A 56,845-nucleotide genomic window follows, 5' to 3' on the forward strand; every position below is an offset into this window, starting at 1 on the left:
TACGCCTCAGGGCGCAGGCCCCTGCGGGCATGGACGTTGCGGGGCGGAAGGAGCCGGAATGGAATGCGCCTGGCGCCCACACGCGCCGACGGCTTCGAGCGTGGCCTGCGCATCCTGGGACGCCGCCGGGCTCGTAGCGCGCTACGACGACCAAGCCGCAGCCGGCGCCAGTCCTCGGTGTCCTCGGTGTCCTCGGTGAACGGATCGGACACGTCCGGGCGGTCCTCAATCCTGACAAACTCCGCCGCCGGAAGCACGCCGCCACCCTGGCGCCTCGACGACCTCGGCCCGCCCACCGGAAGGACCACGACCGCCGGGTCCGAGCAGGCGAAGACGCGAGTCGAGGAACGCGGCGATCTTTCCCGGGTTCCACAGCCACATCAGTGTGTGGATGCCGTCGGGCGAGGCGGCGACCGCCAAAAGCGTGATCGGCACGCCGTCCCGGTGGATCATCACTGCGGTGCGTCCATTGGCCTCGACGCACCTCGGGTCCGCATCCCGCCAGAACCCCGGGCGTCCCATCGCCAGGTTCGCCACGCGCGTCCGCCCGATGACGGGAATCCGCGCGGCCCCCCGGACACCGTTGCCGTCGGACAGACTGGCGGTGTCCGACGTGAGGTGCGCCTCCAGAGAGGCGACGTCACCTGTCCGTGCCGCCGAGACGAAGGCCTCGACAAGACGTCGGTGCTCCGCCCTGTCCACGGTCTCCCGCCGTTCGGCCAGGAGGTGTTCGCGAGCCCGGCTCACGATCTTCCGTACATTGACGACGCTGAGTCGGAGGATCCCGGCAATCTCCGGATAGCCGTAGGCGAACGCCTCACGCAGCACATAAGCCGCGCGCTCAGTGGGGTTCAGCTTCTCCAGCAACAGCAGCAGCGCCATCTCCACACCCTCCGCACGCTGCGCGCCCACCGCGGGATCCACGCTGGTGTCGACGGGCTCGGGCAGCCACGGACCGATGTACGTCTCCCGGCGCATCCGCGCAGAAGTTGCGACGTTGATCGCCGCACGGGTTGTCGTGGTCGTGAGAAAGGCCACCGGGCTGACCACCGCGGAGCGATCGGTCCTCTGCCAGCGCAGCCACACCTCCTGGACCACGTCCTCCGCCTCGACCGCGCTGCCGAGCACACGGTACGCGATGCCGAAAAGACGTGGCTTGAGCTCCACGAAGACAGAAGCCGCCTGCTCAAGATCATTTGCCGCAGGCGACAGCTCGAAATGCATGATTCTGAGGTCTCCGATCCCTCCCCCCGCTGTCAGTACCAAGACCCCCTGACTCGTGGCCGTCACGGCTGTACTCACCCGAAGTGGCCACTGCCCCCCTCATCTCCCTCGTACCGACCGGGAACGACCCGCTTCTGTGACAGGGTTGGAGCGCGGATTCGCACCGACCGGCCGCCGCAGGAGCCGGACCAGGTGCTTGACCGGTGATGACGCGCAGTGGGAGGGCGGAGGTGGCTCAGACTGCCGTGCGAGAACCGGCAGGGCGCTCCTTGCGGCGTCGAGGATCGCCGCCGGCGACGACTGCGTCCCGTTGTTGCTGCACGAAGGCGAGGGAGACGAGATCCCGGCCGAACACGGCGGCGGTGAGTCGGACGGTGAGCACCCGGACCTTCCCTTCGCACGTGGGTACGGCCAAGACGTGGTAGCCCCGGTGCGTCGGCCAGGCGAGGCGCAGTGACAGTACGAACAGGATCCCGCTCAAGGCATACCCGTCCGGGACCCGCGGTTGGCCCTCCACCAGTTTCGCCCTCGGCTTGGGCGGCAACGGCTCGATGAGCGAGCACAGTTCGTCCGAGACGATCCACGGCCGCGACTCCGGCAGCCAGGTCAGCCCCTGAGTCCCAATCGCCGCAGGCTGTTCCGGGCCGGCGACGGCTTCCTCTTGGTCATCGACGGCTGGCCCGGCAGTCCTATGGACCCCGGTTCCCGGTCGCGGAGTTGTTGGAGGACAGCACCGTACGACAGCTTCGCCGAGGTATGGCGCGACGAGATCCGAACTCCTGCGCAAACGCGTTCTGTTGGGTGGCGCTTGAGTGTCGGGCATGCGGTGCCTGTGCGAGGCCACCGTTGCTCGCCGACCCCCATGCGCACGGAAATGGCCACCGACGCGATCAGGGCCGCCGACGGGAATTAGACGCGAGCATGACAAAAAGGTGTTATGAAGCCGGAAACGGTGGAACGGGGCCAGTGAGGCCCGCCTCGCCGTCTTCCGACGGGCACCCCGCGACCACGCTCGGAGACGACGTTCCCACCTCGGCCAGATCAGCCCCATCGCCTGCGAACAGCGATCAATCAGGCCGGCCGCCGCCGCATGACAACCGGTGTCCACCATCAGGGGGAAGCCCTGGTCCGGGTGGTGCACGCGGACGGAAAACCTGTCGACGAGCACCCGGCCAGGGCCATCTCCCAGCTCCTCGGTCGGCCAGAACGCGGCGAATCGGCACCCCGTCCGCGGCTTGCTCCGCAGCGATCGCGTCGAGGGGGACCCGCACGAGCACGGCTCGGGGCGTCATGGCGCGCACTCGCAGCGAACCGGCGAGGACACCGACGACTCGGGTTGAGCTGTCAGGACCGCCGGCCGGTGGCGGTCAGTGAGCGATCATCGTGAGGATGCTGTGCACGGTGGCTGCTACGGCGTCGCGGGCCGGGCCCAGGTATTTGCGGGGGTCGGTCAGCGCGGGCAGTGTGTCCAGCGTGTCGCGCACGACGCGGGTCATGGATATGTTGAGCGCGGTCCCGATGTTGATCTTCACGATGCCGGCTCGGACCGCGGAGCGGAGCTCGCCGTCGGGTACTCCGGAGGAGCCGTGCAGCACCAATGGGACCGGAACCGCTTCTCGGAGCCGTTCGATGAGTGCGTGGTCCAGCGTCGCCGACTGTTCGGTCATGGCGTGGCTGCTGCCCACCGCGACCGCCAGGGCATCCACGCCCGTACGCGCGACGTAGTCGGCGGCTTCCACCGGGTCGGTGCGCACCCCTGCGGCGTGCGCGCTCGCGGGGGAGTCGGGTTTGCCGCCCACGTATCCCAGTTCGGCTTCCAGCCAGAGCCCTGCCTTGTGAGCCCATCGGGCCGCCGAAGCGGTGGCGGAGACGTTCTCGGCGTAGGGCAGTGCCCCGGCGTCGAACATCACGGAGGAGAAACCGGCGTCGGCTGCCTGGTGCAGCAAGTCCACGTCGGTGACGTGGTCGAGGTGCAGAGCGACCTCGACCGTGCTTGACCGGGCCATCGAGGCCGCCGCCAGAGCGAGCGGAAGGAGCTGGCCCCTGTGATATCGCACGGCGTTCTCGCTGATCTGCAGGATCACGGGACGTTCGGCTGCCTCGGCGCCCGCGATGATGCCCTCTGCGTGTTCCAGAGTGATGACGTTGAAGGCGGTGACGCCACGGCCCTCGGTCGCGGCGTGGGCGACCAGATCGCCGGTGGGGGCCAAAGACATGTGCGTGCTCCTCGCGCGGGAAATGTTTGAACCTGCGATATCGGTCCGGCGGCTCGGATCAGGTCGGCCTCGTGAGGACGTGCCGTGATCCGAACCGCCGGTGCGCCAAGGGCCTACGAGCCCGCCATGGGTGCCGATGGATCCCGGACCTCGGGCTCCTCCTCGCGCTTCTCGTCGGCGTACACCATCAGAGTTGATCCGCCGAGAGCGAGGACGATGCCGATCGTCCCCCAAATCGTCGGCAGCGTCTGATAGATGACCAGCGACAGCACGATGGTGAGGACGGGTGCCAGGGCATTGGTGACCGGTGCGACGACGCTGGCCTTGCCGCGGCTGAGCGCCATGACGAGGAACAGCGCGCCCACGGCGTTGAGGACCTGGGTGCCGGCGGTGAGTGCCGGAGCCTGCCACGGGGCATCGGGCAGGCCGCCCATCATGAGGAGGGCTACGGGGACGAGCAGCAGACCGCTGATGGTCATCCAGCCGAACGTGGTCGCGTCGTTGACGTCTGCGAGGGCGGCCTTGCGCATGAAGAACGCCTGTGCGCCCCAGGCGACGCAGATGAGGATGGACAGCAGCAGCCAGGAACCGGTGCTGGCCGAGCCGTGGTCGCCTGCGGGGATGCTGATGAGCACGATGGCGATCAGCGCGGCGACCACTCCGATGACGGCGAGTTTCCCGATCCGTTCCCTGAGCAGAGCCACGGCCATCAAGACCGTGATCACTGGGGAGAGCGAGACCACCGGGAAGATCAGGTACGCGGGGCCGTTGGACAGCGCCTGGAACAGGAGGAGTTGGCCGCCCGCACCGGTGAGTCCCGCCGCGAGCCCGTACAGCGCCGCGATCGGGCGGCGGTCGAACCGCTGTCGGCGCAGCGCGAACGCGGCCGGCAGGAGCATGGTGAAGGCCCAGATGACGTAGATCATCTCGTTCGGATAGCCGTACCGTTCGGTGGGCTGGCTCGAGAAGGCTCCCCAGACACCCCAGAACAGCACCAGCAGACCCGCGTACAGGATCCAGGTTCGTTTGTCACGCATGGCGGTTCTCCGTGGTGGTGATCTCCGAGGTGGAGCGCAGAGCGGCGAGCGCCGCAGCGTCGAGAGGGGTTCCGGCGAGTTTTGCCGCGTAGATCGCCGCGCCGACCATCGGCTCGAACAGAGGCTGACGCAGTTCGTAGAGGGCCGAGCTGCTGCGGAGTTCGGTGGTGAACGCGTCGAGTACGGCGGCCGACTGGAAGACACCGCCCGAGTAGGACACGGGGACGGGCTCGGTGGCGGAGAAGTCCAGAAGGCGTCGCGCGCTGTCCACCAGCAGCGCCAGTTCCTGCCCGGCCTGGGTGAGGACGGCGGCTGCTTGCAGGTCGCCCAGCCCGGCCGCCTCGGCGACGAGAGGACTCAGCGAGGCGATCTCGCTCCGGTGTCCCTGCCACCGGTTGAGCACGACGTCGATCACCTCGAGGTCCGTGGTCAGATCGAGATGGCGGCGCAGGACTCCTGCGAGTGGCCCCTCGGGCAGCCGGCCGTCACTCATCCGGGAGAACACGTTCAGCGCACGGGCGGCGATCCAGTACGCCGATCCTTCGTCGCTGAACAGTTCGCTCCATCCGCCGGTGCGAACACCGCGGCCGTGCCGCTCGCCGTAGGTCATCGATCCGGTGCCGCTGATGACGTTGATGCCGTCCACCGCGCCGAGCGATCCGGCCCAGCCGCAGATCATGTCGTTGTCGCAGGCGTAGCGCTGGTGTCCCAGCACCCGGCCGGGGACGGCGTCGAGCGCGGCGATGTCGCCCGGGACCTCTCCGTACCCGGGCAGGCCCAGGAACGCGTAGTCGATGTCCGCGTGCGTGATGCCCGCGGCCTCGGACACGGCCCGGATTCCCTCTTCCAGGACCTGCGCGACGTGCTCGACGCCGCCGGTGGCGTTGTCCGCAAAATAGTAGGCACCCTCTGCGACGGCTCGGGCCCTGATGGTGCCCGCACGGTCGATGAGGCAGAAGGCTGTTTTGGTGCCTCCGCCGTCCACACCCAGAAACATCGTTGTTCCTCCGCTCGGCTTTGTCTGAACGCTGTTACGCGACGTCGTCGCGTCGCTGGGGGAGCGGATGCACGGTCACGCCCTGCACCACGCGGTTCACCTCTCCGGAGGGGAACGGGTTGTCGGGCCGTATGCCTTGGCCCAGAGACGAGCGCAGCGCGATGAGCTGCGCGCACACCACTGCAGGAAGGGCGAGGACTGCGTCGTCGGCGTCCTCGAGCCCAGGGAGCAGCCAGGTGCCTTCGCCCGGCAGTCCGTCCTGTGACGCGGTGACGGCGACGACGCTGCCTTGGGGAAGTCCTGCGCGAAGTTCGGCGAGGATGTCGAGGTCGTAGCGGCGTGTGTAGGGGTCGTTGGACACGTAGACGACGACGGCGGTGCGGTCGTTCAGCACGGACTTGGGGCCGTGGCGAAAGCCGAGTGAGGACTCCGAGGACGCGACAAGTGCGCCCCCGGTGAGCTCCAGCAGTTTCAGGGCGGACTCATGGGCCAGCCCCTTGAGTGCGCTGCTGCTGCCGAGATACACCAGTCGCTCGGGTTCGCGGGCCAGCAGTTCCTCGATGCGTGGGCTGAGGCCGCCCGCGGTGATGTGCTCGGCCGCGACGGCGGGGGCTTCGATGGCCTCCGCGGTGAGCGCGCCCAGGGCGAGCAGGGACGCCAGGAGCATGCTGGTGAAGCTCGAGGTCATGGCGAAGCCTTGGTCGTTCGCCGCCGCGGGCATGTGCAGGACGTGGGAGGAGGCACTTTCGCTGTGCAGTCGGGCCAACTGGCCGGCGCTGTTGCAGGTGATGACGAGGTGGTTCACGTGCGTCAGGAGCTGGTCTGCCAGCTGGGTCGCCGCGACACTTTCGGGGCTGTCCCCGGATCGGGCGAAGGAGACGAGCAGCGTCGGGACGTCGTCGGGGAAGGACGCACAGGGGTCGGCGACGATGTCGGTGGTGGAAACAGCGTCGGTGCGTCGGCCCGTGGCGCGGGCGACCGCGGCGCGGACGACTTCTCCGGCGAAGGCCGAGGTACCGGCTCCGGTGAGGACGATCCGCAGGTTCTCGTCGGCCAGGAGGGGTTCGAGGAAGGCGTCCAGGGAGCCGCGTTCGGCGGCGACGATGGCGCCGACCTCACGCCACACGTCGGGCTGTTGAATGATCTCCGCGCTGGTGTGGTCGGCCCCGCTGTCCTGCGGTACCAGGTTCTGGACGGTGGTCTTCACTCGTACTCCTTGTCATGGGTGCGACACGCACGGTCGTAGTCGCGCAGGACGTCGCGGATTCGGTCGACCACGAGGTCCCTCGGTGCCGCGGAAAGGGCCCCGGTGCGGACGCGTCGGTACTGGTCGGGCAGGTGGGCGCTCAGCAGGGGAAGCGGAATGCCGAGATCGGAGAGATTGGTGAACAGGCGGTCCTGGGCGGCTGTGATCTCGGGGTCGGGCCAGTAGTAGCGCATGCGGTCGCTGTAGCTGTAGCGCCTGGCAAGCCGCTGATCGTCAGCATCGCCCTCGTAGTAGCCCTCCCACCAGGAAGGTTCGTCGCGCATACGGCGGTCGACCACCTCGCTCAGCCGCGACCGGGATTCGGCTGCGACGAGTTCGTCCTCGATGGCGGCCAGTGCGAACAGCGCCTCGCGCAGGGCGAACGTGAGTCCGGGTCCGACCTTGAGGACTGCCCAGTGGTCCTCCACCAGGCAGGCGAGTCCGTCCACCGTCTGGTAGTCGGTCGAGTGGGCTTCGAAGACCATGGCGGGTTCGTCGGCCAGGACCGTGCGCAGCTCGATCGTCCGCTCACCCTGGTAGTCGAACACCTGGAGGTGATCGAACTCCACGCCGGGCTGCACGACCAGGGCCATGACGCGAGGCCACGCTCCGGCCACGCCGTGCCTCTCGAAGGCGCGACGGTTGTGCTCCAGGGTCAGGCGTGCTGCTTGCGGACTGGTGGCAACCATGCCTTCCAGCGTTTCGTGCGCCCCTCCCGGCACCGGAACCTCGGTTCCGATGACATACCGGAGGGCGTCGGCGGAGTCGCCCGCGGTGGTCTCGGCCACGCGCACCAGGCGTGCGGTGCGCTCGGCGACCAGGTCGTCGGTCAGCGGAGCAACGTCGTCGGCGCAGGAGAAGCTGCAGTCCAGGTGGATCTTCGTGAAGCCGGCCCGGACGTATGCCGCGACAAGATCGTCCGCTTCGGCCATCGCTTCCCGCGAGGGCAGTGAACGCCACCGGTTGGGGCCGAGGTGGTCTCCGCCCAGAACGACCCGGTCCAGCGGCAGCCCGTGCTCGGCGGCAATGCCGTGCACCAGTTCGCGGAAGTCTTCGGGCCGCATACCGGTGTAGCCCCCGTACTGGTCCACCTGGTTGGAGGTCGCCTCGACGAGGACAGTTCCTCCCGAAGCGAGGGCCTGTCGGACCGCTGCCTCGATGACCAGCGGATGGGCCGAGCAGACAGAGGTGATGCCGTGTGGTTCGCCCGCCTTCTGGCGGCGTACCACTTCATCCAAGGGGTTCCACATGATCACTCCAGGGTTCACCGAAGCGCGTCAGCCGCATCTGTCGGTGCGCCTTCGAAAACGTGACTGGAACGGTACTGGTCTCGTGCATGGCCGTCAATGGTCTGTTAATGGTATTGAACTGGTCTGCTCGGAACTGGTATACATCTGGTATGTCTTCTTCGGATCGTGGTCTCCCGCAAGGGCTGCTGAGCGGAGACGCTCTGCCGCTGTACACCCAGATCGCCGGACGCCTCCTGGGCGACATCGCCGAGAAAGGCGCCCGGCCGGGAGATCGACTGCCGTCGGAGCGGGCGCTGGCCACCCGGTACGGCGTATCGCGGGTCACCCTTCGCTCCGCCCTGAACGAACTCGCGGAGCGCGAAGTCATCGAGTCCTCGCCGGCTCGCGGATGGTTTCTCGCCGAGGGCTACGATCGCGTCGCCCCGTCAACGCTTCCGCCGTCGCCCGGTCCGGCAACGGGCCAGTCGGTACAGGGCTTCGCCGATTACGCCGATCAACAGGGACTGCGACTTCGCGACTCAGTTCTGGAGACCGGAGTCCGGCCTGCCACGGTTCAGGAGTCCGAACTGCTGCGCGTCGGCCCGGGAGCGGCGCTCTTCGAGATGCGCCGGCTTCGCTACCTGGACGACATCGTCGTGGTGCTGGAGCACAACCGGCTGCCTCTCGCTTTGTGCCCGAAGCTGGCAGAAACGGACTTCACCAAGGAAACGCTCTTCGCCACACTCCGCCGCGCCGACCCGCCTCAACTGCCCAAGGTCGCCGACTACTCCGTGGAAGCCCGGCATCCGACGGCGGAGGAAAAGCAACTGCTGGAAATCATCGACGCGACTCCAGTGCTCGTCGCCACTCAGCTCGCCTTCAACCAGAACGGGCAGCCCCTCGAACTCACCGCGGCTGCGTTCCGCGGCGACCGGTACCACTTCCGGGCATCCATCACGGGGTGAGTGTGTCCGGAGCCGATCCCTTGGAGGGGACACCCCGACTGTGGGTCTCGTGGCCCGGGGAGGAACGTCCAGACGGGACGGAAGTCTCAATATCCGGAGGGGATCAGGGAGAGGCGGCCTCGCTGGCCTCGCTCCTCTGGGCGTGCCACCGGCGCCTCCCAGAGACGAAGGCCTTCCGCAGTGCACGGGGTGCACCCTCTCCGCCCACACCTTCGTCGGCCGTGGTCACCCTCACCACCACCCTTAGAACACACCCCTCTTCACGGCAGGGCAGGCCAGTCCACCTTGTCGCGAGTGGCTCTGTCGCCACCGAGCCGGCGCCCGTTGGATGTCCCTGCTTCCACCGATGGGCAGGGGATGCGCGGTGCGCGCCGTGGCTGCTGTCGAGAGGTGGCGATGACCGTGTCGCGTGCCCGTTCGTTCATGCAGGTCGACGTGTTCTCCACGAGCCCCTACTCCGGTAACCCTGTCGCGGTGGTCCTGGACGGGACGGACCTGATCGGGGAGGAGATGCAGCGGCTGGCAGATTGGACGAACCTGTCCGGGACGACGTTCGTCCTGCTTCCCACCGTCGCGGAGGCGGACCACCGGCTGCGGATCTTCGCTCCGGGAGGTGAGCTCCCCTTCGCCGGGCACCCCACCCTCGGCTCGGCTCGGCTCGGCTTGGCACGGCACGGCACGGCACGGGCCTGGCTGGACGGCGGCGGCGAGCCGCAGAACGCCGACCGCGGCGTGCAGGAGTGTGCTGCGGGCCTGGTCACCGTGCGCCGTGGCGAGGGCGTCCTGCCATTCCCTGGCCATGGGGCTACGCGGGCCTGAAGCCACCGACATGGACACCGTCGCCCGCGAGATGAAGCTGGCGGCCGGACTCGGCCTGTGTACCAGCCTGCACGTCGACGTCACCGGCCGGGCGGTCGCCGACCTGCGCACGCACGGGCTACTGGGGGACACCACCACGTTCGTCCACGGCAACGGACTCAGGGACGATGAGCTGCGGATGCTCGCCGACGCGGGCAGCTCACCGTCGATCAGCCCGGACGTCGAGCTGAAGATGGGATTCTGCTGGCCGATCACCGGCCGGGCGCTGGCCGCCGGTCCGCGCCCGACACTGTCCGTCGACGACGCCCCCTCGGCCGGTGGCGACATGTTCTCCGCGCTGCGCACCGCCTTCGCCGTCCAACGCGGTCTCGACGGCGGCCTGCGCTCCCGCGATCTGCTGGCCTTCACCACCATCGACGCCGCCGCCTCCTGCGGACTCGATGCCCGGACCGGCAGCCTCACACCCGGCAAGGACGCCGACATCCTCCTGCTGCGCGCCGACGATCTGACCGCCTTCCCGGTCACTGACCCGGCCGCCACCATCGTGAGCGCCGGCCACCCGGGCCTGGTCGACACCGTCCTCGTCGCCGGTCGCGTGGTCAAACGCGACGGCGCGCTGGTCGACGTCGACCTGCCGACGCTGAGGTCCAGACTTCTCGCATCACGCGATCGGATCGCGTCCGCTGCCGGAACCCCGCTTGACGGCACCTGGCACCCGCAGCCCGAGTCGGAGTAGGGGCAGGGGCAGGGGCATGAGGCTGTGCACGCCAGAACGGAGAAGTGGCGCGCACAGCAGTCACGAGCTGTCTTTGCAGTGCCCGGCTGTGACGGGCCCAGCGGTGCGGTGCAACCGCTGGTTCAGACAAGTCACTTGTCGGCCTGCCACTCCCTGCCGGGACTGTCCTCGACGGCGAGGCCGCCATCGTCGCCCCGGACGGCCGGATCAGCTTCGAGGCCGCGCAAGCTCGGGCGTAAACACACCTTCCCGAGCGCCACCTCCTGGCCAACCACGATCCCGGTCGAGACCCGCGAGCACAGGCCCCGGCCCGCCCAGGCTCGCCCCGGGCAGACGGGGGCGGGCCGGGGCTCCTCACCCGGCGGCCGGAGCTCGCCTGGATCAGGAGTCGGCGAAGCGCTTGAATGCGGCCTTGGTCCCCGAGCCGGCGACGCCGTCGATCGGGCCCGTGTAGCCCCACTGGGCTGCCAGCATGCGCTGCAGTGCCTTGACGGTGTTGGTGCCCGGGTCCCCGTCAATGGCGCCCGTGTAGCCCCAGATCCCCGAGAGGAAGCGCTGCATCGCCTTCCAACTGTTTGTACCCAGCTGGCCGTCGATGCTGTCGGTGTAGCCCCAGTACTCCGCGAGGAACCGCTGGACGTTCTTGGCCTCGGCCGTCGTGAGGCCGAAATTCTGCGTCGCGGCCGCGATGGCGGGCTGGGCGGCAGCCGTCGTCCGGGGAGTGTTCACGGGCGCCGCGTAGCTGACGCCCGCGGTCACCACACTGCCGGCGGCGAGTCCGGCGATGGCGACGAGGCCTGCGAGGGTCTTGCCCAGAGCGTTCGGTCGCATGCGCGTTCCTCTTTCGATCGTGGGTCGGGGCCTGTCCTGCCCGGCGGCAGGCGGCGGGACCACGATGCAGGGTGGCCCGACGCCGTGGCCGCGGTTGCCGCACAACTGGCGAATTCTCGGGACGACAGACCCAGTGACCTGCGCCGCCGTACTCCTGCTGGACGGCCGCGCGGGACGGCCCCGAGCGACGCTTGGCAGACGTCACGGCCTCCTGGAGAGTGCGCGGCGCAAGCGGGCATCGTGTCTGGCTGCGGTGAGTCCCCTGCGGGCACCACCGTTTCGCCTCCTACAGGGCCAAGCACTGGCACGCCCAGCTCACCGGCTCCCGTCGTGGCCGCGAGGCACTGGAGAGCGTCGGCCTCGACGTCCGCCCCGAAACCCTCATCAAGTGGCTGTCGGATCCCGAGTGCAACGTCCGCCGCAGTTACCGCGACCTCATCCACACCGGGTACGAGAACGTCACCCTCGTCCCCGCCGACCCGATCCACGCCTCCATCCCCGACCACATCAAAGACCGCCAGTTCCTCCAGCCAGGCTGTTCGGCCACCTCGCCGATGTGCGGACCCTCCGCGCCTCCATGCCCGGGATGACCTCCGCCAAGCAGACTCCAGGCGGAGGAAGGCGTACGGCCTCTGTCAGACCACGGCGCGAACGCTGTTCGGCTCCTGCCAAGCTGGTGCTGGCCGGCACCAGCGCCCTTCCTACAGCTCCCCGACGAGGGCTGAACGGGGTGTCCTGCCCCGCCCGATCCGGTGACCGCGTGCGTTTGGGGCTCTGATGCACGGCGCGGATGCGGGAGCGTGGAGCAGCCGGGGCGCGACCAGGCCCTGGGAGACCTACGTGAGGAATCGCCATGCCGATCGCGAAGTCCACGGCTGCTGTGTCTGCGGCTGTACTCATGCTGGTGGGCGTGGCAGGAGCCGGAGCTGGGCAGGCGTCTGCCCGGACGGCCGTCGGCGTCGCGACGCCTTCCGCGTGCCGTCCGGCGAACCACATGGCCAAGATCACTCGGGCGCCTTCATCGTCGGGGCACCGCCACTACAGGGTCACCCTGACTGCGGCGCCAGGGTACGAACCGTGCCGACTGGCCGGGTCACCGACCGACGTACGGTTCTGCCGCCACGGCTCCGCTGAAGCGGTCACCGTCGGGCAATACGGCCCGCAGCACGTGGTGGTGACCTTCGGTCCGGGGCACCCGGTGCACTTCGACATCCGAGTGCCCGACAGGGCCGGTAGCACCCCGGCCGACGAGGCGTCCTTCACGCTCAGGACCCCGGACGGAATGATCCCCGGTGAGACCAGCGCATACGGCCGACTCAACGTCGCGCCCGGCACCGTCATCGGTCCGGTCCGGCCGAGTACGGCAACAGCCACGGCATAGACCGTTGCAGTACTGGTGGCACCAGGCCGTGTCTCTTCGATCAGGTAGCGCGTTGTTCTGATCATGCTCAGCAGGGGGGATCTGACTGACGCCGAGTGGGCAGTGTTGGAGCCGCTGCTCCCGGTGAGCAACAACCGGTGCGGTCGGTGGCGGGACCACCGGCAGGTGATCAACGGAATCATTCACCGGCTCGGCACCCGGGTGCAGTGGCGGGAGCTTCCCGAGCGCTTCGGCCCGTGGAAAACCGTCCATAAGCGGCACTTGCTGTGGTCAGCCGACGGCACCTGGGACGGACTCCTCCAGCACGTCCAAGCCGTCGCCGACGCCGAGGGCGATATCGACTGGAACATCAACGTCGACTCCACCGTCGTACGCGTCCACCAGCACGCAGTTCAGAGCCGTGGCCACCCGGTATGACAAGCGCGGGTATATCTACCTCGGCACCGTGACCGCCGCCGCCCTCCTCATCTGGCTCCGCTCATGATCGTGCCCTGGAGCGACCGCAGCTGGTTCCCTGCCCTCAGTGCCGCACAAGGCAGAACGGATGCCCTGCCGGATCGGCATAGACGCGCCAGCTCCGTTCGCCGGAACCCTCGTCCAGCACCCTCGCCCCCGAGGCCAGCACCTGCTTCTGGGCTCGGTCCAGGTCCGCGACACCGAAGTCAAGATGGAACTGCTGAGGCCGGGTCGAGTCGGGCCACTGCGGCGGCATGTAGTCAGCTACCCGCTGGAAGGCCAGGACGAGTCCGGACGGCGTGTGCAAGGTCGCCCAACCGTCACCCAGGGCCCATCGCCGATCCTCCTGATTGGCAGCTCCACCGAGCAACGCCTGGTAGAACTCGGCGAGTTCCGTCGGCTCGGAACAGTCCAGCACGACACACTGCACGTCAGCGATCACGGGCTGATCCTAAGCGCCGGCCGACAGCCCCGACCCTCGATATCCAAGATCGCAGCGACAGGCCCGAGTGGCCCACCCCTCCTTATCGGTGGCTGCCTGGCCAAGAGCACTGCCTACTCCTCGGACGGTTGGTGGGAGCACCGAGAGCGTCTGCCGAGGCGGGCAACCCCAGGAGACGGGTTGCTGCGGGCAAGCGCAGGCGGCTGGGTCGACTTGACTCCTGTCGGCGATCCTCCTTCGCCAAGGGTGCATCAATGAGTCGGTCGACGGTGGTACTTGACGGTGCGGGAATTTTCATGGGTCTCCGCACCGCGGGCGACGAGAAGTCCGAGAACCTCCAACTGCCCCGTTGGCCGCTGGACTTCAGTCAGCGGCGCAGCGCGGCAAAGTCTGGGCATGGAGCACCGCCATCGATAGAATGCAAAGAACGCGTCAAGTGGCGTGGGGGTGCCGGGAGGTCTGATCGGCGTGAAAGGGGCTGTGTGCCCCACATCGTCGATGCACTGGAAAGGGTTTGCTGTCATGGCCGTTGGCCTGCGTGCCTACCCGCCGTTCCTGTCGTCATCTCCGCCCCACGGCTACCTGAGTTGGTGCTCACCGTGGCAGTGGTCGATGCCCACGGTGCGGCCACTGCCTCACGGTTCGTACATCCCGGCCGCGCCGCGTCTGTCACCGTTCCTGCCGTGATCGTCGCCTCCCGCCGGACTGGCCTGCCCCGCACACCACAGGAGTCCTCGCGGCCATGACCTGGCATTGGATCGGCCTTGCCTGTCTCTTCCCCACCTTGCTGCTGGCCAGGCCGGCCCTGGTCAGTGGCCGGATACCACCACGTCGGCGGCACCGGCCCGCCCCCATGCGCCCACGCGGTTGGGCCCCGCTTGTTCTCTACTCCGTCGCACCCCTCAAGACGATCTCTCGTCGGGCGGAGACTCCGCCTGTCCTGGCCGGCACAGCCGTCGAAGACGTCGTGGCCGCTGCAGCGTTGGCGTGCGCAGCTCTGGCCCCGAGCCGAACCAGGAGCGTCACGCCGTGACCGGCCAGACCCGACTGCCGCGCCTCGTCCTCTCCCTCGCCGTGTGGTGGATGCTGATCGCCCTCATCTTGTGGCTCCTGGGCAAGGCGCTCGACCAAGCCGCCACACTCACGGAATGCGCTTCTTCGTCTGCTTTCCTCCTCGCCATCGGGGAGGCCGGCGACTGGCTACGGCGACGACGGAAGGCCAACCGGTCGCCGAGAGGGCACCGCACGACACAGTCACGGCAGCAACCGCCCAGCACGTAGACGGCGACCACGCACGTCCGATTGCCGTCGACCTCTGCGGTCCTGCCCGCACTTGGGCAGACGAACCCTTCCGGAGGGTTGCGTGCGCGTGAGACCTGAACTGGGGCGCTGCAAGCTATCGGCCCGAGCTGGCGGGAATTTGCCGGCGTGGGCCACGTCACCTCCTGGGCGGACGCCTGCCGACCGACACCCGCCACAACGCCCGCGGCCTCGCCTACGAAGCCTTCGCCGACGTATACGACTCCACCACCGCGCACCTACACGCGCGCCGAATGCAGCCACGCCCCCAAACAGACCGAGACCGTTTTAGACGGCGCCGAACGCTCCACCACCAGCGCCTTCCTCGGCGACGGCGTGAACAAGTGGAGCACCGCCACCACCCACACCGGTGACTCCACCGCCACCACCGCGGCAGAGGGCAACTCCGCGAGCCGGATCATCGTCGATGCCCTCGGCCGCACCACCGAGACCGGATGACGAGGCTGCGCTTGCGGGGCACGATCTTCTTGTCGGCGTCGATGCCCTGCCCGTGGGCGGGGACATTGATGGGGGTCTTGACGCTCTGCGTGTGGGGCCAACAGCTGCGAGGCTTACCACGTCGGGAAGCCCTCAGGGGCCGCCGATCTCCCCGGCGGCTTCTGCCGTGGCCTTCAACGAGCGGGCGGCCAGTTCCGTAAAAGCCCGCAGGCCCGGGCCTGCTGCCGGGCGGCTGGTGTCGCGTACCAGCGGTCGCAGCCGCGCGTCCGGCCCGGCCGCGGAGTGCCGAGTCAGCTCGACACGTCCTCCCGTCGCCGGTCATCGTCGGCTGTGGTGGGAATGGCGCTGTTGATGAGGACGGCGGCGATGGCGGCGGCGGTGGGGAAGGCGTCGGCGTCGAGGACCCGGGTGCGGGCCGCGGCGCCGTCGATGAGCAGCGCTAGCTGCTCGCCGAGCTGTTCGGGGTCGGCGGCGCCGGCTTCGCGGGCGGTGTCGGCGAGCCGCGCGGCGACGGCTGTCTTGTAGTCGCGTGCGTACTGGGACGCGGGGTGCTCGGGGTCGTGGAGTTCGACGGCGGCGGCGATGTACGGGCACAGGGGGGTGGTGGCGGGGACGTCGAAGGCGGCGAGGAGCCGTTCGCGCGGCGTGAGGTCGGTGCGGTCGAACACGCCGGACAGAACGGAGGGGTCGAACCGGCGCAGGTACTCGGCGACGAGTTCGTCCTTGCCGGTGAAGTGCTGGTAGGCCGTGCGCTTGGACACCTGGGCCGCCGCACAGAGCTGGTCCATGCCGGTGCGGTTGATGCCCTGCTCGCGGAACAGCTGCTGGGACGCGCTGATGATGCGCTCGCGGGCGCCTCGGCCGCGGCGGCGGCCCGTGGGGCCCTTCTCCAACTCCGTCATGGCTCCATGGTACCGCGGCTGGGTAACGACCGGTGTACATAGTTGCGCCCCGGCCGCCCACCCCCTACCGTAAGCACACAGGGCGGTGTACTTAATGCCGTCATCCCAGGTGCACACGGCACCACCGACTCAAGGGAGTGACGATGGGGAAGCTCGACGGCAAGGTGGCGGTCATCACCGGCGCCACCACCGGCATGGCACTGGCCGGGGCGAAGCTGTTCGTCGACGAGGGAGCGCACGTCTTCATCACCGGCCGCCGTCAGGAGGCCCTGGACGAGGCCGTGCAGCAGATAGGCCGCAACGTCACCGGCGTTCAGGGCGACGCCTCCGACCTGGACGACCTGGACCGCCTGTACGACACCGTCAAGCGGGAGAAGGGCAGCATCGACGTGCTCTGGGCCAGCGCCGGAGGGGGCGAGCCCGCCCCGCTCGGCGAGATCACCGAGACTCAGTTCGACACCTGGTTCGGGCTCAACGCCCGCGGAACCCTGTTCACCGTCCAGAAGGCCCTTCCGCTCTTCAACGACGGCGGTTCCATCCTCATGACCGGCTCCAACGCCTCCCTCGGCGCCTTCCCCGGCTGGAGCGTCTACGCCGGCAGCAAGGCCGTCCAGCAGGCATGGGCCCGAATCTGGCTCAACGAACTCAAGGACCGCCGCATCCGCGTCAACGTCCTGACCCCCGGCCAGGTCGCCACCGCCAAGCAGGCAGAACTCTTCGACGAGGCCACCAAGCGCCAGTTCGAGTCCCTCATCCCCCGCGGCCAGATGGGCCACCCCGACGAGATCGCCACCGCCGCCCTCTTCCTCGCCTCCGACGACTCCAGCTACGTCAATGGCATGGAACTCGTCGCCGACGGCGGCACCACCGCCATCTGAACCGAACAACCCACAACGAGGACAGGACTTCTCATGAGCAGCATCAGCATCATCGGCACCGGGAACATGGCCGTGCCATCGGCGCGCGGGCGGTAGCGGGCGGCAACACGGTCGAGGTCATGGGCCGCGATCAGTCCAAGGCCGCGGACCTGGCCACGGCTGTCGGCCGGGTGATTCGCTGATGTGGCGGACAACGGCCTCGCCCCGACGGTGTGCCTACGGCACGTTTCCGACGTATTCCGGTTGCCCTCCTACCGGAGCAGGCCGCCGAGCCATCCCCGTGAGTTGAGCACGGAACCCACCGGGTCGGCTCCGCCTCTGGACCTGGCTGGCCATTGAGACGGCCCCTCCCGAGTGAGGTTCGTCCGCGGATCAGCGCCGCCGGGGTGGGGAATCGGGGTGAGCAGGTGGGGAAGTCAGCGAGTCTCATCAGGTCCAGGGGATGTCTTTGTAGGCTGCCTCGATCGCACCGGCGTTGATCAGCGCGATTCGCGACTGCTCGTGTTCGGCTGTGCTCTCTTCGGTGCTCCGGGCGAAGATCCGGGCCGCATGTGCTTGGATCTCCTGCCGGTGGAAGGTGTCCACCAGGGGGCAGATTTCCGGAGTGACGTCTTGCGTGCGAACGTCTCGCCATAATCTTCGATTCGGTCTGACGTTCGGCGTCTCGGCCACTACTGTTCTGGGCCGTGGAGAAAAGTGGTCTAGAGGCCCTCCGGTTCTCCCTGCTCGGCCCATTGCGTGCCTGGCGTGGGCCCGACGAACTGGCGCTCGGATCCCCTCAGCAGCGTGCGGTGCTCGCGATGCTGCTGGTGAGCCGGGGGCGGGCGATCGGGGTGGCCGATCTCGTGGACGGGGTGTGGGGCGCACGGCCACCCCGGGGCGCTGTCGCGGTGGTGCGTACCTACATTTCACGCCTCCGCAAGCTGTTCGAGCCCGAGCGGACGCCGGGGCGGCCGTCCGGGCTGCTGGTCTCCATCGGGGACGGATACGCCCTGCGGACCGACTCGATCTCCAGTGACCTGGCCGATTTCGAGGAGGCGGTGACGCGGGCCGAGCGCCGTCGTGTCGCCGGTGACGGAGCAGGCGCGGTCCAGTTGCTGCGTACCGTGCCGGCTACCGGGAACGGCGCGGCACTGGCGGGCGTGCCCGGCCCGTACGCCGAGTCCGCGCGGACCGATCTGGCCGAACGGCAGCTCGGCGCCTTGGAGTTGAGGCTTTCCCTGGAGTTGGAGTTGGATCGGCACGAGGCGGCGGTGCCGGAGCTGCTGGCGCTGCGTAACGCACATCCGCTGCGTGAGGCAGTGGTCGCGCTGCTGCTGACCGCCCTGTACCAGTGCGGGCGGCAGGCCGAGGCGTTGGACGTCTATGCGAGCACGCGTCGCGTGCTCGTCGACGAGTTGGGCATCGAGCCGGGCCCGTCCCTGCGAGCCGTACACGCCCGGATCCTGGCGGGAGACCCCGCGCTCGCCCGGCTGACTTTCCACGGACCGGCCGGTGGCGCCCGTGCTGCGCACAGCTCCGAGGCGGTGCCTTCTCCGGAGCCGGACGGTCCGTCGCCCGGCCGGCGTGCCAAAGCCGTTAACCCGGCCCAACTCCCGGCCGATCACGCCCTGTTCATTGGCCGTCGCGTCGAACTCGACTACGTCGCAACCCTGTTGCCCGAGGGGAATGGCCCGCCCGGTGCCGCGGTCATCGCGGTCATCGACGGAATGGCGGGGACCGGCAAAACCACTCTCGCCGTGCACTGGGCGCACCGGATCGCCCACCGCTTCCCCGACGGCAGCCTCTACGTCAACCTTCGCGGCTACGACCCGCACGGCTCCCGGCTGCTTCCGGGCTCGGCGATCGAGATGTTCCTCGTGGCGCTCGGCGTGGGCCCGCAGGCTGTTCCGGAGGGACTCGACGCCCAGGCCGCCCTCTACCGCAGTATCCTCGCCGACCGGCGCGTCCTGATCGTGCTGGACAACGCCCGCGATGCGGAGCAGGTAAGGCCGTTGCTGCCCGGCACGCCCGGCAGCCTTGTCATCGTCACCAGCCGCAACCGTCTCGGAGGCCTCGTCGCGGGGCACGGTGCCCATCCGCTCACGCCAGGTCTGCTGAGCGCCGAGGAATCCTACGAGTTGTTGTCCCGGCGGCTGGGCGACACCCGTGTCGATGCTGAACCGCAGGCCGTCGCCGCGATCACCGAACTGTGCGCCCGGCTGCCGCTGGCCCTGGCCATTGTGGCGGCCCGAGCGGCCCACCATCCCGGCTTCAAGCTCGCCGATGTCGCCCAGGAACTCCGGTCCCACCACGGCAGTCTCGACGCGTTCGTCGGGGACGACGCCGGCACCGACGCCCGTGCCGTGTTCTCCTGGTCGTACCAGGCCCTGTCGTCCGAGGCCGCCGGGCTCTTCCGCCGCCTCGCCCTGCATCCGGGCCCGGACATCACCACCGTCGCGGCGACCGCTCTGGCAGGCGCGCCACCCCGTCGGGTCCGTGTCCTGCTGACCGAACTCACTGGGGCGAGCCTGCTCATCGAACACGCTCCGGGCCGGTTCGTCTTCCACGACCTGTTGCGCACCTACTCCGGCGAACTCGCCGAGACGGAGGACAGCGAGAGCATTCGCGGCGCGGCTCTGCTGCGGATGCACGACCACTTCCTGCGAACCGCCCACAATGTGTCCTCGGTTCTCGATCCTTTCCGTGAAACCATCGACCTGCCGCCGAGCACAACGGGCAGCGAACCCCGTCGGTTCGACGACCGGGCGCAGGCGAGCACTTGGCTGCGTACGGAGCGGTACGTCCTGAGCGCGATCGTCGAACACGCCGCCGCCCACGGCTTTGACGAACACGCCTGGCGCACCGCCGCGAGTCTGGACGTCTACTTCAACCGGCTCGGTTTCTGGCACGACCTCCTGAAGATCAACAGCGTTGCGCTCGCATCGGCGCGGAAGATCGGTGATCCCATCGGTCAGGCCTACGCCCTGTGCGGTCTGGGCGTGGCCCATTCGCAGCTCAACCACGCGGAGCCCGCGTTGGAGTACCTCGAACGTTCGCTGGAACTGTTCCGTGCCGCTGGCAACCCGTTCGGTCAGGCCCGGGGTCATCGTGCCCTCGCCTATCTCGCCAACCGGACGGACGGACGCGGCGTCGCCCTCGAACACTACGCACAGGCCCGCGCGCTGTTCCGGGCCGAGGCCGACCGCAACGGTGAAGCCGGTGTGCTCAATCAGGTGGCCTGGACGTACATCCTCATCGGTGACCACGAGGTGGCCCTCAACTGCTGTCGGGAGAGTCTGGCCCTCTACGAGACGATGGACGATCCGTACGGCGTAGCTTCGATGCAGGACACCCTCGGGTATGCGTATCACCACCTCGGCCAGTACCCAGAAGCCATCGAGCAGTTCGAGCGGTCGGCGCGCCTGTTCGCTGAGATCGGAGACCGCTATCTCGAATCCGACGTCCTGCGTCACCTCGCGGATGCCCACCGCGCCACCGGCGACAAGGGCGCGGCTCGTGCGGCGCTGCGGTCGGCACTCGCGCTGCTGGAGGAGGTGGGCCACTCGGACGCCGAGGGCGTGAGCGCGGTCCTGAGTGATCTGGACGCCTAGGAGGCGGAGGCGCCGACAGACCTTGACGCCTTTCATGGATTCAAGGCCGTCGGTCAGCAAGTCACGTCCGTCTCCGTGTCCGGCTTCTCCTCCTGCACCTCGTCCACCACTACTCCGTGTTCCCTCAGGGCCAGGCGCAGGCTGCGCAGCGCGTAGTACACGCGGGACTTCACGGTGCCCCGCGGAATCCCCAGGTCTTCCGCGACCTGCTGGGTGGTGCGGTCCGCGAAGAACGTCGCCCAGAGCACCTCACGGTGTGCGGGCGTGAGCGTCTGCAGGGCCTTGTGCAGCACCATGGACGACAGCAGCCGTTCTACGTCGTCCACCTCGGAGTGCACGTCGACCAGCCAGTTGGTGCCGCTGATCTCCAACGGACGTGCCATCCGGGTCCGGTGGGCGTCGATGACGAGGTTGCGGGCGACCCGGAACATCCAGGGGCGTACGGCCATTCCCTCGGCGTCGGTCAGGTTCCCGTTGTTCCAGCAGCGCAGCAGCGTCTCCTGGAGGACGTCCTCAGCGCGGTGCGTGTCCCAGTCCAGCATGCGCAGCACGTACGAGTAGAGGGCCGGCCCGTGTTCCAGGTAGAGGTCGCGCAGTGCCCGTTCCTCGGGCGAGACCGCGCTTGCCGATCCGATGGCAGTCACGTTCATGGAAGTGCTCCTGCTCCTCGGGTTGACCGCCCCGGCCGTTCGCGGGCCGGTCGGTGTTCGTGGGGAACGGAGTGTTCCGAGGGACGGTCCACGTCTGTTTGACGCCTGGTGTACGAGGTGATTGACGGGCCGGTCAGCGCGAGTGCGCCGGAGTGCGCGTGGGCGCGTACGAGGCCTCAGATGTACGCCCCCTCCAGCGTTGTCACGTACCTGTGGACCTCTTCGGCGAGTTCGGCGTGGCCGGACGGCAGCGGACCCCGACGGCCCAACATGTCCCACATGTGCAGCAGTTCGCGTCCATGGGTCACGGCGGCCTGGGAGTCGTCGAGCCGCTGCCAGGCCGCCGCCGCCCGCGCCACGTCCATCGGCGCCCGCTCGTCCCCGGCGCCACACCGGATCCGTGCCACGGCCAGCGCCAGAACGACGGATTCGCGGTGGTCGCCGCGCAGATGCGCGAGGTATGCCTCCATGGCTCGCGCCTCCACCGCGTGCGGATGCTCGGCGCCCAGCGAGCCGGTCAGGCGTTCGCGCAGTGCGGTCGCCTCAGCGAACGCCTCGTCGAGCCGGCCCGCGACCCCCAACGTGTGGATGTGGCCGATCTGTTCGGCGAGCTCGGCCGGAAGCAGGTCCTCGTCAGGGACGGGCTCCGGCGCGGCGGTACGGGTGGTGGTCGTGGTGGCGTGTGCGCGGGAGACCGCGGTGGCGATGGCGGTGACGGCGGCCGCCGTGACGGTGGGCGGGGGCGCAACGTCGGCGGACGGCTCGCAGGCCGGCCCGGGTTCCGGCCGGGAATCCGACCGGGGTTCGGGTTCCGGTGTTTCCCCGGAGTCATACGCGAGGACGTGGCTGGAGCCGTCCGGCAGTACCCGGAGGACGAAGCGGGCCGCGTCGGGGCCGTCGCCGACCGTGGCGTCCACGGCCGCGCCGGACTCTTCGGCGTACCGGTGCAACTCGTCGAGTACGGCCTCGTGCACGGACTGGCCGGGGGCGGGGACGAGCGGATCGCCGTTGATCTCGGCGAGGCCGTCGCCGGAGACATACACCTTGAAGCGGTCCAGGTCCATGGCTGTGCTCCTCGTACGGCAGGGTCTGGTCAAGCGGCGGGTGTGTCAGTTCGTGTCTGTCGGCGCCGCGGTGGGTGTGACGCCGGGGGTGGCGCCCGAGGGTGGGGCTGCGATGCCCTGGTACTTGGCGAACTGGGCACGGATGGCGAGGACGTAGCTCAGCGCGTCGTTCGACTGCGGGACGCCTTTGGCCGCCTTCACGGCGTCCATCCCGATGGCGTAGCCGGCCAGGGCGAGGTCCAGGACGCTGTTGGTGGTGTTGCCGTTCCGGTCGGTGGTCTTCACGACCGTGCCGTTGTCGAGCAATGTCTGTCCCTGGCCCGCCAGATCGCACATGTAGCGGCTCAGGGCCATGATCGAGTCCTTGTTGTCCGTCGCCTGCGTCTTCCCGTTGCCGTCGTCGTCCTTGCCGTACTTGCTGAAGATGTCCGGCGCCAGCTGTGAGATGCCCGTCTCGCCGTGCGGGCCGACCAGAGTCGAGTTGAAGCCGGACGCCTTCTCCAGTTGGGAGGCGATGACGATCGGGCCGATCGCGTCGCACTGCTCACCGGCCTTCTGGATGGGGTCCACCAGGTCCGTGGGGACGGTGGCTGTGTCCAACTCGCCCTTCCCGTCGCCCTGGAGGACGCCCACCATCTGGTTGGCGGTGTCGTTGTCGCTGCCGTAGTCGTCGGCGCTGCCGCCGCCTCCTCCGAAAAGAAGGATCAGCGCGATCAGGGGGGCGAACAGGACTCCGAGCCCGCCGAAGATGATGATCAACGGCACGGCGCCCGCCACGGCGAGCGGGATCATCACGCAGCCGCCCACGCCGGCGCCTGCCACGCCGTACATGACGGCGTTCGAGCCTGCGCCGCCTTCGCTCTCCTTGGCGCTCATCCGCGTCCCACGCCTTCTTCCGCTCGTCTTGAACCGCTGTGGCCACATGGCCCGTTGTGCTGTCCGTCCGACCCGGTAGACCGAAACGGGCCTGGCGCAGAAAAGGTTCAAAACAGTGGAAACCAGATGAGTCAGAGCAGTGGAAGCACGAGCCAGGAGGGGGGCGGGAAAAACATCGTGGGCACTCCTTCGGCACCACAACCGATCCCGCAGTCATGGGTACGGGGACCCAAGTCCACACAGCCCACGCAACCGGCACACCTGGCGACGGACGGCGACACGGCCGCTCCCGCCGGGCGCACGTCATACTCTCCGCGCCAGGGCCTCGGTGGCGGCCTGCCGTCCCCACCCGCGCGGCAGGGCGCACCGGCGGCGCAGACGCAGAGCGTCGTACAGCCCGTGCCGAACCCGCTCACTCCGGCCGCTCCCCGGCCCGCCGCACCCGTCGTACGGCAGACCCCCGTCCCTCAGGGCAACGTCCCTGCGCGCATGACCCCTTCGGGCCGTCCGGCGGAGCAGGACCGGAGCCGGCCGAAGCGACCAAGGACAGCGGCGCGCGGCAGGTCGCGCGAGGACGTCGGGTGGGTCAAGGCACACGGTGGCTCCGGGGCCACCTCGCTGGCCGAGGCCCTCGGAGGCGTGGACGTGGGCGCCCGCTGGCCGGAGCCCGCGCAGGGCGAGCCGTACCGGATCGCCCTGGTCGGCCGGACTAGCGCGAGTGGACTGCGGTCCGTGTCCCAGGCCCTCGGCGCGCTCGAGGACGGCAAGGCCCCGCAGGGACTCGAACTGCTGTCCGTGGTGCTCGTCGCCGACGCCCCAGGGCGGCTGCCGCTCACTCTGCTGCGCCACATCCGGGTCCTGCGCTCCGTCGCCCGTGTACACCGCGTGCCGTGGATCCCGGCGTGGCGCACGGACAGCCGGATGCGTCACATCCCTGGGCAACTCGTCACGCTCGCACGGCTGGTGGGCAGCGACGTCTTCGGCGAGGGAGCCGTGTCGTGAGTCGACTCCTTTCTGTCAGGCGGTACGTGGCCGACGGGTACGACCCGGGCGACGACGGTCACCTGATCATCAACACCCTCTGCTGGTGCGCCTCTGCCTGTGGCGTCGCCGGACTGATCATCGTCGGCATACAGATGGCGCTCCAGTTGCGCCGCGGCGACCCGGGCGAGGGCGGTGAGCACTTCCGCGGTGTCTTCCTCGTCGTCCTCGCCTGCGTGATCGCCACCACGGCCGGTCCGCTCGTCACGTTCCTCGGCGATCTGACCCTTCAAGGTCCCTGAGGCCGACAGGCCGTCCAACACCGCCAGTTCACCTTCTCGCCCACCGCTCGAGCCGGGCGCCGACTCCTCGGAGAACCCTCATGTCCGCAATGCTCCACGAAGCCTCCACCTTCCTCGCCGCCGGCGTGCCGCAGCCGACCAGCAACGCCCCCGGTGACCTGACCACCAAGGTGAACCTCGTCCTCGGGATCCTCGCCTGGGCCGGCACCGCGGCCGGTGTCTGCGGTGTGCTGGTCACCGGCGCGATGATGGCCATCTCCGTCAAGCGGGGCGAGAGTTCGGAGCACATGAGCCGCCTCGGCATGGTGCTCGGCGGCTGTGTCCTGGTGGCCACCGCCGGTCCGCTCGTCCAGTTCGTCTTCAACTAGAGGGCGCGCGACGGTGGGCATCTTCAAGCGCGGAGAACAGCGGTCCGAGGAGTCCGGGCCGTACTGGAAGCAGCGCAGTTGGCAGGCGTCGGCGGTATTCCTCGCGCTGGTCGTCGTCCTCGGCGTGATCGGCACGCTGACGTCAGGATCGGGCCCGGGTGGCCGTGCCGAGGCGTCGGTGTCCAAAGGCCCGCTGTCCGGCACCGTGACCAGGAAGGACGGCCGCCCCGGCGGCTGCCGTACCGACGACAGCGCGGGCGACGCGATACCAGCGTCCGTGCCCAAGGACATCACGTGGCACACGCTCGGCATCGGGCGGGTACCGGTATCGGCCTCGGCGGGTCCGACCAAGTTCCAGGGCGCCGTGTGGTGGTGCTTCGCGCACACGCCGATGGGCGCCGTGCTGGCCGCCACCGTGATCCCCACCCGGATGAGCGGATCCGAGTGGCGCACCGTAACCGACCAGCAGGTGGTCGCCGGGCAGGGACGCCGACTGTTCGTGTTCCAGCGCACCGCCGTGCCGGACACGGACGGTTCCGACGGCGCTCCGGTCTCGTCGTCCTACGCCGGGTTCCGGGTGACCTCGTACACCGGCGAGGCGGCGACCGTCATGCTGTTGATCAAGAACGACCAAGGCTATGCCAGGACGAGTGTCTCCGTGCGCTGGAGCGGTGGCGACTGGAAGATCCAGCCCGACGGAAGCGGGGGTCTGTACTCGCAGTTGGCCCCCGAGCAGAGCGTCGTCGGCTACACGCTCTGGGGGGCTTGACGTGGCGGCCTGCAACAACGGGAATCCGCTCGCGGACGCGATCACCGGGTTTTTCAGTTTTCTCGGCGACCCGGTCGGGACCGTCATCGGTTTGATCGCGAAGTCGATCCTCGCCGCCGCGATCGCGGTGTTCGCGGGGCTGGCCGACAGTGTCCCCACCCTCGAGGACACGACCACCTCGCACGACCTCAGTGGCAAGACGTCGTGGATCGTGGTCTATCTGGCCGTCGGTTCCCTGCTGTTCGCGGCCGGCAAGATGGCGTTGGAGCGCAAGGGCACCGCGGGCATCACCGCCCTGAAAGGCATCCTGCGCGTCGTTCTCGTGTCGGGCGCCGCCACCACCGTCTGCCTGGCCGCCGCCAGGATCGCGGACAGCTACTCCACCTACCTGTTCAACAACTCCGTCCAGAACACGCTCGACAGTGTCGGCGCCTGCGGGGACAACAGCCGCATCCAGTCCTTCCTGCTGCTGATCCTCGCCTTCCTGCTGCTGCTCGCGGGCATCCTGCACACGATCCTCATGTACATCAGGCTCGGCGTCATGATGATCATGCTCGGCACCTTTCCGATGGCCGCCGCGGCCTCGATGACGGACTGGGGCGCCGGCTGGTGGCGCAAGCACATCGGCTGGACGATCTCCTGGCTGCTCTACAAGCCCGCGGTCGCTCTCGTGCTGAACGCCGGCATGACGATGATCACCGAGGGCAAGACCAGCTCGAACGCCAACGTCAACACCCGTATCGCCGGTATCGGAGTGATGCTGCTCTCGGCCATCGCACTCCCCGCGCTGCTGAAGCTCGTCGTACCCGCCACCGCCGCCATGGGCACCGGCGATCCGATGGCCTCCATGGGCCAGGCGGGCAGCCAGCTGGCGACCGGGGCCGTGACGGTCGCCGTCATGAGCAGCATGTCCGGCAGCAGCGGACAAGCGGGTCCGAGCGGAGCGAGCAGCACCGGTGGCGCCGGTGGTGCAGGCGGCGCGGACGGCGCGGACGGCGCGTCCGGTGCGAGCGGTGCGAGCAGGGCCGGTGCCGGCAAGGCCGCGAGCGGCGCGGGCAAGGAAGCCGGAGCGGCGCTGGGCGGCCCCGCAGCCATCGCGATCCTCGGGGGCGTGGCAGTGGCCCAGACCGCCGGTTCGACCGTCTCCGGCGCCGTCGAGGGCGGCGACGGAGACCTCGGCAACAACAAATGAGCCCGGGGGAGTCCACGACACCCAGGCCGTACGCCCGTACGTCCTCCCGGTGTCGCCTCCCCCGACGTGCGGCCGCCGGGCGCCCTTCCCCCAGGGCGCCCGGCGGTCTCCCCACCGGCCCGCGACCCATGCCGTGCCGGCGTCACGTCACTTCACGAAAGGAAACCGGTCACATGTCCACGGAAGCCGTCTCCCATCCGACCTACGGGAACTGGCGCAGGCCGAGGCGCGCGGGGCTCGGACCGCTCGGACTCGTCGGCACCTTCGTGATCTTCGGTGGTCTCGTCGCCACCCTGCTGGCATCACTGATCTCGCTGTACGCGGCGCTCATCGTGTTCGTACCGGTCGTGCTCTTCCTCATCCCGCTGACCATCCGCACCCAGGACGGCCGCAACGTCTACCAGCTCTTCGCGCTGCGCGTCGGCTGGTGGCGCCGGAAGGCCGCGGGCTCTCACCTCTACGTCTCCGGCCCGCTGTCCGCGCGGCCCGGCGGCCGGTTCCGCCCGCCGGGGCTGCTCAACAAGGTCATCGCGAGCGAGGGCCGTGACGCCTACGACCGTCCGTTCGGGATCCTGCACCACCCGCAGCGCGACCTGTACACGATCGTCCTGGGCTGTGATCCCGACGGTGGTTCGCTCATCGACCCGGACCAGGTCGACGTGTGGGTCGCGCTGTGGGGCGAGTGGCTGGCCCGGCTCTCCCACGAACCCGGTCTGAAGGGCGCCACCGTGATCGTGGAGACCGCCCCCGACCCTGGCACCCGGCTCGCCCACGAGGTGCTCCCGCGCATCCACCCCGACGCGCCGGCGGCCGCCCGCGCCGTGATGGAGGAGGTCGTCGACAACTACCCGAGCGCCTCCTCCGAGATGCACACCTACGTCACCCTCACCTACGGCAACCCGGCGGGCCAGCGGCGCAGGAAGGAGGACGTGATGACCGAACTGGCCATCCGCATCCCCGGCCTGCTCAGCGGGCTCGTCGCGGCCGGCGGCGGTGCCGTCTACCCGCTGTCGGCCGAGCGGATCGCCGAGGTCGTCCGGGTGGCCTACGACCCCGCCGTCGCCGCCGACGTCCTCAACGCCCGCGCCCAGGACGGCGGAACGGGCCTGGAGTGGGACGACGCCGGCCCCGCCGCCGCCGTCGAGACCGTGAACGCCTACCAGCACGACTCCGGTGTGTCCCGGACCTGGATGCTGACCCTGGCACCCCGCGGCACCGTCCGCTCCTCGGTGCTGCGCGGCATGCTGGAGGCCGCCCCCGGCACCCGGCGCAAGCGGGTCGCCCTGGTCTACCGGGCCATCGACCCCGCCACCTCGGCCCGGATTGTCGAGGCGGACCGGCGCAGCGCCCAGTTCATGGCCACGTCCGGCAAGGGCATGGTCCAGGCGCGCGCGGCCTCCGAGGTGCGGGCGGCCGAACAGACCGCCGCCGAGGAGGCGGCCGGCGCCGGGCTCGTGGAGTTCTCGCTGATGCTGACGGTCACCGTCGACGACTTGGAGGAACTGGCCGACGCCAGTGTCACCGTACGCAACCTGACCGCCGCGTCCCGGGTGCTGATGCGTCCCGCCGACCGGATGCAGGCAGCCGCGTTCAGCTGCACCCTGCCCGCCGGAATCCTTCCGTGGGAGCAGACCCTCGTCCCGTACGAACTCCAGGAGGCGCTGTGAGCCGCCGTAGCGAAGAGAAGCTGGCCGAGCGGGCCGACCTGATGGTCGAGCAGGAGGCGCTCCGGGACCTGGCCGCGGGCGGGTCGGGGCTGGTCGGCCTGGACGGACCCGGCGCCGGGACCGCCGCGAAGTCCGCGAAGGCCAAGTCCCGCGGTGGACGCGGCGGCACGGAGAAGGACTCGGCCAAGCCCCGGCAGCCGTACGTCCCGGCCCGCGGGTGGCCGGGCGCCGGCGGTGGCCGCGTCGGCTACATGGATCCGCCGACCATGTGGCGTGCCACCACCGTGCAGGCCTGCGGCATGTGGCCGTTCGCCGCGGGATCGGGCTCGCCCATGACCGGAGTGCCGCTCGGCCAGCACCTGTTCACCGGCGCCACGGTCTGCGGCGACCCGCTGAACTGGTTCACCCGGGCCCGCTACATCTCCAACCCCTCCCTGTTCATGCTCGGCATGCCGGGCCTGGGCAAGTCCACCCTCGTCAACCGGATGCTGATCGGGCTCGCCGCGACCGGTGTCGTCCCGCTCGTCCTCGGCGACCTCAAGCCCGATTACGCCGACACCGTCCGCGCGCTCGGCGGCCAGGTCATCTCCATCGGCCGCGGCCGGGGCGGCATCAACGTCCTGGACCCGGGTGCCATGGGGGAGGCCGCCGCGCGGATCGGCGGCGACGCCGGCGAGGTCCTGAAGGCGGAGGCCCACGGCCGGGTGCTGAACATGGTCGCTGCCCTCATCACCATCGTGCGCGGCCGCCCCATGGACGACCACGAGCAGTCCGTGCTCTCCGCCGTCCTGCACCACCTGCGCGAACGCACCCCGCCCGGCCGCGCCGTGCTGCTGCCCGACGTGCTGCGGGTCCTCACCGAGGGCCCCGACCGGGTCCGCGCGGTCACTCTGGACCGTGGGTCCGACACCCGCTACCGGGACGCCGTCGACCCGTTGCACCGCTCCCTGCTCGGCATCCTCGACGGCCCGCTCGGCGACACCTTCGCCTCCGAGACGTCCACCCGGATCGACGCGAACGCGCCCGCCGTGTGCATCGACATCTCCGGCATCGGCGAGGCCGACACCCAGCTCACCGCCGCCGCGATGCTCGCCGCGTGGTCCGACGGCCTCGGCGCGGTCGCCGCCTCGCACGCCCTCGCGGACGCCGGACTCGCGCCCCGACGCTGGTTCTTCACCGTCCTCGACGAGCTGTGGCGCCCGTTGCGCGCCGCCTCCGGCATCGTCGACCGCATCGACGCCCTCACCCGCCTCAACCGCTCCCTCGGCCTGGGCGACGCCAAGATCACCCACACTCTCAAAGACGCCGAGGCCCTCGGCACCGACGCCGACCGCGCCAAGGCGCGCGGCTTCGTCGAACGGGCCGGCATGGTCGTCTGCGCCGGACTGCCGAAGACCGAGATGGAGGACCTCGGCAAGGTCGTCGGACTCTCCCGCCGCGAGATCGACCTCGTGTCGTCCTGGTCCTCGCCGCCCGGCTGGGGCGTGCGGGGCGAGGACGAGGAACCTCCGGGCCGCGGCCGTTTCCTCATCAAGGTCGGTGGCCGCCCCGGCATCCCGATCAAGGTCGCCATCACCGACGCCGAACGCGACCTGCACAACACCAACACCCGCTGGACGACCGACGAGGCGGCCGTCGAGCGGGCCGCCGCCCGCATCGCCCGAGAGGTCGCGCGGCCCGCCCAGGAAGGGCCGCCGCCGGCACTCGCGGGCGGCCCGGCCACCCTCGCCCTCCCCGGCGACCCGGGCTTCCCCGCCGTGGAGGCGTCGGCCGGGGGGTGGACGGCGTGAGCGGACCCCGCGGCACCGACCCCGGTGACCAGGTGCAGTGGGCCGTCGCCGCGCTGGCCGCGTTCGGCATCCTCGCGTTCACCATGGTCTGGGCCGGCGGCACCCTCGGCGCCGGTCTCGCCGGCTACGGCTGGGACGCCCCGCCGTTCGCCCTGTCCACCGTCTCCACCCTGCTCTCCGCCGGGCCGACCGCGGTGTGGCCGGGCGCCCCGGCCGCTGTGACCTACGCGGGCATGTTCGGCGTGCTGGCGATGGTGTCCGTGTCTGCCGTCCTCGTCGTCAACCTCATCATGGGCCGCGGCAGGACACCCAAGGGCCTCGCCGGGAAGCGCGAACTCGCCGCCATGTGCCCCCAGGGCATCGAGGCCCGCGCCCGCGAACTGCGCCCCTCCCTCAATGGCCGCGAAAGGCTCCACCCCGACGAGACCGGCAACCTCCTCGGCGACCTCGACCCCAGGGGCCCCGAACTGCGCAGCAGTTACGAGGACGTGGAGCTCGACCTGATGGCGCCCCGGGCCGGCAAGTCCACCGGCATCGCCGTGCCCCGGGTGCTGCGTGCCCAGGGCGCCGTCCTGCTCACCTCGAACAAGTCCGACGTGTACGCCGTCACCCGCGCCCAGCGGGAAAAGGCGGGCACGGTATGGACGTTCGACCCGCAGGGCATCGCCCACGCCCCGCGTGCCATGTGGTGGAACATCCTCGGCGAGTGCCACACCATCGAGGGCGCCCGCCGGATGGCCGGTCACTTCGTGGCGTCCGTCAACGACGACACCGCGAAGAAGGACTTCTGGATCTCGGCCGCCCAGAACACCCTCACCGCGCTGTTCCTGGCCGCCGCCCGCGGCCGGGCCCCACTGACCCAACTGCTGGCCTGGCTCGCCGACCCCGCCGACCGCACCCCCATCGACCTGCTGCGCGAGGTCGGACTCGCCGCGATGGCCGAGCAGTTGCAGGGCACCGTGCGCGGCGCGGTGGAGACCCGGGACGGCATCTACGAGACCGCCCGCCAGACCGCGTCCTGCCTCCTCGACCCCGAGATCCTCGCGTGGGTCACCCCCGACTCCGAACTCCCGGAGTTCCGCCCGAATGAACACGTCCTGGGCACCGACACCCTCTACCTGCTGTCCAAGGACGGCGGTGGTTCGGCGGCCGGTGTCATCGCGGGTCTCGCCGACGCGACGATGCGGGCGGGTGTCGTGGCCGCCGAGCGGATGGGCGGCCGGCTCGACCCGCCGCTGACCGCGGTCCTCGACGAGGCGGCCAACGTGTGCCGCATCTCCGATCTCCCCGACCTGTACTCCCACTTCGGCTCGCGCGGCATCAACGTCGTGACCCTGCTCCAGAGTTACCGCCAGGGTGCCCGGGTGTGGGGCGACGTCGGCATGGACGCGCTGTGGAGCGCGGCGACCGTCAAACTCCTCGGCGCGGGCCTGGACGACGCAGACTTCGTGCAGAAGATCTCCACCCTGGTGGGCCAGCACGACGTGAGGACCCCGAGCATCTCCCGCAGCAAGGACGGCACTTCACGCTCCTACTCCTACCGCCAGGAGTCCGTCCTGCCGCCCGACCGGATCCGCGCCCTGCCCAAGGGCACCGCCCTGCTCCTCGCCACCGGCGTCAAGCCGGCCCTGATCCGGCTGCGCCCCTGGTACGAGGAGCCCGGCGCCGCCGAGATCTCGGCGGCGGCGAAGGCGGAGACGGCGGCGATCACGGAACGCGCAGCGGCTCGGCTGCTGCCGGGCCTGAACCTGGGGAAGGAGAGCGACCGGGGCGCCGTCCGAGCGTGACGGTCCGCAGCACCATCCCGGCCGGCCCGTACCGCACCCACTCCATCAGCCATGCGTCCAGGGTGAGTTGGCTGCCGTAGAGCAGCGCACACCTGGCCAGGACGACGGCGGTGCCGACCCGGTCGTGGAGCCCGAGGCTGTGACCGGTGAGGACGAACGCGAGGACCAGCGACTGCGAGAGGTACGGGGTGAGGACCATGCGCCCGGAGGCGGCCAGCACCCGCGCCGCCGCCGGGCGCGCGCCCGTGAGCAGCAGGAGTGGACCGCAGGCGTACGACGCCGTCAGCGCGGGCGCGGTCAGCGGCGACACCGTGTGTCCGACCAGGAACCAGCGGCTGTCCAGCGGCCCGTCCGCACAGCAGGCGGCGACCACACCATCGGCCAGACCGACCGGCAGCCACCGTACGACGACCTTCCGCAGCCACTCGCGGTTCCGGCCGCGCCGTTCCACCAGGCCCATCTTGGCCGCCGCGATGCCGGCCAGGAACGCGGCCAGCATGTCGGTGGCGTACGGCACGTTCGCGCCCATGACCGTGGGCAGTTCGCGCAGCCGCGCCCCGAACACGGACAGGAAACCGCCCCGGTGGGCGGCCACTTCGGGCGCCACCTCGGAGGTGTACCGGGCCGGGCTGACCGGCTCGGTGAAGGCGACGGTCAGCAGCCCGTACCGAGCAGCAGCACCGCGAGGCCCACCACCAGACGGACCGCGACCCGCAACGCGGCCTGCGGGCTCAGCCCGCGCAGACCGTACAGGACAAGTCCCAGGACGGCGTACGTCATGAGAATGTCGCCGGAGTAGAGCAGCACCGCGTGTAGGCACCGAGGCCGTACAGCCCTGCCGTACGCCGGAGGTGGCGCCCGGCGGACCGCCGCCCGGCTGCCCGGAGCGTTCCTGGAGGACGAAGCTGTAGCCGAAGAGGAACGAGAACAGCTGGTAGAGGGTGGTTGTCGTGGTCACCGCCCAGGCGGCGGCCCGGTCGGCGCCGGAGGCGTGGCCGACCAACACCGAGCGGGGTGCGAGGACCCGCCATCATCAGCTGGGCGTTGACGAGCTGGATGCCGGACAGGGCAAACCCGCGCAGCACATCGACGTCCCGGACCCGCCCGGCACCGGCCGCCACCTCTCGCCCGCTCACCGGGTCAGCCGGGTTCCGCACACGAACACCACCGTCGACGTCAGGAACCAACCGAACGCCGGCGACAGCAGATACCGCGGGGTCCAGAGCCGGGCCGCCGCGGGCCGGTTCCGCGGGTAGCACACCGGCACCGTCCCGCCGACCCGCGGCAGTCCGCGCAGCGGCCCGTACGCGCCCGCGTCGACGACGACCGGCCGGCCCAGATGGTCGGTGAACAGCACGAGCCCGGTCCGCCGCCGGTCGCCCGCGATGCGCGGGATCACGGTGCCCGTCACGAGCACTCCCCGCACCCACAGCCGCGCCACGGCCACCAACTGCCGAACGGCCAGAAGGAGAAACCCCAGACCCACCCCCGTGCACAGGGCGAACAGCAGCAACATGGCGTCCATACGGTCCCCTTCACCGGCCGTCGTACCTCTTCGCGCACAACGTCCGCCGCGCGCCGCGGGTTCACGCCGTCACCTCTTCACTGAACCGCCGTACGGATGGGGCCGTTGTGCGTACGCATCCTCACCGACGCGTACGAAGGGAGCTTCGGCCCAGATGAGAAGGCCTCTGCGCACACACGGCTATCGGGCGGCGGCAGCCGTCGCCCTGGCCTGCGCCCTGACGGCGGCGAGCCAACAGGGCGCCCAGGCCGACCCCCAGACCCTCACCGAAGTGCAGGCCAGGCTCCAGAGCCTGTACCACGAAGCGGAAGTGGCGACGGACAAGTACAACGCGGCCGACGGAAAGGTGACCGCCCAGGAGAAGCGCCTCAGCGCGTTCCATGCCCAGATCCGCGCGGCGGAGCGGAAGTTGACCCGGCTCAACTCCCTTGCGGGCGCGACGGCCGCGGCCCAGTACCGCGGCGGCGGAGTACCCGCTGAGCTCCAGTTCGCGCTGTCCAGGGACCCCGGACGGGCCCTGGACAACGCGGGGCTGGCGCTCCAGGCCCAGCAGAACACGCAGAACCTGCTGGCCGAGCTGAAGACGACGAAGTCGGCCCTGCGCACCCGCACGGACGAGGCGGCGGCGGAACTGGAACGGCTGCGGGCGAGCCGGCGCGCGATGGCGAAGCAGCGCAAGACGATCGAGCAACACATCGCCGAGGCAAAGGCGTTGGAGTCCGCGCTAGCGGCGAAGGAGCGGGCCCGCCTCGCCGACCTGGAGAGGCAGCAGTCCGAACAGGCCCAGGCGAAGTGGGAGAGCACGGGCATCCTCAAAAAGGTCGGCACCGACGCTACGGCCGCCGGCCGGAAGGCCATTGCCTTCGCCGTCAAGCAGATCGGCAAGCCCTACGTCTGGGGCGCAGAGGGCCCCGACTCCTACGACTGCTCCGGCCTCACCAGCCAGGCATGGCTGGCGGCGGGCGTCACGATCCCCCGTACATCGGAAATGCAGTGGGCCCAGCTGAAGCACGTCCCCGTCGAGGACATGCGCCCCGGAGACCTGATCATCTACTTCTCCGACGCGAGCCATGTGGCGATCTACGTCGGGGGCGGGAACATCGTCTCGGCGCCGCGGCCGGGGCGGTACGTGTACGAGTCCCCGGCGGCCTCGATGCGGATTCTGGGGGTGGTGCGGCCGGACGCGTGACGGGTCGGACACCTCGAGCACGAAGCCGTTTCCGTCGTGAGGTCCGTGGGAACGGCTCTTTCATACCCTGTCCTTCCGTGGTGTCCATGGCACAGCAGGGCGCCCTGACCACCGGAGCGGTGGCCAGGGTGCGGGAACTGCGGTGTGGATTGTCGGTCAGTGGCCGTGAACGGCGGCTTGTGCCGGTAACTTCGGCGACGGTACGTGACTGTGATGCTCGTCGGCGGACTCGGCCACGCTCTGGAGACTCCCCTGGAACCTGCTCGCCGCTGCCGTTGCCGCCCGCTGCTGGTTCACTGCGGTGTCCGCGCGAAAGGGCCGGTCGAAATCCTCTCCGGAGCCCGGCGCCTTACCCACGGCGTATTGCCGGGCCTTGTTGTATTCGATCGACCTGAGGTTGGCCCGGTCGTTCGGGTCCGTATTGGTGAATTTGACGATGGCGTTGGTGGGCTGCCACCTGCCCCGCCCGTTGTCGATCGAAAACACCTGGTCCCGGTAGCTCTCCGGACTGGGGATACGCCTCGATACCGCCCCGGGCGTTTCCTCGCTGCCGATGCGGCGCTGTACGTACACGTACATCTCTTGCGGAGCGCGGCTGAACATCTGCTCGGACTCCTTCTCCGTCAGGGCATGCAAGTTCTCCTCCTCCTCGGGCGCCCTCGGCCCGCGGTCGGCGTGTTGCTGATGCCACTTGGCGTCGACGAGAGACCGGTACTCCCACGCGGTCGCGTCGGAGCGCCGCCACAGACTGCGGGCAGTGCCCACCCCTGGCATTTTGATCTCGTAGGCCCAGTACTCATATGTCATCTGACTCCTCCCTCTTTCACTTGCTCCGGAGTGCTCGTGTCGTGCCCGTCAGCGCGCGTGTGCGGGGGCCTGGGGCGCGGAGGTGTGGGCACGCTGGGGCGGGGCCTGGTGCGTGGAGACGGTGCCTTCGGAGAGCGAGCGTGACACCGCGGGCCGTGCCGCTTGTTCCGCCGCCCGGTACAGCTCCTGATTGCTGGTCCTGCGCTCGAGGGGCGGCTGGTTCTGGAGCGCCTCCATGGCGAACAGCATCCTGTTCACCCGGGCGAGGACTTCCGGGGCCGGTGTCGGAATGGTGCGAGGCTCTGCCGACTTGCCGTTCATCCTCTCTGTCAGAGCCTTCAGACGATCCATGTGCTGGGGCATGACGTCGTTCTGGCCGTTGTACTTCGAGGCCATCACGTGGTCGGCAGCGTCCACGTACTGCGACGCCTGGTCACCGAACTTCGTCTCGAACAGGCCGGAGCGCTGAAGCTCGTAGGGCAGATGCAGCAGGTCCTTGATCCTGAGGTTGCCCGGGGTGTGCATCTGGAACTCGCAGGGGGCGTCGAGCCCCTGTCCCTGCATGTGTAGGGTCATCGCCGGGAGCGGGGCTTCGAGATCGGTCGGGTCGGTCCTCGTCGCCAGCGTGTTCGCGACGTCCCGAACCTCTTTGTCCGCACGGAATGCGGCCACTTCGGGTTCGGCGCCGGTGAGGGCCGGGGTGACGACGGTGTTGACGCCCTTGTAGACGGGATCGTCCCAGGTGTTCTTGAACTTGATGAACACGGCGTTCTCACTCTGGAGATGGTTCACGGCGCCTTCGGCCGCCGCCGAGTAGCCGACGGGCTCGGTGGCCGACGAGTAGCGGTGCAGGTCCTTGATGTCGGCGAGTACGGCACGGATGTTGTCTTCGTAATCGCGAAGCTCGCTCGCGACCTTCCGGCGCAGAGAGTCCAGACCTTTGAGGGAATGCAGGATATCTCCTTGCCCTGAGTCTCCGACAAGTACCATGCCGTGTTCCTGGTTGGCCCGGACGACACGGCGCATCATTTCGTCGTAGGCCGGTCGGCGTTCCACACCGGCCTGGTGAAATGTCTTTACTGCCTCGTTCTGTGCGCGGGTCAGGCTCAGATGTGCTTCTGTGCCTTCCCCCTTCCAGCTTCCGTCAGACTGATCTCCCATTGCACGGACCTCCGGAATTCTCGGTGCGTGAACCGAATTTCTTCACGCGTCTGACAGGACTCAACGGGGCGGAGGAGGAGCGGGTTCAGCGCCTTCATGACAGATCTTGGCGGCGGCCTCGCAGCCGCGGTCAGAACCCGTACTCGTCGGCCGTCGGAGACTCCTTGGCCCGATGGCTGCCCGCCTTGCAGCCGGCGAACGGGCCGGACGGGTCACGGAGCGAGGCCATCACATGAGTCAGACAGTCGCGGTGCCAATTGAGTGGGCCGCTCAGCGCGGAGCCGGGACCTGTCAGCTCCTGCCAGGACATCCACAGGGCGTGCAACTGCGCCACCGCTTCGGGGTGTTCCCACCAGCGAGGGCACCAGGGGGAGGACGAGTGCGGCTCCCTGCCGTACACCGGAAGCAGCAGGTAGCGCACCCAGTCGACCAGTCCTTGCAGCGCGTCGTCGTATTCGGAGCCCTCCAGGTAGAGGATGAACTCCGCTTTCTTCTCCTGGTCGGGGCTCTTCGCCGGGGCGGTGCTCGTGGTTGCCTCAGACATGTCACGGTCCTTTCGAAGGGGTCGGACAGCCAGAACGTTGGATCACCGCGAGCGGTTCAAGCGTTGAACCGGAGGTGGACCGGGTCCGTTGTGCGTCTCGAAGACGGACCGCGGCCGGGCCCGCGTGCTACGAGGGGGCAACGGCATGGCATACGTGGTCGACGTACTGGACGAACCCGACATCGCGGTGGGGCACGAGGAGCGCGAGCGGCGGGCCACCGGCGCCGGGCGGTTCGCGCCGGCCGGGCTGTTGAAGCGACGGCGGCCCGGGCCCGAAACGTACGGGGACTTCTCCCGTCCGGCTCCGCCCCGACCGCTCGGGGGCGTCGTCGGCCAGCCTCCTCAATCGGCGCTGCCAACCGGCCTGTTGCCGTTGCCGACAGGGTTCGAGTTGTCGGTCATGGCCGCGGTGGGCTGAGCCGAGCTCGTCGATCGGCGCGGAAGCTCGGCACGGAAGCTGCCCTTGTACCCGGCGTCCCACCGGGTACAAGGGCCACTTCGGGTCTCGGTCACCGCACGTGCCTGGTCGGGGCCGGGGGCCGGGCCGTCGTCGGCGGTGGGGACACGGCCCGGGACGTGGAGTTGCCGCTGTCTCCGGGGCTGGAGGGAGGCGTGATCGTCCGGCCGCTCCGGGTCGAAAGGTAGGCGGACGCCTGCTGGAGCGCCGATCGGTCGGGTACTCGGTTCTGGGAGAGGGAATTCTCGCGACTGGTGGCCGTCAGCTGCCGAGCGGGTTCGTCGCTCGGCGAGATGTTGGGGAGCGGCCAGGGAGCCGGCTCGCCCGGAGGAGTCGGGATGTGCGCGACATCCTCGACGGGAGTCACGGTGGCCCGCATATCAGGTGTGTCGGACGAGGTCAGCGCGGGGTCCTGCGGTGTGAGACCCGTCAGCGCGTGCTGATCCGCTGTCGGCCTGCGCGGTTGTTCCCACATCTCCCTGCGCGGTTCTTCCGCAGTTCAGGCTCATTGTGAAACGCATTCATCATGCGCGCTCTGTCAAGAAGGTCCCGCAGATCCTGGGGACCCGCGGGCCGCTCCACAGCCTGCCTCGGGACATCCCCGCGTGGCCCTGGGGAATACCAAGGTCCAGTTCCGTTTCGCCGCGCCAGGCTCGGACCGGCCCCAGGACGGCGAAACACATGGAAGCTTCATAGCCGTTCACCTCTCGGACTGGACTTGACAGCCCTTCAGCAGCGGCCGCCTGACCGCCAGTCAATGCCCGGTCGGATCGTCACTGTCCCGTCGGCCGAGGGATTGAACCGTTCCCCTACGGCGCCCGTTGCGACACCCGGGGACCCCATGACGTTCCCGACCGGGGTCATTCGGCCGGGCAGCGCCAGAAAGGAAGAGCGATGAGCCGGGGTGAAGAGGAAGAACCCGACAAGCGGAGCACGGGAGATGATGACGCCGTGCCGGAGGAACGGCCGGATCTCAGCAAGCCGGAAACCGCCGGGGAGCCGCCCGAGCCGGCGCCACGCCACGCGGTGGTCATCTCCGGTGACGGCTCGGCCGCCATCGACGGAGAACCCGTTCCGGTCGCGGAAGGGGAGTCGCTCGACGCTGCGATCCTCGACAGACTGCAGGAGTACGCACGTGACCTGAACACCGGCGTGAGGGCGACTATCTCCGATCCCGCCGCGGGGTACGTGGCGTACGTCGAGGTCGCCCCGGACGGTTCGAGCAGCCTTCTGGAGCAGCAGGAGCAGCGGGCACAGCAGGGTTTCGCGCCCGAGCCTGCGGGGGCTCACGATCTCGATGACACCGACACCGACACCGACACCGACACCGACACCGACACCGACACCGACACCGACACCGACACCAGCATCAGCGCCATTGACAACAACGAAGACGGTGCCGAATGCTTCGACGTCCCGGCGCCCACACCCGAGCAGCCGCGGCAGCTCACCACGCCTCCACTGCCCGTCGTTCGCCTCGGCCCGAAGGTCGCTCCAGGGAAGGGGAGGCGTCAGTCGGACGAGGAGTACAAGTCGCCTGGTCTGCTTCACAAACCCCTGGTCGTCGGGCCGGTGGCGCTCGGCATGGCCGCCCTGGTCATCGTTCCGCTGGTGATCCTGGGCAGCGGCGCATCGGACAAGGGAAAGCACCAGAAGCAGGCCGCCCGTTCGAGCAGTAAGAGAGGGACCCCTCTGGAGGAGGTCACGGCACCTGCCGCCTCCTCGTCCGCGAGCGCCCGGCCCAGCGCGACATCCACCTCACCGTCGGCCAAGCCGAAAGCCTCGGAGAGTGCGAAGGCCCCGAAGAACGGAGGAAGAGCGGGCGGAGCAGGAGGAGCGGGAGGCACCACCGTCACCGTGACCGCGAAGCCGCCGCGGGCCACTGTGACCGCGAAGCCTGCCCAGGACACCGCCGCCACCGCGGTGAACCGGCTCCATCGGAGCGACCCGTCAGGGCGGCACATCTGCTACCGCGCCTACCTCTCCGGACAGGGCTGGCAGAAGCCCGTATGCGACGGCACGCTCGCGGGAACGACCAGCGGGAGCCACCCGATCCAGGCTCTCAACATCGCGGTGTACGGCGGCAACGGCTCGGCCGCCAACGCCTTCGTGCACGACGCCAAGTCGGCCAACGGCCAGGGCAAGTGGGAACCACAGTGGACGGCCGTCATCGGCGACGGCAGGAACAACTATGTCGGTAGCACGAAGTCGGACGCTCCCTATATGACGGGTTTCGCTATCAACATCGGCAGTGGCCAGGTCTGCCGGACGACCAAGGTCCACGGCTACGACTGGGGGAGCGAGGACTGCACCCAGTCGCGCCCCAGGTACATCTTCGGGGGCGCCCTGGAGAACACGCGCTGGCTCGAGGCCGTCAAGTTCCGGGTGTGATGCGTTGGGAGGGGTGGCCGCTGCTGCGATGGACGTCATTCGATGGTGATCACGTATGCGCCGGCACCGATGCAGGCGCGGTCGGCGGGGGTCGGCACTCCTGGGACCGGGCGCTGGTGGCTCGAGACCTGGCCCGCCGACGACGGCGCGCGCGGTCCCGATCGATCTCGCCCAGCCGGCGTCGCTCCTCTCTTTTTGTCGGAAGTGGTTATTTAGCGACTTCATGGATTGGCTTACATAGTGAGAACGAGAGCTGGACGGCAGAAGACAGTAGCTGTTCTGGGAGGGGGGGTAGCGGGGCTCACTGCAGCCATGGAGCTGAACGAAAGAGGATATGACGTCACGGTATTCGAACCTGCAGGGTGGGGAGGCAAAGCCCGCAGCACCTCCCTTCCGGGGACGGGCATGGGCGGGCGTCTCGATCTCCCAGCGGAGCATGGATTTCGATTTTTCCCGAGCTTCTATAAAAGCCTTCCAGACACGATGCGCCGAATACCGTATAGTAACCTCTCTGACGGCGTGCACGGAAATCTTTGCGAAGCACCCGAGGTGATGCTCGCACGTTCAGGCAGGGTCGGCGAGAGAATGATCGACGTATCGACTGAAACAGGTCCTCGAAATCCGGCGCAGATTCTGCGGTCATTGGGCTTAGAACTTGAAAATGGAAAGGGACTCAGCCCCGAACTGCTGTACTTCGCGAACCGTGTCATGGTCTACATGTCCAGCAGTGAAGAACGCCGTCTGGGTCAGTGGGAAAATATGTCGTGGTGGGAATTTACCCGAGCCGTGCAAGCCTCGGAGGAGTACCGGAAGCTCTGCGTTGTGGGTGTTACGCGTATGGTCGTTGCCGCTCGGGCCGAGGCGAGTAGCACCCACACCGTAGGGGGATTCATCGAAGCCATGGTGCACGGTTTTCTGGGGCAGGGGGAAGCCGCGGCAGACCGCGTACTGAATGCACCTACGAACACCGCGTGGATAGACCCGTGGACCGACTGTCTGACTGGTCGAGGCGTGCGTCTCGAGTTTGGATATAGAGCCGAACGCCTGACCGTCCGAAACGGACAAATTGAGGGAGTGACTCTACGAGATTCTCTGGGCCGGGTCTGTCAATTGGAGTCTGACTGGTACGTCTGCGCTTTGCCTGTGGAACGAGTTCGGGGCTTGCTGGAACGTGGACTCGCCCAGGCCGACCATCGACTCACTAACGTGGCTGATTTGCGTACGGACTGGATGGTCGGGATCCAGTTCTACCTCAGGGAACGCACTCCCATAGCCCGCGGTCATGTAATTTACCTCGACTCGCCCTGGGCCCTGACGTCCATCAGTCAGGCACAGTTCTGGAACGTTGATTTTCCCTCCACATACGGTGATGGGACTGTCGAAGACTGCCTGTCCGTCGATATCTCGGCATGGGACACTCCCGGAATTTTGTACGGAAAGCCAGCACGGGAATGCACACGGGCCGAGGTTGCCGCCGAGGTCTGGGCTCAGCTTAGTGAGGCGCTGGATGACGGGAGCAAGAGTGTAGTGAAATCGTCTTTGGTGCACTCCTGGCACCTAGACCCGGCGGTACACGGTCTGGACGGCCCAGGCCCGGCCTGGAACGAAGAACCCCTCATGATCAATACGAAGGGATCCTGGCGGTTGAGGCCGCAAGCCGCCACCGGAGCATCCAACCTGTTCATGGCCGGAGACTACGTAAGGTGCCCGGTGAATCTCGCCACGATGGAGGGTGCGAACCAGAGCGCCCGTGCTGCGGTAAACGCTCTGCTGACTGCGGCGAACGACCCAGCTCCTTCGGCCGTGGTGCATGCACCGTACGAGCCCGAACAACTACGCCGGCTCAAAGAGGTGGACGCTCAGCTCTACTCCCAAGGAAGGGCACATGTCTTCGACATGCCTGCGCCCTGGGAAAAAATAGGAAGACAGACTACCGACTCCGCACGGTGAGGTCAGATTTGAGGTCCAAGGGACATCTGGGCCAGCACCACGGCCGTACGGGAATTGATGGTTAATCCCGCTTTTCGACTGAACGGGCTCAGCGCATTAGGAAAGACAGTCCACACGGCGAACCGTATCGGCGATCGAAGCCCATCGTGCCTGTATATGGGGATGGCGCTGCGCAGTGCGGCTGACGCAGCAGAATCGCGAAAATGCGGAGCGGATCTACTCCAGAGATGGCCGAGTGTGAACCACCGGCCATGCCATATTCCTGAGGTTGGTCAAGTTGACGATGACAAGAGGCGACAGAGTTCTCAGCCGGACAATCGAAACATGTGCTCCCGAATTGCGCCGGTGGATCGAGGCATTGGGTGGAACTGCGAGCCGGATCACGGCCTATCAGTTTGGTTGGTCCGACGACTACACGGCGAACCCGCGCCATGGCGGCAAGCACATAAGAGCGGCGCTAGCGCTGCTCTGTGCACGCGCTGCGGGCAGCGACCCCCGCCGGGCTCTGCCGGCAGCGGCAGCTGTCGAAATGGTGCACGCCCTATCGCTGCTCTACGACGACGTTCTAGATTCCGACGATATCCGACGGCATCGCCCTACGGCGTGGCGAGTTTTCGGCCGCGGACCCGTAACAGGCGCAGCCGACGGTTTGATAGTCCTTGCCTTTGAAGCATTTTCCGGATCTGACGGACCTCCTGAAATCACCCAGGCGGCGTCGGTCAGCTTGTTCGAAACACTCGTCCAGTTGGCGATAGGCGAGAGCCTCGATCTGCTTTTCGAAGGAAGGCGACATGTGGAGATAGCAGAATGTGCGGAAATGATCTCGGGCAAGACGGCATCTCTGTTCTCCTGCGCCTGTCGGCTGGGTGCGTTGTTCGGCCAAGCCGCAGACACTGACATCAGGAGGTTCGCCTCCTTCGGTCACGACCTCGGCATGTTGTACCAACTGGAGGACGACCTCCTCGGAATCTGGGGCGACAGTAATCTCACTGGAAAACCGGTCTTCATGGACCTTAATCGCCGCAAGATGTCCATGCCTGTCGTCGCCGCCCTCGCGTCAGGTACTCCGGCCGCGAAGGAACTCTCGGAGCGGTATGCCCTTCCCCCGGGCGAGGACCTGCGTGAAGAGGGCGAAAAGCTGGCAGCATTGATCGAAGAGGCAGGTGGCAGACAATGGACGAACCGAGTAGCAGGCGCATATTTGGACGCCGCCATGCGATGGCTCAAGGAGCTCCGCGTGCGAGCTGACGTGGAGCGTGAGGCCATCGACGATCTGGAAGCAATATGTGATCTGATGGTGAATCGGTCTCGCTGACCGGTCTCGCTTCTCCGCCCAGGGCTTCGGCGTAGTCGGCGGGCGGCCGTTTCGCGAATACTTGAGGGCGGGCAGGGGGAGCGGGCGGTCTGCGTTGCGGGCGTTGTACACCTTGCACCAACCCGAGGAGGCGGTGGCCTCCTCCACGGCCGCGTGGGCGCCGATCTCGTCGCCTACGACACCAACCCCACGCTCGACGCTTCCGCTCTGGCCCACCCCAGCCGCATGGCCTTCCACGCCGCCTTGCTCGTCGGGAATCGCTCGGCCCGGCAAGCGGTCAAGGCTCAGCGGGCCGTCGCCGAGCGAGCCCGGTTAGGCACCCGTCGATCCCCGTCGCTGCCGTTGCTGAAAGTCTCAGCGACTATCAGCATTCCGGGTATTTCGGCCCGGAAAGTCCGTCCCGGCAGCCTTTCAGCTGCCCTGGGCGGCCACATGGCCGCTCCGGGTACGGTGTCCCGTTTCTGTCCCCTTGCGCGGTTTTGCGCCGCCTGCCCGCTGGGAACCGGTAGACCGCGAGGTCTGCCGGTTCTTTCGTGCGCGGGTCTTCTGGCCGGCTCCACGGGCCTTTGAGGCTTCCGCCTCCAGGTCTCCGCCCACTGCGGTACCCGTCACGACGGCCGCCACCAGGGCGGCCAGGTTGCGTGCCGCGTTCTCATCCCCGTCCATGACCAGGCCGCACGCGCCGCAATTGAACACCCGTTCCCGCAGCGACAACTTGGCTTTCGTCGTCGTGCAGTCCGAGCACGTCTTGCTGGAGGGATACCAGCGGTCCGCGACCACGAGCTCCCCGCCATTCCACACGGTTTTGTAGCTCAGGTGCCGGCGTATCGCACCGAAACCGGCGTCGGCGATGTGCCTGGCCAGTTTCCTGTTCTTGAGCATGCCGGCGACGTTGAGATCCTGGACCACCACCGTGCCGTACTCGCGGGCAATGCCGGTGGTGAGCTTGTGGAGCGCGTCCTCACGCAGATGCCGGATCCGGGCGTGAGCACGGCGGAGCGCTGCTTTGGCCTCCTGCCAGTTCGCCGAAGGGGTCCGGCGGAGCCGAGCGGGCGTGGTCCATGACGTCCAGGTGGTACGTACAGTGGCGCGCTCCAGTTGGACGCCATGGACCACGCCCGCTCCACGGTGTGTGGGTCGACGGGCGGACGGGATGGGAGCTGGGGAAGGCGGTGGGTTAATCCGGTTGGTCAGTTCACGCAGCCAGGCACCGGGACTGCGCTGCCGGCGCAGTTGGTGGGCTTGTTGTGCTTCACCTTGCTGTTGTTCAGGGCCACCGTGCCGGACTTGTTGTTGATTCCGCCGGGAGGGGCGCTGCTGGTGTTGTGCTCCACCTGGCTGCTGGTGAGCGTGGCGGTCCCACCGCTGTTGGTCAGACCACCGCCCTGGGCACCCGTGCCGGTGGAGGTGTTGTGTTCGATCTCAAGCCGCTTGGTGCTCAGCGTGCCCTCGTTGTAGACGCCACCACCCTGGGCGTTGGTCCCCTGGGCCGAGTTGTGTCCGATCTTTCCGCCGTCGATCGTCACCGTGGCGGCCACTCCCTGGTTCGAGATCCCCCCGCCCATGCCCGGCGCGTTCGCCGTTGCGGTGACCGTGTTGTGCTCCACACGGGTGTGGTGCAGGTTCACCTTGCCGGGGTTGAGGTTGAAGATCCCTCCACCACCTCTGAAGCCACCGGTGCTGGCTGCGCTGTTCGAGAAGATCTCGGAATCATCGATCGTCGCCGGGCCGCTGTTGGCGAGTCCGCCACCCACGCCGCCCGTGGCGTTATTGCTGATCGTGGTGCCGTCGGCGATGGTGAGGTCGCCTCTGCTCGAGATGCCGGCGCCGAATGCTGCCGAGGTGTTGTAGCCGACGACACTGTGACGGATCCGCACGGTGGCAGAGGCGAGAATGAAGAAGCCGCCGCCGTCGAAGGCGCTGCCGTTCCGCACGACGCTACGGGTGAGGTCGATGGTCCCGCCCGAATTGGCGAAGATGTTGCCGCCGTCGGTGGCGGTGCCGTTCGTCACAACGCTACGGGTGAGGCTGAGTGTCCCACCCGAATTGACGAAGATGTTGCCACCAGCAGTACCCGGGACGCTGCCGTTGCGTACGGTGAGATCGTTGAGTGCCAGGTTCCCGGGTCCGTCGATTTCGAAGATGCGGAACAGGGCTGCCGTCGTCGGGTCTCGTTGGATGGTGGCGTCGCGTCCCTTGATGGTGAGTTTCTTGGTGATCACGGGCAAAGCGTTGTTGGCGTTGTCCGGCGTGGTGTAGCTGTAGACGCATCTGTGGGCCAGCACCAGCGTGTCCCCGGAGTGGGCGCTAGTGATCGCGTTCTTCAGTGCGGTCGGGTTACAGGGCACGCTGGTCGTCGCAGCCTGGGCCGTCGCGGGAACGGCCACCAAACTCACCACCGTACCGGCCACAGCGATCGCGCCGCGCAGACAGATGCCTCGAAACGCTGCCATGGGGCCTCCTTCTTCTCGGGCGGTAGCCCTGGTCCAGAGCTACACGTCAATCACGTCTGCTATCGCTCACAGTGACGACAGGCCGGATGTCAGCCCCTGCACGGCACGCCGATATCCACCGAACAGACCACAAGAGCGGCGAGCGCTGCGGCTGCCTCTGACATCACCGCAACGGAGTCCTGCCCCGACGGGACGGAACCTCTGGCGGCTGAACGACTCGATCTCGGTGGTGATGCCGCCCACGGGCGCTTCACCGGTGAGCACGGGCAGACCGTGCTCGTCTGAGCGGCTTGGAAGAAGTGCTCAGTGCGAGTGGTCAGGGAAGAGTGGCGCGACTGAGGGGAACGCTGTCGCACAGGTGGGAGAGGTACGACCGCTGACACTTGTTGCGTCGCGCTTCTCGCACCTCTCGCGCGTGCTCCGGAGAGGGTTGGTACGGGCGGAATCTGATCTGAAGGTGCGGCAGTGGCCTGCTCGGGTGCCGGGGACGGCCTTGCCGGACCGTCCCTGGGCCGAAGAACGTCGAGAAGGTCCGGATGCCGCTGGCCGAGGTGTGGGCGGCGGCGATGCCGTGACGGGCGGCGAGTTCGGCCCGTGCGGCCGTGTCGGCCGGGCCTTGGTGCGGTGAGGGGCGAGGACGATTGCGGGCCGCGTCGCCGGCAAGCGGCAGGGCCGCCAGGCCGAGCATGGTGTCGTCGATATTGACGCACGCCGCGAGGGTGTGGGCTGCGGGCCGGCGCCTGCGAGCTGTCTCGCCGGCTCAGGGCGCTCGGGCGTGGGTCCTCCCCGGTGGTCATAGGCGGACTTCTTCTGATGGTTCCGGAGGGCCGGGGCGCTGCGGCGAGGCAGGCAGGCGGGCGGGGCGGCGCTGCCGCGCCCCGGACGCGGACCATGTTCAGCGGGGCGCGGCAGGTCGGAGCGCACGACAGCGGAATCAGCGGCCGGGCAGGTTGTTCAGCGTCGGGACCATCTCTTCGCACCAACGGCGGGGGACCATCCCCGCGTGCGTGGGGAGCAGCCCTTGCACGTGCGCAGCCGAGTTGTGTGGGAGGGATCATCCCCGCACGCGCGGGGATGGTCCCGTCTCTACCTGCATGTCGACGGTCACGCAAGGTGGTCGTGGCCGGGCCACACTGCAACAAGATCACGGTAGTCGGCGAAGCGGGGGCCGGGAACCGTGTCTTGGATCGGCTGACCGTTCAGCCAGCATATTTGGAAGGTGTCGCTCTCGGTGTCGAGTAGACAGCACACTCCGCCGCTGGCGGCGGTGAGGCTGGTGAACACGGCTCCGATGCTTGCTGATCGCTCAAACAGCCGGCTCATCCCCGACGTGGCTGCGGTAAACGCTAGCGACGCGAAGCGAGGGTGCGGCGCAGGCGCGAACTGCACCGTGAGGTAGACGTACCCAATCGCAATCCTCCCGAACTCGTCGGGTTCGGAGTCACGGTCCCCGCAGAACTCGCGCACTGCGTCGTCTACGCCGAACATGATTGAGGTGTCGAGTTCAAGCCTGCCGCTTGTGGAGCAATCCACCGGCTCGCTCTTGAAGTTGGATGTGAAGGGCACGACAACCTGGTCACCGCCGGGCATGGTGACGGTGAGTGGCATCATTCGACGGGTTGGCGGCGCCAGCTCGGTGAGCTCGACCAGCGCCCTGGCGACGTTCTGGGCAGGCACGATGATTTCGTAGCTGTAGTCAAGCCCCATACCGGCCACCCCTTGTCCGTCGAACTGGATCTTCCCATGTCGTGCCCCGTGGCCGGGGCCTGGGCATTGTCTGGGAGGTATGCCGGGTCCTGCGAGCATTTTTCCTTCCTGTCGTCCAGCCGAGGTTCACGCTGCGTTGGTTTCGGAGCGTTCGACGATGTGTCCGAGTACGAAGCGGGCGCCAGCGCGGACCAAGGCGACGAGGTGGGGTGCAGCGATCGCGCGCCAGCGGGCCTGAGCGGACTCGACGAGCTTGAACACCATCTTCAGCGTCGAGGCCGGGCTGCCGGCCCTGCGGGTGACTTTGGTCCTCAACTTCACGGTGCTGAAAGTACTCTCGATGGGATTTGTCGTGCGCAGGTGCACCCAGTGCTCGGCGGGGAAGTCGTAGAACGCGAGGAGTTCGTCGGCCTCGTCCGTGACCTTCTTGGCAGCTTTCGGCCACTTCGCTCCGTAGGCGCGCTCGAAGTCCTTGATCGCCTTCTCGGCGTGGTCGCGGTCCTCGGCGTTGTAGATCTCCTGCAGAGCCTTCTTCGCGCCCGGCTGAGCCGACTTCGGTAGCGCGTTCATGACATTGCGGACCTTGTGAACCCAGCACCTCTGATGCCTGGCCTGCGGAAACGCCTCTGCGAGGGCCCTCCACAGTCCCATCGCGCCGTCACCGACCACGAGTTCGGGATCGCGCATGCCGCGTCGGGCGGCAATCGCGCAGCAGGTCCGCCCACGACTCGGTCGATTCGCGCAGTCCTTCGGCGAGTGCGATGAGTTCCTTGCGGCCGTCGGGGCGCACGCCCATGAGGACCAGGACGCAGGAGTGGGCCTGGCCGAGGCGGACCTTGGGGTGGACGCCGTCGGCCCACACGTAGACGTAGTCGGAGTCCGACAGGTCGCGGGCGACGTGAAGGACTGCTGATCCGCAGCGGGACCGACAACCGGAGTCAGGCTGCCGGCCCCGACCCGTAGTTCAGAGAAGGCTTCACAACTGGCACCGGCTTGACTCTCCATGACCCACCATCACCCTGACAAGCTGTGGTCAGTAATTGCAGATGACGGCGTGAAGGGCGGCTATTCGCTGTCCCGGTGGGAGTGGAGACTGCCCCGACCTGTAATGTCGCGATCTTCGGGCGGCGTAGGCCCCCGGAGTCCCGAAGGTGAATCCCCATGATGTTCGACGAGCTGCCCGTCGCGTGGCGGCTGTCCCCCAAGGACGTCCAGGCGGGGTGGCGTGCGCTCTGGTGGACCGTGGGACCGGACGGCGAACTCGCCGTGATGCTGGTCCAGCGCCGGCACCTGAGCCGCGGCAAGTATCCCCGCGGGTGGATCGGATGGCGTGCCGAGACGCCGTTCGACGGAGAGTTGGTCATCGCCTCCGGGCAGGAGGAGCGGCGTATCCCGGTCGAAGGGATCGACATGCGGACCAGCCATCTGGCCCTGCTCCCAGGCTCCCGGTTCCTGCTGGCATCGGGCCGTACCCACCGGGACGCGGAGGGAGCCTGGTGGAAGAACGCCGTCGTGTACTCCGCCGAGGGCCGGCCGGAGGGTGCCTTCTGCCTCGGTGACGACATCCCGGCCCTGGTCACCGACCGCAGCGGGGACATCTGGACCGCCTACGGTGACGAAGGCATCTACGGCGGCCACCCGGAGTCCGCGGCCGGCCTGGCGGGCTGGAACACCCGGGGTGTCGCGACCTGGGCGCCGAAGGGGAGACTTCCCGACTGGCCGCTGGAGGGTTGCACGGCCGCCACGGAAGGCGAGTCGGTGTGGCTGGTCTGGTACAGCCCCAAAGGAACCTTCCTCACCCGGATCACACCCGCCACCGGCGAAGTCGCGAGCTATCGCAGCCCGGTGAAGGCCCCGGACGGATTCGCCGTGCGCGGCACGCGGGTGGTCCTGACCAGCCGCGACCACTACAAGCGCAGGACCACCGTGACCCGCGCGGAACTGGTCGGCGACGTGTGTGTCGCCATCGGCCAGGAGCGGGTGCGGGTGCCCGGTCGGGTGGTCATGCATTGCGGCCAGGGCCGCGACGGCACCCTGTTTCTCCGCGCCGGCCGTACCTGGGTGCGCATCGACGCCTGAGACCCGCGGCTTTCAGACCCGCGACACGGTGCCTGTGAAGGCCCGCCGGGAAGCCGACGCAGAGACGTCGATCGCCGCCGAGAGCTACTGGCGCAGAGGGACAGCAACCCCGAAGCCCGCCTGGGCCGCGACCTCCTCAACGGATTCCTTGCAGGAACGGGCCTCTCCCTCGACCTCCCACCACCATCACCCTGACAGCCGAAGTCAGTGACCGCCCTCACCTTCCCTCCCGGCGGCCTGTATGACCACTGATGACCGATCTCTGTGTGGTATCGGTTGCGAGGGCTCGAGCCATGACATCGACGAGTACCCCAGTGGGCGACCGCACCCGTGGCTCTCTTCGCTCAAGGGGGCGTATGTTCCGCTGCCAGCATCCTCCAGGCGTGGCATAACGACCAAGCGTCCAGAGATCACGGGAAACTTCACCCCGGACGGCACCCGGCCCTCCGGGCACCCCCCCGCCGGGCGGGCACCGGAACAACGGTCCCCGGGCGCCCGCCTGGTGGGGCAGGGCTTCGGCGTAGTCAGATGCCGTCCGGTTCGGGTTGGTTTACCGCGCCTCGCGGTGTTCCGAGAGCGGAGCATGTGGCGGGGCTCTGGCCAGGGACAATGCCCGCATGGACACCATCGTTGAGATCCATGTGCCCCTTCGGGAGGCCCCGGGCACTGCGGAGGGGTCTTATGCCTTCTCCTGGATTGACCAGGTCGAGGACTTCCTGGCTGAACAGGAGGTAGCGGAAGTGCATGACGAAGGAGAGGAGTACGGCGAGGCGTACGTCTTCTTCATCACCGGGGCCGGCGAGGCGGATCTCCTGGCCGTCGCGTCCCGCGTGGCCACCGTGCCGGGCATCCCGAGCGGAGTGTTCGCGATGGTCACGAACGATGAGGCCGAGGAGATCGGTCTGGGGCGACGCGTGGAACTGCCGCACGGATAGTCCTCGACAGCACCGGCGGGTGACGCTCGGCCGGCTCGACGGCTCCCGACAAGCTGCGTGCCCCGGGTCGGCGGCCACCACGGTCAAGGCGGTCAGGCTGGTCAGGCCGGTCAGTACTGATCCCGTGTCCCGGGTGACCGCGGAGCTGGTCACCGGGTGAGTTCTGTTGGGCGGCGCGCAGCGGGTTATCCGGCCTCCGCGCGCCGCTCCATACGATCGCTGCCCGAACGGGTGTGGCTCGAGCGGAGCCAAGAGGGGGAAAGGGTGAGCACGGCCGCCTGTCCGTCGGGCCACTTCCGCTCGTGCGGAGTCGACGTCCGGCTCTGCTCGCGAGGATGCGCAGGAGGGGGCATGTCAAGTCCTCGGCTGCAAAGCCGACCTGGACGCTGACGGGATACCTCCGCTGGTGCGGAGTCGGCTGGTCCAGGGGCATCAGCCTGCACGGCTTCGACGGGTGTCCTTCGCTCGCGTGGAGTGTGACACGTACTGCCGTAAGGAGGTGCCGACCGGGACTCTTTTCATCGTGCGGGGTCGACGGGCGTCGCGGTGTTCGGCGGGCCGATCGACGCTGGCGGGTCGTCGGCCGGCGCCGGTGCGCACGAGGCCGCGGTTCCTGGCCACCCTGGGGGTCGGGTTGGGGCCGCGTCCTTGTGTGGTGCGCGCGCCGGGTAGGGGCGCCCGGTCGACCATGCGACAGCCGGGATAGCCATGCATGGCAGGCAATGTCCTAATCGCCACGTCTCATGCTTAGTAGATATTTTGTTCGGTATGGGCGGGTGAATCAGTATGCCGACACGTGAGCCCCGGAGAAAAGTTCAGGTGTCCTGCGTCACAGCGGGAGGCGGACCGGTCCTGATCGGCTGCGCAGGTTGTTCACGCGTCGATCCTCCCCCGTGGGGGAATGATCCTTTTCATCGCCCCTGAAGAGCGGAAGCCTCTGGCCCCCCGTTGCACCGGGGGGCTCAGCCAAGGTGCACTCACGCCAGAGAGATGACGCCTTGGGCGGGGCTGGCGCGGGGCCAGCCGGTGTCCCCATGGTGTCGTGCCATGGGGAGTTTGTGAGGTAGGAATGCGTTCCTGACACGAGATGTTAGGTCTTCCTAATCAATCTGATCAACCCACGATTACCTGGGCCAGTTTTTGACCTGCACTTTTTCCGGTTGTTCAGACAGTCGGTAGCCGACTCGTCCTCGTTGACGCCGTATGCACATGCCGTGCATACGACCCAGATTGGTCTCATCTGATCGTTCACTGATCGGAACTGTCCGCTTCCCGCGTCCTGGAGACGGTAGATCAGATGTTGCTCCGTCAACTAGCAATCACAGCAGGTCAGTCGACATCGTTGTCGCCATTCGGGCGGGGGACAAGTCGACACGGTGGCCCTCCAGGGCTAAGGCAGAATGCATGCAAGCGTTCACGGGCGGCGGTTGCACCCGCCACCTGAGTCACATGAGCGCGGTTCGGCCGCCGAGCTATGTGACGCCCAGTCACGTCGAAGCGGTGCTCTGCCAAGTCACTCACGCCACATCCCGTCCCCGCCCCCTCGGGTGGGGACCCTTATATGAGTGCCCCGTCCTCGGTGACGGGGCACGGAGAGACAGGCACCTGATGCGCAGGAAGCTGCGTATGTACATCGCCGTCGGCACCGCCGGCGCCGTCGGGTCGGGAACCGGGCTGCTCGCCGCGCACCTGGGCATGGACCCCGCGGAGGCAGCGCACCTGGGCGCCGCAGTCTCCGGTGCCACCGGAGACCTGCTGCGGCAACTGCTCCGTGTGTCCCAGCACGACCTGGCGAACACCTCTGCCGACCCCGCCGTCACGGCCCGGACGGTAGCGAACACCAGTAGCAGCCCCTCCCAGGCGTTCCGCCCCGTCCCACGCCAGCGCCCGCCGGCTCTGCCCCTTGCCGCGCCGATGGCACAGCGGACGGCCCACCACGGCCGACACCGCCAGCTCCAGCGCAGCGCACGGCGGTTCGCGGAACGCGCCGTCGCACACTCCGGGCAGAAGGAGGGCGGACATGGCGCGGCCTGAGAAGGAGATCGACTCCGCGGCATCCCTGTCCCTGCGCTCGCTCGCGATCGAGCTGCGCCTGCTGCGCAAGAGCAGCGGCCTGACCTACAGCCAGCTCGCGGGGCGTTCGCACTACTCCACCGCGGCGCTGTCCACGGCTGCGTCGGGCAAGGGGGTACCGACCTGGGAGACCGTGGATGCCTTCGTTACCGGCTGCGGCTACGCGGGGACCCTGGATCGGTGGAAGCGCATGCATCGTGCGGCGTGCCGGGATGCGGGCCGCAGCAGCAGCGAGGACACCGGTAACCATCCCCTGCCCCGCCGGCCCGTCGGGGTCCGCGTCACCCGAGCGCTGCGGCGTCCGGCAGAGCTGGTCCAGACGGATCCCGCACCGGCCCCCGTGGCCGTGTCCGTTCCGGCACACGTCCCGGCTCCCGCCCAGCCGGACGGGCTGCTCGCGCTGGTGCAGCAGGCGCTGGAGTACGAGCGCAAGGACCGGCGGGTCACGAAGGTCATGGCGGCCGATCACACTCACACCGCGCTCGCGTTGTGCACGACGGCCGAGGACGTGATCGGGCTGATGAACGAACTCGTGCGGGAACGGGGGCTGTCGATCCCGGAGCTGGTGGAGCGGAGCAAGAGCCACTACCTGATCTCCGACGCGACGTTCACCCAGGTGCTCGGCGGCAACCAGCTGCCGACCACGGAGTGGCTGTACATCTTCCTGGCCGCATGCGGGCTGGAAGAGGACCGCACGATCATCTGGCACTTCACCGTGACCCGCATCAAGATCGCCAATATGCGGCACCAGCGGCACGACAACGTCCTGCCGCCCGAGCCGCCGAGCCGCCTGACGACGTCCATCGACGTCGTCAAACGCAGCATCGTGCAGGCTGCCGCCGTCATCGCGGCGCTGTGCGTGACGATGTACGCCGCGGTGGAACTGCTCAGGCACTGATCACGGGCCTTGCCGCCGCAACGACGTGAGCCCCGGACTCGTCGATCCGGGGCTCACTCGCGCTTCCGTCGGGGGCGGACACTTCCGCGCGATGCCGTGTCCAATGACCGCCGGACCACTTCAGGTACGGCGCACAGGAGGGCAGGCCGCTCCCGCGTCGCCTCTTGCCGGGTTTGTCATGGACGTACTTCACCCGGTTCGAGTGGAGCCGACTACACGATGGCGCCGTCCGCGAACGGCAGGTAGGGGACATTTTCGCTCGTGCAGGGACCAGTACCCCTCCCTTCAAAGTGCGGGGAGCGGTCCGGGGATCCGAAGACGGGGGCCCAGGGGGCGGGGCGTTCCCCGCACGCGCCGGGAGGAGAAAGCCAGCCTCCCCCCAGGCATCGACCTTGGGGGACCATCCGCGCATGCGCGGGGAGCAAGTCGCGGCCGGCCCGCCCCGCTTGAGGGCGTCGGGGCCATCGGGGATTTTGGACGGTCGGGCTCGGGTGTCGAGGGTCCGCCAGGACTTTAATCGGGGGACCCTCCGCAGGTCCAGGTAGGTCTGGAAGGCGGTCGGGTCGTGCTGAGAGGGCTTCCTCGGCTGGTAGCAGACTGCTGAGGCGTTCGATGTTCATGGCGATAGCAGGACCTCGACCGTGTCCGACTGCCGGGGCAGGGCTTCCGGCTGTCCTGTGAGGAAGACCGTAGGGAGAAGCTGCACGCCGACTGGGGCACGTTTAATGGGGCGGCTTTTTGCCGGTCAGGCTCTCCTCCGGCTTCCGTCTGCGGCAGCTGGTACGCGGCGCCGTGCTGGTGCGGCCGGCCGAGGGCAGGTTGGCATTGTTCGCGAGAATCGGTTCAGGCTCAGGTTGTGGAGCCAGAACCCTTTGAAGTGGAGGACGCTGCCCGGGACGCGCACGGGCCGTCTCCTGTGTGTCAAGTCAGGAGCCAGGAGGGGCTGAAGGGGGTGCTCAGGTAGCTCCAGAGCTGATGGTCGTCCAAAACGTGAAGGGTGCCGGCGATGGCAGGCAGGTTGTCCTGTGCCCGGCCCGAGGTTACCGAGAGTCGGATCAGAACCCCGTCACGACGTTCCGCGTACCCGGTGAAGCCGCCTCCGCTCAGGGTCCAGCGGTTCGGCCCGGCCGGGGTGCAGACGGTCGCGGGTAGCGTGATGATCTGGTCGTAGTGCGGGACGTCCTCGCTCGGAACAGTTTCGTAGGTGGCGATGACCCCGATACTGCCGCACGGGTCCGTGTCGGGTCCTGACACCGTGACGACTCCTTCGGGGGACCCGTCGATGTCGGTGTCCGGGAAGTACACGTCCACCTGGACGCCGTAGCCGCCCGCGGCAAAGGTGCCCTGCTCCCCGCCTGGCCAGTCGACCGCCCGAAGCAGTCGGGGGTCGGTGGCGGAGTGGTGTCTGCGCCAGGCGTCGGCCGCCAGGTGTTCCTGCGCGGCGCGCAACGGCACCGAAATTCCGGCCAATGCGATGGCCACCACGGTCGCCGCGATGTTGGCGCGGCGGCTGGGGGCCGTCAGCAGCACGAAGGCCAGCGGGTAGGGAAGGCAAAGCAGCAGGAGCGAGAGCGGGCCGAAGGGTGGGACGATCCTGGGACTTGAGCACAGCACTGCGTTGAGGGTGATGACGGCGGCGCCGCTGAGGAACAGGATCGCCAGCGTCGTTTGCAGTGGTCGGGCGAGAGTGGGCCGGATCCGCCGGATGAACCGGTACAGCAGCGCGGCGGCGGCTACCTGGCAGCAGGAACCGAAGTAGAGCACGATCAGGACGACGGCGCCGCCGATCCCGCCGCCGCCCGGGTCTAGGTGCCCTATTACGGCCCGAACGACTCCGATTCCGGTGGCGGATAGCAGGCCCATAAGCCACACCTGTACCAAGAGCCAGACCGTCGCTGGATGAGGTTCGGACGATGTCGCAACCCGCGCCGGTCTCCGCATTGGCCGCGGTGCTGGGGCCCACCCTGGCCTGGTTCTCACGGACCTACGGGGTGCGAACATCTGCTGTTCCTTTCAACGGGGCGGGGGCAGACGCAACAGGGCTGCTTCAGCCACGGTCTTCGAAGGGAGGACCAATGAGCACCGGGGTTACGGGGCCGAGGATCGAAGTCATCACCGATGGTCCGCGGGGTGCAGGGTGAGGCTCTTCGCGTGGTGCACCGCAGACCGGAAGACTCCTGGAGGAGAGAGACGACCGGGTCGACGGCGCAGGGGACGGAGCGGCAGTCGAAGTTGCGGGTGCGACGAGCTGGGGGGTCGGCCCTGCGCTCGCCATCAGGTAGAGCCTGCGCACGTCACTTGGCCGTGCTCGGCGCAAGCCCTACGAATTCGAACATGTTCAAACCGTCTGGCGATATGACCCTAACAGGTTTTTGAACATGTTCAAGTCAAACTGCTGTTGGCTGAAGCTTGTCCACCGCCCGACCGAGGGCTATCGCGCTACGGCAGTCCCGCAGATCGGGACCTACCTCATGGCCGCATCGCTGCGCGTCGTCGACCGTGCGACGTCCCACCCGCTACCGGGGCCGGTGAGACTGCCGGTACGTTCCGTTGAACACCACCTGGTGCCTGAGCGTGAAGGGAAGGTTCCGGTCTGGCGGGACAGCTACAGCGAGCCGTGCCCGGTTGTCGTGGTCCACGTGGCGTTGGGCCCATCGCCGTCCGGCGAGTTGCTGCGGCAGGTGGTCCGGCAGTACGTGGCAGATGGCTGGGAGTGTTACGGGGCAGACGGCTCGGCGCTGCGCGAGTATGGGTTGGAAGCTCGACGGGATCTGGAGCTGTAACGCCGGGTCCCCACACGGCGTGATGGATCGGTGCGGCGGTGCCGTCGAGGAGAACCGGGCGAACCGGTCGGCGTCCGCCCGGCCGCGGCAGAACTCGGACCAGGGCGTGTCCCGCCGGCGGCGGCGGCCTCGGGGTCCTAGTCGAAGTCGTGGAGGGGCCTCACCCCGCGACAGCAGCTCGCCCACCTCGCATCCCGAGGCCCGCGCCGCGGACCTCGGCCACCCGCCCTGCCTGAGGGGTCGCCAGGTGGGTGCGGTGGGTCCGTCGCGGAGGAGGTCGGCCAGTGGTGTCGCGAGCACGGGGACTTCGTGGAGGAAGTCCCCACCGTCCAGGGTGCTGGCGGCTTGGAGGGCGTCGATGCGGGTTTCGATGCCGGCGGGGCCGGTGTTGGCGAGGATGAACAGCAGCCGGGGGAAGACGG

General features: G+C 68.5%; 48 protein-coding genes and 5 pseudogenes. 27 read left to right on the forward strand and 26 right to left on the reverse strand.

Annotation, left to right across the window (positions count from 1 at the left end):
- Positions 1-225 precede the first annotated feature (225 nt).
- The 7 genes and pseudogenes from ACFVTC_RS30155 to ACFVTC_RS30185 form a co-directional block, all read right to left on the reverse strand.
- On the reverse strand, positions 226-1,224 hold the full coding sequence (locus tag ACFVTC_RS30155; protein WP_390131648.1) for a sigma-70 family RNA polymerase sigma factor: 999 nt from the start codon (positions 1,222-1,224) through the stop codon (positions 226-228).
- Between the two features lie 235 nt (positions 1,225-1,459).
- A pseudogene (locus tag ACFVTC_RS30160) lies at positions 1,460-1,669 on the reverse strand (NAD(P)/FAD-dependent oxidoreductase); the annotation flags it as partial.
- A gap of 922 nt (positions 1,670-2,591) precedes the next feature.
- A complete protein-coding gene (locus ACFVTC_RS30165; protein WP_390131649.1) occupies positions 2,592-3,440 on the reverse strand; it encodes a ketose-bisphosphate aldolase in 849 nt (282 codons plus the stop codon).
- A 113-nt stretch (positions 3,441-3,553) separates the two neighbouring features.
- Entirely contained in the window at positions 3,554-4,477 is a 924-nt protein-coding gene (locus ACFVTC_RS30170; protein ID WP_390131650.1) for a DMT family transporter, read from the reverse strand.
- On the reverse strand, positions 4,470-5,474 hold the full coding sequence (locus ACFVTC_RS30175; RefSeq protein ID WP_390131651.1) for a BadF/BadG/BcrA/BcrD ATPase family protein: 1,005 nt from the start codon (positions 5,472-5,474) through the stop codon (positions 4,470-4,472). Before ACFVTC_RS30175 ends, ACFVTC_RS30170 begins: the two co-directional genes overlap by 8 nt.
- 34 nt (positions 5,475-5,508) lie before the next feature.
- On the reverse strand, positions 5,509-6,681 hold the full coding sequence (locus tag ACFVTC_RS30180) for an SIS domain-containing protein (protein WP_390131652.1): 1,173 nt from the start codon (positions 6,679-6,681) through the stop codon (positions 5,509-5,511).
- Entirely contained in the window at positions 6,678-7,970 is a 1,293-nt protein-coding gene (locus ACFVTC_RS30185) for a D-tagatose-bisphosphate aldolase, class II, non-catalytic subunit (RefSeq protein ID WP_390131653.1), read from the reverse strand. Before ACFVTC_RS30185 ends, ACFVTC_RS30180 begins: the two co-directional genes overlap by 4 nt.
- A 149-nt stretch (positions 7,971-8,119) precedes the next feature.
- Here ACFVTC_RS30185 and ACFVTC_RS30190 point away from each other — a divergent pair, with 149 nt between their 5' ends.
- From ACFVTC_RS30190 to ACFVTC_RS30200, 3 genes are all read left to right on the forward strand, one after another.
- Positions 8,120-8,914 carry a GntR family transcriptional regulator gene (locus ACFVTC_RS30190; RefSeq protein WP_390131704.1) on the forward strand — a complete coding sequence of 265 codons (795 nt, stop codon included), beginning with the start codon at positions 8,120-8,122 and terminating at the stop codon, positions 8,912-8,914.
- 396 nt (positions 8,915-9,310) lie between these two features.
- Entirely contained in the window at positions 9,311-9,733 is a 423-nt protein-coding gene (locus ACFVTC_RS30195; RefSeq protein ID WP_390131654.1) for a PhzF family phenazine biosynthesis protein, read from the forward strand.
- Between the two features lie 10 nt (positions 9,734-9,743).
- Complete coding sequence (locus ACFVTC_RS30200) at positions 9,744-10,469, forward strand: amidohydrolase family protein (RefSeq protein WP_390131655.1); 726 nt, start codon at positions 9,744-9,746, stop codon at positions 10,467-10,469.
- A 381-nt stretch (positions 10,470-10,850) separates the two neighbouring features.
- Here the strand turns inward: ACFVTC_RS30200 and ACFVTC_RS30205 are convergent, their stop codons facing one another.
- Positions 10,851-11,300 carry a peptidoglycan-binding protein gene (locus tag ACFVTC_RS30205; RefSeq protein ID WP_390131656.1) on the reverse strand — a complete coding sequence of 150 codons (450 nt, stop codon included), beginning with the start codon at positions 11,298-11,300 and terminating at the stop codon, positions 10,851-10,853.
- Between the two features lie 994 nt (positions 11,301-12,294).
- On the opposite strand from ACFVTC_RS30205, the gene ACFVTC_RS30210 reads away from it, so the two are divergent.
- Positions 12,295-12,681, forward strand: coding sequence for a DUF4232 domain-containing protein (locus ACFVTC_RS30210; RefSeq protein WP_390131657.1), 387 nt, complete (start codon positions 12,295-12,297; stop codon positions 12,679-12,681).
- Between the two features lie 63 nt (positions 12,682-12,744).
- Positions 12,745-13,098, forward strand: coding sequence for an IS5 family transposase (locus ACFVTC_RS30215; protein WP_390131658.1), 354 nt, complete (start codon positions 12,745-12,747; stop codon positions 13,096-13,098).
- Positions 13,099-13,201: 103 nt separating this feature from the next.
- On the opposite strand, the gene ACFVTC_RS30220 is transcribed toward ACFVTC_RS30215, so the two are convergent.
- Positions 13,202-13,579 carry a VOC family protein gene (locus tag ACFVTC_RS30220; RefSeq protein WP_390131659.1) on the reverse strand — a complete coding sequence of 126 codons (378 nt, stop codon included), beginning with the start codon at positions 13,577-13,579 and terminating at the stop codon, positions 13,202-13,204.
- A gap of 1,029 nt (positions 13,580-14,608) precedes the next feature.
- Here ACFVTC_RS30220 and ACFVTC_RS30225 point away from each other — a divergent pair.
- Both ACFVTC_RS30225 and ACFVTC_RS30230 read left to right on the forward strand, forming a co-directional pair.
- Positions 14,609-14,860, forward strand: coding sequence for a hypothetical protein (locus ACFVTC_RS30225; protein WP_390131660.1), 252 nt, complete (start codon positions 14,609-14,611; stop codon positions 14,858-14,860).
- Between the two features lie 167 nt (positions 14,861-15,027).
- Positions 15,028-15,331, forward strand: a pseudogene (locus tag ACFVTC_RS30230) (hypothetical protein); the annotation flags it as partial.
- Positions 15,332-15,338: 7 nt separating this feature from the next.
- Here the strand turns inward: ACFVTC_RS30230 and ACFVTC_RS30235 are convergent.
- Together ACFVTC_RS30235 and ACFVTC_RS30240 are read right to left on the reverse strand one after the other, a co-directional pair.
- Positions 15,339-15,425 (reverse strand): annotated as a pseudogene (locus ACFVTC_RS30235) (IS5/IS1182 family transposase); the annotation flags it as partial.
- A gap of 202 nt (positions 15,426-15,627) precedes the next feature.
- A complete protein-coding gene (locus ACFVTC_RS30240) occupies positions 15,628-16,239 on the reverse strand; it encodes a TetR/AcrR family transcriptional regulator (protein ID WP_390131661.1) in 612 nt (203 codons plus the stop codon).
- Between the two features lie 143 nt (positions 16,240-16,382).
- Between ACFVTC_RS30240 and ACFVTC_RS30245 the strand changes: the two genes are divergently transcribed.
- Both ACFVTC_RS30245 and ACFVTC_RS30250 read left to right on the forward strand, forming a co-directional pair.
- Positions 16,383-17,117: an SDR family NAD(P)-dependent oxidoreductase gene (locus ACFVTC_RS30245; protein WP_390131662.1), complete on the forward strand. Its 735-nt coding sequence runs from the start codon at positions 16,383-16,385 to the stop codon at positions 17,115-17,117.
- A 33-nt stretch (positions 17,118-17,150) separates the two neighbouring features.
- Positions 17,151-17,284, forward strand: a pseudogene (locus ACFVTC_RS30250) (NAD(P)-binding domain-containing protein); the annotation flags it as partial.
- Between the two features lie 262 nt (positions 17,285-17,546).
- Here ACFVTC_RS30250 and ACFVTC_RS30255 read toward each other — a convergent pair.
- Positions 17,547-17,702 (reverse strand): hypothetical protein, encoded by a 156-nt coding sequence (locus tag ACFVTC_RS30255; RefSeq protein ID WP_390131663.1) that lies wholly within the window; start codon positions 17,700-17,702, stop codon positions 17,547-17,549.
- 101 nt (positions 17,703-17,803) lie between these two features.
- Between ACFVTC_RS30255 and ACFVTC_RS30260 the strand changes: the two genes are divergently transcribed.
- A complete protein-coding gene (locus ACFVTC_RS30260) occupies positions 17,804-20,710 on the forward strand; it encodes a BTAD domain-containing putative transcriptional regulator (RefSeq protein WP_390131664.1) in 2,907 nt (968 codons plus the stop codon).
- Positions 20,711-20,763: 53 nt separating this feature from the next.
- Here the strand turns inward: ACFVTC_RS30260 and ACFVTC_RS30265 are convergent, their stop codons facing one another.
- The 3 genes from ACFVTC_RS30265 to ACFVTC_RS30275 all read right to left on the reverse strand — a co-directional run bounded on the left by ACFVTC_RS30265 (position 20,764) and on the right by ACFVTC_RS30275 (position 23,300).
- Complete coding sequence (locus ACFVTC_RS30265; protein WP_390131665.1) at positions 20,764-21,360, reverse strand: sigma-70 family RNA polymerase sigma factor; 597 nt, start codon at positions 21,358-21,360, stop codon at positions 20,764-20,766.
- A gap of 176 nt (positions 21,361-21,536) precedes the next feature.
- The gene (locus ACFVTC_RS30270; protein ID WP_390131666.1) at positions 21,537-22,424 is read right to left on the reverse strand and encodes a hypothetical protein; all 888 of its coding nucleotides are present in this window, start codon (positions 22,422-22,424) and stop codon (positions 21,537-21,539) included.
- A gap of 45 nt (positions 22,425-22,469) precedes the next feature.
- A complete protein-coding gene (locus tag ACFVTC_RS30275) occupies positions 22,470-23,300 on the reverse strand; it encodes a lytic transglycosylase domain-containing protein (protein ID WP_390131667.1) in 831 nt (276 codons plus the stop codon).
- Positions 23,301-23,789: 489 nt separating this feature from the next.
- On the opposite strand from ACFVTC_RS30275, the gene ACFVTC_RS30280 reads away from it, so the two are divergent.
- The 8 genes from ACFVTC_RS30280 to ACFVTC_RS30315 all read left to right on the forward strand — a co-directional run bounded on the left by ACFVTC_RS30280 (position 23,790) and on the right by ACFVTC_RS30315 (position 32,156).
- Complete coding sequence (locus ACFVTC_RS30280; RefSeq protein ID WP_390131668.1) at positions 23,790-24,302, forward strand: hypothetical protein; 513 nt, start codon at positions 23,790-23,792, stop codon at positions 24,300-24,302.
- Positions 24,299-24,583, forward strand: a complete 285-nt coding sequence (locus tag ACFVTC_RS30285; RefSeq protein ID WP_390131669.1) for a hypothetical protein — start codon at positions 24,299-24,301, stop codon at positions 24,581-24,583. The genes ACFVTC_RS30280 and ACFVTC_RS30285 overlap by 4 nt, the downstream gene beginning before the upstream one ends.
- 80 nt (positions 24,584-24,663) lie before the next feature.
- The gene (locus ACFVTC_RS30290) at positions 24,664-24,951 is read left to right on the forward strand and encodes a hypothetical protein (RefSeq protein ID WP_390131670.1); all 288 of its coding nucleotides are present in this window, start codon (positions 24,664-24,666) and stop codon (positions 24,949-24,951) included.
- A 13-nt stretch (positions 24,952-24,964) separates the two neighbouring features.
- Positions 24,965-25,720, forward strand: coding sequence for a hypothetical protein (locus ACFVTC_RS30295; protein ID WP_390131671.1), 756 nt, complete (start codon positions 24,965-24,967; stop codon positions 25,718-25,720).
- Between the two features lies 1 nt (position 25,721).
- Positions 25,722-26,912, forward strand: coding sequence for a hypothetical protein (locus ACFVTC_RS30300; RefSeq protein WP_390131672.1), 1,191 nt, complete (start codon positions 25,722-25,724; stop codon positions 26,910-26,912).
- Positions 26,913-27,085: 173 nt separating this feature from the next.
- Positions 27,086-28,579, forward strand: coding sequence for an SCO6880 family protein (locus ACFVTC_RS30305; RefSeq protein ID WP_390131673.1), 1,494 nt, complete (start codon positions 27,086-27,088; stop codon positions 28,577-28,579).
- Complete coding sequence (locus ACFVTC_RS30310) at positions 28,576-30,369, forward strand: ATP/GTP-binding protein (RefSeq protein WP_390131674.1); 1,794 nt, start codon at positions 28,576-28,578, stop codon at positions 30,367-30,369. The genes ACFVTC_RS30305 and ACFVTC_RS30310 overlap by 4 nt, the downstream gene beginning before the upstream one ends.
- Positions 30,357-32,156 carry a type IV secretory system conjugative DNA transfer family protein gene (locus ACFVTC_RS30315; RefSeq protein ID WP_390131676.1) on the forward strand — a complete coding sequence of 600 codons (1,800 nt, stop codon included), beginning with the start codon at positions 30,357-30,359 and terminating at the stop codon, positions 32,154-32,156. Before ACFVTC_RS30310 ends, ACFVTC_RS30315 begins: the two co-directional genes overlap by 13 nt.
- On the opposite strand, the gene ACFVTC_RS30320 is transcribed toward ACFVTC_RS30315, so the two are convergent.
- The 3 genes from ACFVTC_RS30320 to ACFVTC_RS30330 all read right to left on the reverse strand — a co-directional run bounded on the left by ACFVTC_RS30320 (position 32,077) and on the right by ACFVTC_RS30330 (position 33,681).
- Positions 32,077-32,763 (reverse strand): DUF418 domain-containing protein, encoded by a 687-nt coding sequence (locus tag ACFVTC_RS30320; RefSeq protein ID WP_390131677.1) that lies wholly within the window; start codon positions 32,761-32,763, stop codon positions 32,077-32,079. The genes ACFVTC_RS30315 and ACFVTC_RS30320 overlap by 80 nt on opposite strands.
- 47 nt (positions 32,764-32,810) lie before the next feature.
- Positions 32,811-32,963, reverse strand: coding sequence for a hypothetical protein (locus tag ACFVTC_RS30325; RefSeq protein WP_390131679.1), 153 nt, complete (start codon positions 32,961-32,963; stop codon positions 32,811-32,813).
- Positions 32,964-33,288: 325 nt separating this feature from the next.
- The gene (locus tag ACFVTC_RS30330) at positions 33,289-33,681 is read right to left on the reverse strand and encodes a hypothetical protein (protein WP_390131680.1); all 393 of its coding nucleotides are present in this window, start codon (positions 33,679-33,681) and stop codon (positions 33,289-33,291) included.
- A gap of 154 nt (positions 33,682-33,835) precedes the next feature.
- Between ACFVTC_RS30330 and ACFVTC_RS30335 the strand changes: the two genes are divergently transcribed.
- Entirely contained in the window at positions 33,836-34,870 is a 1,035-nt protein-coding gene (locus tag ACFVTC_RS30335; RefSeq protein ID WP_390131681.1) for an NlpC/P60 family protein, read from the forward strand.
- 156 nt (positions 34,871-35,026) lie between these two features.
- On the opposite strand, the gene ACFVTC_RS30340 is transcribed toward ACFVTC_RS30335, so the two are convergent.
- The 3 genes from ACFVTC_RS30340 to ACFVTC_RS30350 form a co-directional block, all read right to left on the reverse strand.
- A complete protein-coding gene (locus tag ACFVTC_RS30340; RefSeq protein WP_390131682.1) occupies positions 35,027-35,677 on the reverse strand; it encodes a hypothetical protein in 651 nt (216 codons plus the stop codon).
- Positions 35,678-35,725: 48 nt separating this feature from the next.
- On the reverse strand, positions 35,726-36,838 hold the full coding sequence (locus tag ACFVTC_RS30345; protein ID WP_390131683.1) for a hypothetical protein: 1,113 nt from the start codon (positions 36,836-36,838) through the stop codon (positions 35,726-35,728).
- Positions 36,839-36,968: 130 nt separating this feature from the next.
- Positions 36,969-37,382 carry a DUF4913 domain-containing protein gene (locus ACFVTC_RS30350; protein WP_390131684.1) on the reverse strand — a complete coding sequence of 138 codons (414 nt, stop codon included), beginning with the start codon at positions 37,380-37,382 and terminating at the stop codon, positions 36,969-36,971.
- Between the two features lie 145 nt (positions 37,383-37,527).
- On the opposite strand from ACFVTC_RS30350, the gene ACFVTC_RS30355 reads away from it, so the two are divergent.
- The 4 genes from ACFVTC_RS30355 (at position 37,528) to ACFVTC_RS30370 (ending at position 43,495) form a co-directional block, all read left to right on the forward strand.
- Positions 37,528-37,800, forward strand: a complete 273-nt coding sequence (locus ACFVTC_RS30355) for a hypothetical protein (protein ID WP_390131685.1) — start codon at positions 37,528-37,530, stop codon at positions 37,798-37,800.
- A 933-nt stretch (positions 37,801-38,733) separates the two neighbouring features.
- Positions 38,734-40,230 (forward strand): hypothetical protein, encoded by a 1,497-nt coding sequence (locus ACFVTC_RS30360; RefSeq protein ID WP_390131686.1) that lies wholly within the window; start codon positions 38,734-38,736, stop codon positions 40,228-40,230.
- A gap of 240 nt (positions 40,231-40,470) precedes the next feature.
- On the forward strand, positions 40,471-42,180 hold the full coding sequence (locus ACFVTC_RS30365) for an FAD-dependent oxidoreductase (protein WP_390131705.1): 1,710 nt from the start codon (positions 40,471-40,473) through the stop codon (positions 42,178-42,180).
- 268 nt (positions 42,181-42,448) lie between these two features.
- Entirely contained in the window at positions 42,449-43,495 is a 1,047-nt protein-coding gene (locus ACFVTC_RS30370) for a polyprenyl synthetase family protein (RefSeq protein WP_390131687.1), read from the forward strand.
- Positions 43,496-43,906: 411 nt separating this feature from the next.
- Here ACFVTC_RS30370 and ACFVTC_RS30375 read toward each other — a convergent pair whose 3' ends face one another.
- From ACFVTC_RS30375 to ACFVTC_RS30390, 4 genes and pseudogenes are all read right to left on the reverse strand, one after another.
- Positions 43,907-44,611, reverse strand: a complete 705-nt coding sequence (locus tag ACFVTC_RS30375) for an RNA-guided endonuclease InsQ/TnpB family protein (protein ID WP_390131688.1) — start codon at positions 44,609-44,611, stop codon at positions 43,907-43,909.
- A 74-nt stretch (positions 44,612-44,685) separates the two neighbouring features.
- Positions 44,686-45,948, reverse strand: coding sequence for a hypothetical protein (locus tag ACFVTC_RS30380; protein ID WP_390131689.1), 1,263 nt, complete (start codon positions 45,946-45,948; stop codon positions 44,686-44,688).
- A 1,104-nt stretch (positions 45,949-47,052) separates the two neighbouring features.
- The gene (locus tag ACFVTC_RS30385) at positions 47,053-47,655 is read right to left on the reverse strand and encodes a hypothetical protein (RefSeq protein WP_390131690.1); all 603 of its coding nucleotides are present in this window, start codon (positions 47,653-47,655) and stop codon (positions 47,053-47,055) included.
- Between the two features lie 126 nt (positions 47,656-47,781).
- Positions 47,782-48,547 (reverse strand): annotated as a pseudogene (locus ACFVTC_RS30390) (IS256 family transposase); the annotation flags it as partial.
- Positions 48,548-48,816: 269 nt separating this feature from the next.
- Between ACFVTC_RS30390 and ACFVTC_RS30395 the strand changes: the two are divergent.
- The 4 genes from ACFVTC_RS30395 (at position 48,817) to ACFVTC_RS30410 (ending at position 53,640) form a co-directional block, all read left to right on the forward strand.
- Positions 48,817-49,734 (forward strand): hypothetical protein, encoded by a 918-nt coding sequence (locus tag ACFVTC_RS30395; protein WP_390131692.1) that lies wholly within the window; start codon positions 48,817-48,819, stop codon positions 49,732-49,734.
- Between the two features lie 617 nt (positions 49,735-50,351).
- Positions 50,352-50,669, forward strand: a complete 318-nt coding sequence (locus tag ACFVTC_RS30400) for a hypothetical protein (RefSeq protein WP_390131693.1) — start codon at positions 50,352-50,354, stop codon at positions 50,667-50,669.
- 1,608 nt (positions 50,670-52,277) lie between these two features.
- Positions 52,278-52,703, forward strand: a complete 426-nt coding sequence (locus ACFVTC_RS30405; RefSeq protein WP_390131694.1) for a hypothetical protein — start codon at positions 52,278-52,280, stop codon at positions 52,701-52,703.
- A complete protein-coding gene (locus ACFVTC_RS30410) occupies positions 52,690-53,640 on the forward strand; it encodes a helix-turn-helix domain-containing protein (RefSeq protein WP_390131695.1) in 951 nt (316 codons plus the stop codon). Before ACFVTC_RS30405 ends, ACFVTC_RS30410 begins: the two co-directional genes overlap by 14 nt.
- 921 nt (positions 53,641-54,561) lie before the next feature.
- On the opposite strand, the gene ACFVTC_RS30415 is transcribed toward ACFVTC_RS30410, so the two are convergent.
- A complete protein-coding gene (locus tag ACFVTC_RS30415) occupies positions 54,562-55,503 on the reverse strand; it encodes a hypothetical protein (protein WP_390131696.1) in 942 nt (313 codons plus the stop codon).
- Positions 55,504-56,845: the final 1,342 nt, after the last annotated feature.

Origin of the sequence: Streptomyces sp. NPDC057950 (assembly GCF_042887295.1) — a bacterium.
GTDB classification, from domain to species: domain Bacteria; phylum Actinomycetota; class Actinomycetes; order Streptomycetales; family Streptomycetaceae; genus Streptomyces; species Streptomyces kaempferi.

What these genes read in the sequence shown, in the direction of transcription:
- ACFVTC_RS30155 (WP_390131648.1), bottom strand. Translation starts at nt 1,224, where the DNA reads ATGCATTTCGAGCTGTCGCCTGCGGCAAATGATCTTGAGCAGGCGGCT.
- ACFVTC_RS30165 (WP_390131649.1), bottom strand. Translation starts at nt 3,440, where the DNA reads ATGTCTTTGGCCCCCACCGGCGATCTGGTCGCCCACGCCGCGACCGAG.
- ACFVTC_RS30170 (WP_390131650.1), bottom strand. Translation starts at nt 4,477, where the DNA reads ATGCGTGACAAACGAACCTGGATCCTGTACGCGGGTCTGCTGGTGCTG.
- ACFVTC_RS30175 (WP_390131651.1), bottom strand. Translation starts at nt 5,474, where the DNA reads ATGTTTCTGGGTGTGGACGGCGGAGGCACCAAAACAGCCTTCTGCCTC.
- ACFVTC_RS30185 (WP_390131653.1), bottom strand. Translation starts at nt 7,970, where the DNA reads ATGTGGAACCCCTTGGATGAAGTGGTACGCCGCCAGAAGGCGGGCGAA.
- ACFVTC_RS30190 (WP_390131704.1), top strand. Translation starts at nt 8,120, where the DNA reads ATGTCTTCTTCGGATCGTGGTCTCCCGCAAGGGCTGCTGAGCGGAGAC.
- ACFVTC_RS30195 (WP_390131654.1), top strand. Translation starts at nt 9,311, where the DNA reads ATGACCGTGTCGCGTGCCCGTTCGTTCATGCAGGTCGACGTGTTCTCC.
- ACFVTC_RS30200 (WP_390131655.1), top strand. Translation starts at nt 9,744, where the DNA reads ATGGACACCGTCGCCCGCGAGATGAAGCTGGCGGCCGGACTCGGCCTG.
- ACFVTC_RS30205 (WP_390131656.1), bottom strand. Translation starts at nt 11,300, where the DNA reads ATGCGACCGAACGCTCTGGGCAAGACCCTCGCAGGCCTCGTCGCCATC.
- ACFVTC_RS30210 (WP_390131657.1), top strand. Translation starts at nt 12,295, where the DNA reads ATGGCCAAGATCACTCGGGCGCCTTCATCGTCGGGGCACCGCCACTAC.
- ACFVTC_RS30215 (WP_390131658.1), top strand. Translation starts at nt 12,745, where the DNA reads ATGCTCAGCAGGGGGGATCTGACTGACGCCGAGTGGGCAGTGTTGGAG.
- ACFVTC_RS30240 (WP_390131661.1), bottom strand. Translation starts at nt 16,239, where the DNA reads ATGACGGAGTTGGAGAAGGGCCCCACGGGCCGCCGCCGCGGCCGAGGC.
- ACFVTC_RS30245 (WP_390131662.1), top strand. Translation starts at nt 16,383, where the DNA reads ATGGGGAAGCTCGACGGCAAGGTGGCGGTCATCACCGGCGCCACCACC.
- ACFVTC_RS30265 (WP_390131665.1), bottom strand. Translation starts at nt 21,360, where the DNA reads ATGAACGTGACTGCCATCGGATCGGCAAGCGCGGTCTCGCCCGAGGAA.
- ACFVTC_RS30270 (WP_390131666.1), bottom strand. Translation starts at nt 22,424, where the DNA reads ATGGACCTGGACCGCTTCAAGGTGTATGTCTCCGGCGACGGCCTCGCC.
- ACFVTC_RS30275 (WP_390131667.1), bottom strand. Translation starts at nt 23,300, where the DNA reads ATGAGCGCCAAGGAGAGCGAAGGCGGCGCAGGCTCGAACGCCGTCATG.
- ACFVTC_RS30280 (WP_390131668.1), top strand. Translation starts at nt 23,790, where the DNA reads ATGACCCCTTCGGGCCGTCCGGCGGAGCAGGACCGGAGCCGGCCGAAG.
- ACFVTC_RS30290 (WP_390131670.1), top strand. Translation starts at nt 24,664, where the DNA reads ATGTCCGCAATGCTCCACGAAGCCTCCACCTTCCTCGCCGCCGGCGTG.
- ACFVTC_RS30305 (WP_390131673.1), top strand. Translation starts at nt 27,086, where the DNA reads ATGTCCACGGAAGCCGTCTCCCATCCGACCTACGGGAACTGGCGCAGG.
- ACFVTC_RS30330 (WP_390131680.1), bottom strand. Translation starts at nt 33,681, where the DNA reads ATGGACGCCATGTTGCTGCTGTTCGCCCTGTGCACGGGGGTGGGTCTG.
- ACFVTC_RS30335 (WP_390131681.1), top strand. Translation starts at nt 33,836, where the DNA reads ATGAGAAGGCCTCTGCGCACACACGGCTATCGGGCGGCGGCAGCCGTC.
- ACFVTC_RS30340 (WP_390131682.1), bottom strand. Translation starts at nt 35,677, where the DNA reads ATGACATATGAGTACTGGGCCTACGAGATCAAAATGCCAGGGGTGGGC.
- ACFVTC_RS30345 (WP_390131683.1), bottom strand. Translation starts at nt 36,838, where the DNA reads ATGGGAGATCAGTCTGACGGAAGCTGGAAGGGGGAAGGCACAGAAGCA.
- ACFVTC_RS30350 (WP_390131684.1), bottom strand. Translation starts at nt 37,382, where the DNA reads ATGTCTGAGGCAACCACGAGCACCGCCCCGGCGAAGAGCCCCGACCAG.
- ACFVTC_RS30355 (WP_390131685.1), top strand. Translation starts at nt 37,528, where the DNA reads ATGGCATACGTGGTCGACGTACTGGACGAACCCGACATCGCGGTGGGG.
- ACFVTC_RS30360 (WP_390131686.1), top strand. Translation starts at nt 38,734, where the DNA reads ATGAGCCGGGGTGAAGAGGAAGAACCCGACAAGCGGAGCACGGGAGAT.
- ACFVTC_RS30380 (WP_390131689.1), bottom strand. Translation starts at nt 45,948, where the DNA reads ATGGCAGCGTTTCGAGGCATCTGTCTGCGCGGCGCGATCGCTGTGGCC.
- ACFVTC_RS30385 (WP_390131690.1), bottom strand. Translation starts at nt 47,655, where the DNA reads ATGGGGCTTGACTACAGCTACGAAATCATCGTGCCTGCCCAGAACGTC.
- ACFVTC_RS30395 (WP_390131692.1), top strand. Translation starts at nt 48,817, where the DNA reads ATGATGTTCGACGAGCTGCCCGTCGCGTGGCGGCTGTCCCCCAAGGAC.
- ACFVTC_RS30400 (WP_390131693.1), top strand. Translation starts at nt 50,352, where the DNA reads ATGGACACCATCGTTGAGATCCATGTGCCCCTTCGGGAGGCCCCGGGC.
- ACFVTC_RS30405 (WP_390131694.1), top strand. Translation starts at nt 52,278, where the DNA reads ATGCGCAGGAAGCTGCGTATGTACATCGCCGTCGGCACCGCCGGCGCC.
- ACFVTC_RS30410 (WP_390131695.1), top strand. Translation starts at nt 52,690, where the DNA reads ATGGCGCGGCCTGAGAAGGAGATCGACTCCGCGGCATCCCTGTCCCTG.
- ACFVTC_RS30415 (WP_390131696.1), bottom strand. Translation starts at nt 55,503, where the DNA reads ATGGGCCTGCTATCCGCCACCGGAATCGGAGTCGTTCGGGCCGTAATA.